The 57,671-nt window shown below is 53.6% G+C and carries 55 protein-coding genes, 1 tRNA gene and 1 riboswitch (1 of these 57 running past the window's edge); of the genes, 36 read left to right on the top strand and 20 right to left on the bottom strand.

Translation table 11 applies throughout. From position 1 onward, the window contains the following. The 13 genes from AUQ42_RS04205 to AUQ42_RS04145 all read left to right on the top strand — a co-directional run. Positions 1-22, top strand: partial view of an EAL domain-containing protein gene (locus AUQ42_RS04205; protein WP_068517828.1) — the 3' portion only. The gene continues 1,664 nt to the left of window position 1, outside the view; 22 of the gene's 1,686 nt are visible here — the last part of the coding sequence; its start codon lies off the left edge, out of view; the stop codon is at positions 20-22. Between the two features lie 293 nt (positions 23-315). Further along, complete coding sequence (locus AUQ42_RS04200) at positions 316-1,182, top strand: flagellin (protein ID WP_068517826.1); 867 nt, start codon at positions 316-318, stop codon at positions 1,180-1,182. 269 nt (positions 1,183-1,451) lie between these two features. Beyond that, positions 1,452-2,270 carry a flagellin gene (locus AUQ42_RS04195; protein ID WP_082817725.1) on the top strand — a complete coding sequence of 273 codons (819 nt, stop codon included), beginning with the start codon at positions 1,452-1,454 and terminating at the stop codon, positions 2,268-2,270. Between the two features lie 78 nt (positions 2,271-2,348). Continuing rightward, positions 2,349-4,037 (top strand): flagellar filament capping protein FliD, encoded by a 1,689-nt coding sequence (gene fliD / locus AUQ42_RS04190; RefSeq protein ID WP_068517822.1) that lies wholly within the window; start codon positions 2,349-2,351, stop codon positions 4,035-4,037. Further along, positions 4,030-4,494 (top strand): flagellar protein FliS, encoded by a 465-nt coding sequence (locus AUQ42_RS04185; RefSeq protein WP_170310198.1) that lies wholly within the window; start codon positions 4,030-4,032, stop codon positions 4,492-4,494. Before fliD ends, AUQ42_RS04185 begins: the two co-directional genes overlap by 8 nt. 7 nt (positions 4,495-4,501) lie before the next feature. Continuing rightward, positions 4,502-5,113, top strand: coding sequence for a sigma-70 family RNA polymerase sigma factor (locus tag AUQ42_RS04180; RefSeq protein WP_156480826.1), 612 nt, complete (start codon positions 4,502-4,504; stop codon positions 5,111-5,113). A gap of 63 nt (positions 5,114-5,176) precedes the next feature. Then, the gene (locus AUQ42_RS04175; RefSeq protein ID WP_068517817.1) at positions 5,177-5,878 is read left to right on the top strand and encodes a hypothetical protein; all 702 of its coding nucleotides are present in this window, start codon (positions 5,177-5,179) and stop codon (positions 5,876-5,878) included. Further along, a complete protein-coding gene (locus AUQ42_RS04170) occupies positions 5,875-6,378 on the top strand; it encodes a hypothetical protein (protein WP_068517815.1) in 504 nt (167 codons plus the stop codon). The genes AUQ42_RS04175 and AUQ42_RS04170 overlap by 4 nt, the downstream gene beginning before the upstream one ends. 137 nt (positions 6,379-6,515) lie before the next feature. Then, complete coding sequence (locus tag AUQ42_RS04165) at positions 6,516-7,211, top strand: flagellar hook assembly protein FlgD (RefSeq protein ID WP_170310200.1); 696 nt, start codon at positions 6,516-6,518, stop codon at positions 7,209-7,211. 17 nt (positions 7,212-7,228) lie between these two features. Further along, on the top strand, positions 7,229-8,524 hold the full coding sequence (gene flgE / locus AUQ42_RS04160) for a flagellar hook protein FlgE (protein WP_068517812.1): 1,296 nt from the start codon (positions 7,229-7,231) through the stop codon (positions 8,522-8,524). A gap of 12 nt (positions 8,525-8,536) precedes the next feature. After that, positions 8,537-8,977, top strand: a complete 441-nt coding sequence (locus AUQ42_RS04155) for a hypothetical protein (protein ID WP_068517811.1) — start codon at positions 8,537-8,539, stop codon at positions 8,975-8,977. Between the two features lie 52 nt (positions 8,978-9,029). Next, entirely contained in the window at positions 9,030-10,751 is a 1,722-nt protein-coding gene (flgK, locus tag AUQ42_RS04150; protein ID WP_068517809.1) for a flagellar hook-associated protein FlgK, read from the top strand. 11 nt (positions 10,752-10,762) lie between these two features. After that, positions 10,763-11,674, top strand: coding sequence for a flagellin (locus tag AUQ42_RS04145; RefSeq protein WP_068517808.1), 912 nt, complete (start codon positions 10,763-10,765; stop codon positions 11,672-11,674). A 47-nt stretch (positions 11,675-11,721) separates the two neighbouring features. Here the strand turns inward: AUQ42_RS04145 and AUQ42_RS04140 are convergent, their stop codons facing one another. From AUQ42_RS04140 to AUQ42_RS04120, 5 genes are all read right to left on the bottom strand, one after another. After that, positions 11,722-12,594, bottom strand: a complete 873-nt coding sequence (locus tag AUQ42_RS04140) for an ABC transporter substrate-binding protein (protein WP_068517806.1) — start codon at positions 12,592-12,594, stop codon at positions 11,722-11,724. A 206-nt stretch (positions 12,595-12,800) separates the two neighbouring features. Continuing rightward, positions 12,801-14,426 carry a phosphoenolpyruvate carboxykinase gene (locus AUQ42_RS04135; RefSeq protein ID WP_068517805.1) on the bottom strand — a complete coding sequence of 542 codons (1,626 nt, stop codon included), beginning with the start codon at positions 14,424-14,426 and terminating at the stop codon, positions 12,801-12,803. Positions 14,427-14,646: 220 nt separating this feature from the next. Then, positions 14,647-15,420 carry a HugZ family protein gene (locus AUQ42_RS04130; RefSeq protein ID WP_068517804.1) on the bottom strand — a complete coding sequence of 258 codons (774 nt, stop codon included), beginning with the start codon at positions 15,418-15,420 and terminating at the stop codon, positions 14,647-14,649. A 122-nt stretch (positions 15,421-15,542) separates the two neighbouring features. Then, entirely contained in the window at positions 15,543-15,902 is a 360-nt protein-coding gene (locus AUQ42_RS15980; RefSeq protein ID WP_231856679.1) for a DUF1289 domain-containing protein, read from the bottom strand. Next, positions 15,856-16,053: a CsbD family protein gene (locus tag AUQ42_RS04120; RefSeq protein WP_068517801.1), complete on the bottom strand. Its 198-nt coding sequence runs from the start codon at positions 16,051-16,053 to the stop codon at positions 15,856-15,858. The genes AUQ42_RS15980 and AUQ42_RS04120 overlap by 47 nt, the downstream gene beginning before the upstream one ends. 259 nt (positions 16,054-16,312) lie before the next feature. Here AUQ42_RS04120 and AUQ42_RS04115 point away from each other — a divergent pair, with 259 nt between their 5' ends. Next, positions 16,313-16,930: an RNA methyltransferase gene (locus AUQ42_RS04115; RefSeq protein ID WP_068517799.1), complete on the top strand. Its 618-nt coding sequence runs from the start codon at positions 16,313-16,315 to the stop codon at positions 16,928-16,930. A gap of 129 nt (positions 16,931-17,059) precedes the next feature. Here the strand turns inward: AUQ42_RS04115 and AUQ42_RS04110 are convergent, their stop codons facing one another. The 3 genes from AUQ42_RS04110 to AUQ42_RS04100 form a co-directional block, all read right to left on the bottom strand. Further along, on the bottom strand, positions 17,060-19,297 hold the full coding sequence (locus tag AUQ42_RS04110) for an anthranilate synthase component I (protein WP_068517798.1): 2,238 nt from the start codon (positions 19,295-19,297) through the stop codon (positions 17,060-17,062). Positions 19,298-19,524: 227 nt separating this feature from the next. Continuing rightward, complete coding sequence (locus AUQ42_RS04105; RefSeq protein WP_068517797.1) at positions 19,525-20,520, bottom strand: ion transporter; 996 nt, start codon at positions 20,518-20,520, stop codon at positions 19,525-19,527. A gap of 117 nt (positions 20,521-20,637) precedes the next feature. Then, on the bottom strand, positions 20,638-21,282 hold the full coding sequence (locus tag AUQ42_RS04100; RefSeq protein WP_068517795.1) for a phosphoribosylanthranilate isomerase: 645 nt from the start codon (positions 21,280-21,282) through the stop codon (positions 20,638-20,640). 155 nt (positions 21,283-21,437) lie between these two features. Between AUQ42_RS04100 and ubiE the strand changes: the two genes are divergently transcribed. From ubiE to AUQ42_RS04085, 3 genes are read left to right on the top strand one after another with little or no spacing between them, the layout of a single operon-like run. Then, positions 21,438-22,211 (top strand): bifunctional demethylmenaquinone methyltransferase/2-methoxy-6-polyprenyl-1,4-benzoquinol methylase UbiE, encoded by a 774-nt coding sequence (gene ubiE, locus AUQ42_RS04095; RefSeq protein WP_068517793.1) that lies wholly within the window; start codon positions 21,438-21,440, stop codon positions 22,209-22,211. A 13-nt stretch (positions 22,212-22,224) separates the two neighbouring features. After that, positions 22,225-23,787: a 2-polyprenylphenol 6-hydroxylase gene (ubiB, locus tag AUQ42_RS04090; protein ID WP_068517852.1), complete on the top strand. Its 1,563-nt coding sequence runs from the start codon at positions 22,225-22,227 to the stop codon at positions 23,785-23,787. Positions 23,788-23,817: 30 nt separating this feature from the next. Next, positions 23,818-24,270, top strand: coding sequence for a GNAT family N-acetyltransferase (locus AUQ42_RS04085; RefSeq protein ID WP_068517791.1), 453 nt, complete (start codon positions 23,818-23,820; stop codon positions 24,268-24,270). Between the two features lie 71 nt (positions 24,271-24,341). Here AUQ42_RS04085 and AUQ42_RS04080 read toward each other — a convergent pair whose 3' ends face one another. Then, positions 24,342-26,000 (bottom strand): methyl-accepting chemotaxis protein, encoded by a 1,659-nt coding sequence (locus tag AUQ42_RS04080; RefSeq protein WP_068517790.1) that lies wholly within the window; start codon positions 25,998-26,000, stop codon positions 24,342-24,344. A 453-nt stretch (positions 26,001-26,453) separates the two neighbouring features. Between AUQ42_RS04080 and AUQ42_RS04075 the strand changes: the two genes are divergently transcribed. The 6 genes from AUQ42_RS04075 (at position 26,454) to AUQ42_RS04050 (ending at position 32,979) form a co-directional block, all read left to right on the top strand. After that, the gene (locus AUQ42_RS04075; RefSeq protein WP_068517789.1) at positions 26,454-28,067 is read left to right on the top strand and encodes a tetratricopeptide repeat protein; all 1,614 of its coding nucleotides are present in this window, start codon (positions 26,454-26,456) and stop codon (positions 28,065-28,067) included. Between the two features lie 181 nt (positions 28,068-28,248). Then, positions 28,249-28,659: a hypothetical protein gene (locus tag AUQ42_RS04070; protein ID WP_068517788.1), complete on the top strand. Its 411-nt coding sequence runs from the start codon at positions 28,249-28,251 to the stop codon at positions 28,657-28,659. Between the two features lie 2 nt (positions 28,660-28,661). Next, positions 28,662-30,131: a M48 family metalloprotease gene (locus AUQ42_RS04065; protein WP_068517787.1), complete on the top strand. Its 1,470-nt coding sequence runs from the start codon at positions 28,662-28,664 to the stop codon at positions 30,129-30,131. Further along, the gene (locus AUQ42_RS04060; protein WP_068517786.1) at positions 30,132-32,027 is read left to right on the top strand and encodes a CHASE2 domain-containing protein; all 1,896 of its coding nucleotides are present in this window, start codon (positions 30,132-30,134) and stop codon (positions 32,025-32,027) included. It abuts the gene before it with no gap. A 183-nt stretch (positions 32,028-32,210) separates the two neighbouring features. After that, positions 32,211-32,690 carry a xanthine phosphoribosyltransferase gene (gene gpt / locus AUQ42_RS04055; RefSeq protein WP_068517785.1) on the top strand — a complete coding sequence of 160 codons (480 nt, stop codon included), beginning with the start codon at positions 32,211-32,213 and terminating at the stop codon, positions 32,688-32,690. 215 nt (positions 32,691-32,905) lie between these two features. After that, positions 32,906-32,979, top strand: a tRNA-Gly gene (locus AUQ42_RS04050). Positions 32,980-33,041: 62 nt separating this feature from the next. Here AUQ42_RS04050 and AUQ42_RS04045 read toward each other — a convergent pair. Further along, complete coding sequence (locus AUQ42_RS04045) at positions 33,042-33,764, bottom strand: thermonuclease family protein (protein WP_068517784.1); 723 nt, start codon at positions 33,762-33,764, stop codon at positions 33,042-33,044. Between the two features lie 217 nt (positions 33,765-33,981). Here AUQ42_RS04045 and AUQ42_RS04040 point away from each other — a divergent pair, with 217 nt between their 5' ends. The 3 genes from AUQ42_RS04040 to AUQ42_RS04030 all read left to right on the top strand — a co-directional run bounded on the left by AUQ42_RS04040 (position 33,982) and on the right by AUQ42_RS04030 (position 37,099). Beyond that, positions 33,982-35,439, top strand: coding sequence for a TrkH family potassium uptake protein (locus tag AUQ42_RS04040; RefSeq protein ID WP_231856678.1), 1,458 nt, complete (start codon positions 33,982-33,984; stop codon positions 35,437-35,439). Positions 35,440-35,577: 138 nt separating this feature from the next. Beyond that, a complete protein-coding gene (locus tag AUQ42_RS15610) occupies positions 35,578-35,766 on the top strand; it encodes a DUF3012 domain-containing protein (RefSeq protein ID WP_197460776.1) in 189 nt (62 codons plus the stop codon). A 325-nt stretch (positions 35,767-36,091) separates the two neighbouring features. Further along, positions 36,092-37,099 carry an aspartate-semialdehyde dehydrogenase gene (locus AUQ42_RS04030; RefSeq protein WP_068517782.1) on the top strand — a complete coding sequence of 336 codons (1,008 nt, stop codon included), beginning with the start codon at positions 36,092-36,094 and terminating at the stop codon, positions 37,097-37,099. A 104-nt stretch (positions 37,100-37,203) separates the two neighbouring features. On the opposite strand, the gene AUQ42_RS04025 is transcribed toward AUQ42_RS04030, so the two are convergent. Both AUQ42_RS04025 and purU read right to left on the bottom strand, forming a co-directional pair. Beyond that, positions 37,204-38,640: a diguanylate cyclase gene (locus AUQ42_RS04025; RefSeq protein WP_068517780.1), complete on the bottom strand. Its 1,437-nt coding sequence runs from the start codon at positions 38,638-38,640 to the stop codon at positions 37,204-37,206. Positions 38,641-38,853: 213 nt separating this feature from the next. Continuing rightward, positions 38,854-39,720: a formyltetrahydrofolate deformylase gene (gene purU / locus AUQ42_RS04020; protein ID WP_068517777.1), complete on the bottom strand. Its 867-nt coding sequence runs from the start codon at positions 39,718-39,720 to the stop codon at positions 38,854-38,856. Between the two features lie 295 nt (positions 39,721-40,015). On the opposite strand from purU, the gene AUQ42_RS04015 reads away from it, so the two are divergent. The 4 genes from AUQ42_RS04015 to AUQ42_RS04000 all read left to right on the top strand — a co-directional run bounded on the left by AUQ42_RS04015 (position 40,016) and on the right by AUQ42_RS04000 (position 43,125). Continuing rightward, positions 40,016-41,482 (top strand): TrkH family potassium uptake protein, encoded by a 1,467-nt coding sequence (locus AUQ42_RS04015; RefSeq protein ID WP_228195114.1) that lies wholly within the window; start codon positions 40,016-40,018, stop codon positions 41,480-41,482. Between the two features lie 146 nt (positions 41,483-41,628). After that, positions 41,629-42,210 carry a TetR/AcrR family transcriptional regulator gene (locus AUQ42_RS04010; RefSeq protein ID WP_068517775.1) on the top strand — a complete coding sequence of 194 codons (582 nt, stop codon included), beginning with the start codon at positions 41,629-41,631 and terminating at the stop codon, positions 42,208-42,210. A gap of 15 nt (positions 42,211-42,225) precedes the next feature. After that, complete coding sequence (locus AUQ42_RS04005) at positions 42,226-42,513, top strand: YciI family protein (protein WP_068517845.1); 288 nt, start codon at positions 42,226-42,228, stop codon at positions 42,511-42,513. Between the two features lie 3 nt (positions 42,514-42,516). After that, positions 42,517-43,125: a DNA-3-methyladenine glycosylase I gene (locus tag AUQ42_RS04000; RefSeq protein ID WP_068517773.1), complete on the top strand. Its 609-nt coding sequence runs from the start codon at positions 42,517-42,519 to the stop codon at positions 43,123-43,125. A 405-nt stretch (positions 43,126-43,530) separates the two neighbouring features. Here the strand turns inward: AUQ42_RS04000 and AUQ42_RS03995 are convergent, their stop codons facing one another. The 3 genes from AUQ42_RS03995 to AUQ42_RS03985 all read right to left on the bottom strand — a co-directional run bounded on the left by AUQ42_RS03995 (position 43,531) and on the right by AUQ42_RS03985 (position 47,275). Continuing rightward, entirely contained in the window at positions 43,531-45,015 is a 1,485-nt protein-coding gene (locus AUQ42_RS03995; protein ID WP_068517768.1) for a HAMP domain-containing sensor histidine kinase, read from the bottom strand. A gap of 75 nt (positions 45,016-45,090) precedes the next feature. After that, positions 45,091-46,518, bottom strand: coding sequence for an NAD(P)/FAD-dependent oxidoreductase (locus AUQ42_RS03990; RefSeq protein WP_068517766.1), 1,428 nt, complete (start codon positions 46,516-46,518; stop codon positions 45,091-45,093). Beyond that, on the bottom strand, positions 46,511-47,275 hold the full coding sequence (locus AUQ42_RS03985; protein ID WP_231856677.1) for a TVP38/TMEM64 family protein: 765 nt from the start codon (positions 47,273-47,275) through the stop codon (positions 46,511-46,513). The genes AUQ42_RS03990 and AUQ42_RS03985 overlap by 8 nt, the downstream gene beginning before the upstream one ends. 258 nt (positions 47,276-47,533) lie before the next feature. Then, positions 47,534-47,608: riboswitch (SAM riboswitch) on the top strand. A gap of 79 nt (positions 47,609-47,687) precedes the next feature. Between AUQ42_RS03985 and metZ the strand changes: the two genes are divergently transcribed. The 3 genes from metZ (at position 47,688) to folE (ending at position 50,165) form a co-directional block, all read left to right on the top strand. Further along, positions 47,688-48,890 carry an O-succinylhomoserine sulfhydrylase gene (gene metZ, locus AUQ42_RS03980; protein ID WP_068517762.1) on the top strand — a complete coding sequence of 401 codons (1,203 nt, stop codon included), beginning with the start codon at positions 47,688-47,690 and terminating at the stop codon, positions 48,888-48,890. Between the two features lie 222 nt (positions 48,891-49,112). Continuing rightward, a complete protein-coding gene (gene apaG, locus AUQ42_RS03975; protein WP_068517760.1) occupies positions 49,113-49,505 on the top strand; it encodes a Co2+/Mg2+ efflux protein ApaG in 393 nt (130 codons plus the stop codon). 69 nt (positions 49,506-49,574) lie between these two features. Next, entirely contained in the window at positions 49,575-50,165 is a 591-nt protein-coding gene (gene folE, locus AUQ42_RS03970) for a GTP cyclohydrolase I FolE (protein ID WP_068517759.1), read from the top strand. A gap of 90 nt (positions 50,166-50,255) precedes the next feature. Here folE and AUQ42_RS03965 read toward each other — a convergent pair whose 3' ends face one another. From AUQ42_RS03965 to AUQ42_RS03955, 3 genes are read right to left on the bottom strand one after another with little or no spacing between them, the layout of a single operon-like run. Beyond that, entirely contained in the window at positions 50,256-50,705 is a 450-nt protein-coding gene (locus tag AUQ42_RS03965; protein ID WP_068517757.1) for a cytochrome c, read from the bottom strand. Positions 50,706-50,755: 50 nt separating this feature from the next. Beyond that, positions 50,756-51,616 (bottom strand): fructosamine kinase family protein, encoded by an 861-nt coding sequence (locus tag AUQ42_RS03960; protein ID WP_068517755.1) that lies wholly within the window; start codon positions 51,614-51,616, stop codon positions 50,756-50,758. A gap of 14 nt (positions 51,617-51,630) precedes the next feature. Then, positions 51,631-52,107 (bottom strand): low molecular weight protein-tyrosine-phosphatase, encoded by a 477-nt coding sequence (locus tag AUQ42_RS03955; protein ID WP_068517754.1) that lies wholly within the window; start codon positions 52,105-52,107, stop codon positions 51,631-51,633. A gap of 247 nt (positions 52,108-52,354) precedes the next feature. On the opposite strand from AUQ42_RS03955, the gene AUQ42_RS03950 reads away from it, so the two are divergent. Together AUQ42_RS03950 and AUQ42_RS03945 are read left to right on the top strand one after the other, a co-directional pair. Then, positions 52,355-53,314 (top strand): AraC family transcriptional regulator, encoded by a 960-nt coding sequence (locus AUQ42_RS03950; RefSeq protein WP_068517844.1) that lies wholly within the window; start codon positions 52,355-52,357, stop codon positions 53,312-53,314. Positions 53,315-53,454: 140 nt separating this feature from the next. Then, positions 53,455-54,720, top strand: coding sequence for a hypothetical protein (locus tag AUQ42_RS03945; RefSeq protein WP_068517753.1), 1,266 nt, complete (start codon positions 53,455-53,457; stop codon positions 54,718-54,720). A 99-nt stretch (positions 54,721-54,819) separates the two neighbouring features. On the opposite strand, the gene AUQ42_RS03940 is transcribed toward AUQ42_RS03945, so the two are convergent. Both AUQ42_RS03940 and AUQ42_RS03935 read right to left on the bottom strand, forming a co-directional pair. Continuing rightward, on the bottom strand, positions 54,820-56,247 hold the full coding sequence (locus AUQ42_RS03940; RefSeq protein WP_068517750.1) for an MATE family efflux transporter: 1,428 nt from the start codon (positions 56,245-56,247) through the stop codon (positions 54,820-54,822). Between the two features lie 108 nt (positions 56,248-56,355). Next, complete coding sequence (locus AUQ42_RS03935; protein WP_068517748.1) at positions 56,356-57,105, bottom strand: glycerophosphodiester phosphodiesterase family protein; 750 nt, start codon at positions 57,103-57,105, stop codon at positions 56,356-56,358. Positions 57,106-57,187: 82 nt separating this feature from the next. Here AUQ42_RS03935 and AUQ42_RS15975 point away from each other — a divergent pair. Beyond that, positions 57,188-57,671, top strand: a 484-nt coding sequence (locus AUQ42_RS15975) for a hypothetical protein (protein ID WP_231856676.1), incomplete at its 3' end; no start/stop codon positions are given.

Here is a 57,671-nt window from a genome sequence, read left to right as displayed (position 1 = left end):
TCGGGCAGAACGGCGTTCGTAATCACCAAAGGCGGTCCGGTCGAGCCACACCAAGACGGGATGCCCAAGGGATCATAAAGTTGATGTTGAACAGGGCTGCTTTCGGGCGGCCCTGCTGCATTTTGGGGTGCTGGTATGCGTGCCCGAACCCGATGCACATCCAGTGATGTGACCGGATCATTTGGCGGCCGTTGGAAAAAAGACCAAAAATCTGCGCCAGTTTTCCATGTGGTGATGCGTGTGCACTTGTATCGGCCCGAATGCGGGCCTTTTGGCAGGTAAGCCAAACGACACATCCATATAGGAGAGTTAGAAATGGCAAGCATCAATACAAACATGTCGGCCACCCTTGCGGTGTCGAACCTCAACAAGACTACTGACGAGATGACATCGGTTCTGACCGCGATGTCGAGCGGCAAGGCGATCAACTCGGCATCCGATGATGCGGCGGGTCTTGCGGTTTACACTGCGATGTCGGTTGACTATGCCGCCTGGGAACAGGCCGGTGACAATGCCGAGGTCGCAACAGCAATTCTTGAAACCGCTGATGGTGGTTTGTCGGAAATTGCCGATATTCTGGAACGGATGTACGAACTTGCATCCCAGGCATCGTCCGGTTCGGTGACCGATACCGAACGTGCCTATCTGGATGACGAATATAGTGAATTGATGGAACAGATTGATTCCATCGTTGAATCAACGACCTATTTCGATACGTCGCTTCTTGACGGCAATTACGATGAAAGCTTCACCGTGTCCGCGGATGCGGGTGCAACACCGATTTCGGTGACGCTTGATACCAACTATGCCACCACCGAAGACGTTGTTTATGTTGTTGGCAGTGGCACGACTGCCACCACTGCGACTGCGGCGTTCAATACGTCTTCTATATCGTCGGCGGCAAACGCAACCACGGCGCTTGCGATGATTGAAGCACAGATCGAAACCGTTTCGGCCGGTCGTGCATCGGTTGGTGCGATGATGTCGCGGTTCGACTATGCCGCAGGCAATATCGAAACCGCCCAGACCAACCTTGAATCCGCAATGAGTGTCTATATGGATGCCGACATTGCGCAACTAAGTGCGGATCAGACCGAACTTGGTGTGAAAATGGACTCAGCCATTCAGGCGCTGTCTGTTTCCAACGAAAACCTTGAAAAGCTTTCCAAGCTTCTGAGCTAAGGCACGGGCCTGTTCCATTTTGATTGGGACGGGTCAGGATTAACAACGCCCCCGACACTCTATGAAGGCAGCTTTTCATGGCTGCCTTTTTCTTTTTTGTGCGCGATTTCCCCAGGGTTCCGGCGGCTTGGCGGGTGTTTGAAAAATAAATCAAAAAAATCGTCATTTGGCGCGCCAGTTTTTTCGCGCCGCTGCGTGGACACCTATATCGGCCCGAAGTGGGTCGCGTTGGCAGGTAGGCCAAAACACATCCAAATAGGAGAAGCGCAATGGCGAGTATTAACACGAACATGTCGGCCACCCTTGCGGTGTCGAACCTGAACAAGACCACCGACGATATGACTTCTGTTCTGACAGCAATGTCGAGCGGCAAGGCAATCAACTCGGCATCTGATGATGCAGCAGGTCTTGCTGTGTATACCGCAATGTCGGTTGACTATGCGGCCTGGGAACAGGCCGGTGACAATGCCGAGGTTGCAACAGCCATTCTTGAAACTGCAGATGGCGGCCTTTCTGAAATCGCCGACATCCTTGAACGTATGTATGAACTGGCATCCCAGGCATCGTCCGGTTCGGTGACCGATACCGAACGTGCATATCTGGATGATGAATTCCAGGAACTGATCAGCCAGGTTGATTCCATTGTTGAATCAACGACCTATTTTGATACCTCGCTGCTTGACGGGACGTATGACGAAAACTTCACGGTTTCCGCAGACGCGTCAGCAACGGCCATTTCGGTCACGATCGGCACCGATTATGACTCAACCGGTCTTGGTATTGCCGCGGCTGACGTCACGACTTCGACCACTGCTGCTGCTGCTTTGACCCTGATCGAGACGGCGATTGAAACCGTTTCGGCAGGCCGTGCATCCGTCGGTGCGATGATGTCGCGTTTCGATTATGCCGCGGGCAACATCGAAACCGCGAAAACCAACCTTGAATCAGCAATGAGCGTCTATATGGACGCCGATATTGCGCAGCTCAGTGCGGATCAGACCGAACTGGGCGTGAAGATGGATTCTGCCATTCAGGCCTTGTCAGTTTCCAATGAGAATCTCGAGAAGCTCTCGCGACTGCTGAGCTAACTCGTGACAGGGCCATCCGGTGTTTGAGAGCCCCCGGATGGCCCTGAATTTTTTAACGGATGAGAAAGGGAGGAGCACATGTCGACCATCAATTCTGCATCGTCGTCGAGTTATGCCTCTTCATCCTATGTTTCAGGCCTGACCGATCTTGATACTGCCGAGCTGGTTCAGGATGCCTATGACGCCAAGATGGAGGTCGCCGACAATGTCGAGGCCGAAATCGATGAAGTCGAACTTGAGATTGCCGCCTTTGAAGATCTTCAGACCTTGCTTGAGGCGCTTGAAGATGCTGCCGAGGATCTGACAGCGGCAACCGAACTTGACAGTTCGCGTGATGATGTCTGGGTCGGAAAGTCGGCCTATCTTTCATCGTCGGATGCCAATACCGATGCATCCGATGTTGTCGGTGTACTGGTTGACGATACGGCTGAAACCGGCACCTACACACTTGAAATCACACAACTTGCCACCGCGCACAAGCTGGGCGGGGATACGACAACCGACAGTACGACGGCGATGTCGCTTACCGGGACAATCAGTCTTGTCGCCGGTGACGATTACGAGGCGGTCGATATCGAAATTACTGCCGATATGTCGCTTGATGACATTGCCGATGCCATCAATGACCAGAAATCGACAACCGGTGTCAGTGCAAGCGTTCTGCAGATTTCCGATGATGAATTCATGCTGGTTCTGTCAGCTGTTGATACCGGGCAGGAAATCACATTTGACAGCGATGGTGCCGATACAACCATGGCGCAGTCGCTTGGACTTTTGGCGGCAGACGGGTCCTATGCCAACGAACTTGTGGAAGCCGATCAGGCGATCTTTTCGATCGATGGCGTTGAAGTCACACGCAGCAGCAACACGGTTGATGATGTGATTGATGGTGTGACGCTTTATCTCTATGCCGAGGAAGAAGGCACGGAAATCACGCTTGAAATCGAAGAAGACGCCAGTTCTGCCTATAGCGCCATCGAGGCCTTTGTCGATGCCTATAACGAGCTGCGCAGCTTTGTCATTACCAACCAGGCCTATGAGGCCGGCGAAGGTGCGGACGAGGATGCGGTTCTGTTTGGTGACAGTCTTCTGAGTTCGGTTTCCTCGACCGTTTATGATGCCCTGTCCTTTACCAGTGACAGCGATACATATGCGTCATTGGCGTCAATCGGCATCACGCTTGATGACAGCAACTATCTGGTCATTGATTCAGAAGTGCTTGAAGAAGCACTGGTGTCGGACTTTGACGCGGTGGCCGATCTGTTTTCCTATTCCGGGTCAACGGATTCTGATGACCTTCTGGTGTCGGAAGCTGACGGATCATACACCGGGACCTTTACGGTCGACATTGTTACCGACGCTGATGGCAATATCACGTCCGCCAGTGTGAATGGTGATGACAGTCTGTTTACCATCAATGGCAACAAACTTGTCGGGGTCGAAGGTGGTGCCTATGAGGGTGTCACGCTGTTCTTTGGCGGGGACAGTTCACAAAGTGTCGAGGTGTCGATCACCAGCGGCCTTGCCTATGACCTGACCAATTCGCTCGACAAATATACCAACAGTTCCGATGGCCTGATTGCCAATCGCCTGGAACGGCTCGAAGAGCAGGTGGATGATCTTGAAGAAGAAGTCGAAGACATCACCGCCGATGCCGAAGAATATGCCGCCAAACTGACCGAACGATATTCCGCAATCGAAGCAGAGCTTTATCAGTTGCAGCTTTTGCGTGAACAACTTGATGCCTTGTGGGGTGATGATGACTAATAACAGTGCAACAGCCGCGCAGCAGGCATATCGTTATGCCGGGGCAAGTGCCCAGTATAACAACGCGTTGCGCACGACGTCACCGGTGGCAATGATGGCGATTGCCATCACGCGGACCCGTCAGCATTTGCGTCTGGCCGCGCAATATCGCAGCGAGAAGAAGTTTGATCTTGAAGGCCGCGAAAAGGCGGTGGTGGTGACCCGGCTCAAGGCGCTTCAGGCGTGTATCGCGCCAAAAAGTGCACCGGAACTGTCACGAGATCTCTTTGCCTTTTACGCAAGAATGATTAAATTGCTCGCACGTAATCGCAGGGACGCTTCCATGGAGGAACGTTACGAGGTCGTTGACCGCAACCTGCAAGAGCTTGCGCGCGAATGGGAAAAATTCTCGAAAGTCGATCCAAGTAGGACTGTTCAGGCCCAATCAGGGCAGACGATGATCGGAACAGTGTTGTGAGGGACATTTGAGTGTAGGTCTTCGCGGAGCAGTGCCGACAAGCTCTGATACGTCAGACATTCCAGCTGTCAGTGAGGTTCTGTCCGAACTTGATGACAACAGTCTTGTTGCCCGTATGGTTCAGGGCGACAAGCGGGCCTATCGCGTGGTGGTCGAACGGTATTACCGCGGGATTGTAGGCATCGCGCGTCGCATGGGCCTGACCGGCGGAGACGCCGAAGATGTGGCACAGGATGTCTTTGTACGTGTCTGGCTGCATCGGGAAAAGTGGCGGGCCGATGGCGGGGCGACTTTCAAGACCTGGCTTTACCGGGTTGCGGTGAACCGGGTTATCGACATCAAACGCAAACCACAGTTTGTCGATGGTGCCGAACTTGACGAGGTGCCCGATGAAGCCATGCCGGCGGTTGACCGGCTTGCCCAGCATCAGGAATTCAAGCGTCTGCGACTTGCAATCAAGAAATTGTCCGACCAACAACAAATTGCCATTAACTTGTTTTACGACCGTGAATTATCCAATCAGGAAGCCGCGTCGATTATGGGGGTCTCGGTCAATGCTATGGAATCTCTGTTGAAACGGGCGCGCAAGCGTTTACGTGAAGAGTTGAAAACGATCTGATATACGATTAGTTTTACGTTCTGTTCGAACAGGTAAGTTCGTCCTATGAAAAAGCGGTGTGCTGTGAAAATCGAGCGTTTCGAAGAATTACTGGATCAGTACGGTTGGGATTTGGCGTCCTGGCCAGACGCGTTGCGTCGTGAAGCAAACGTTCTGATCGCACAGGATGCGCAAGCGGCAGAAATGCTGAAATCGCTGCGCTCTGTCGAAGATTTGCTGTCTGATGATCCGTTGCCGCTGGGCAAACACAAGGCCATTGACGATATTTTTGCCGCCATTGAGGCCCAAGAAGCCAAAAGTGGCGATGCTCGCGACAATTCGGAAACCGATCCCGCCCAATCCTTTGCGACAATTGATGATCGCCCGCGTTCGCGCGCCCATCTGAGTGCAGCAAGTGCCGCGCCCACCGGAGAAAGCCCGGCGCGCAAAACCTATCCCGCCAAGTCCGCAACATCGCCGGTTAATCAGGCGATCACAGGTGACGGTGCGCATTATGGCGGCCGGGCCAAGGGTACGCTTTATCAATTGGGGCGTGGTGTGTTTTCGGGTGTCGGGATGGTTGTCTGTGTGCTGGCCGGATTTGCATTCGGGGTCGCGATGACCGTACAGGAAGGTCAACAGGTCACCGCACAGGCCGACGAGGTCGAGATGATCGATCTTCTGGAAAACCATCTTTATGTGATTGATCAGATGACCAACCCCGATGATCTTCAAAAGCCGGAAATGACAAAATCCGATCAAGCACAAGGAGTGCAGCCGCAATGAGCTTTGCATTCCGCCGCGTGTCATCCATGCGCAAAGTGATGTGGGCGTCACTGGCGATCAATCTGTTTTTGGCTGGTGCGCTTGCCGGAAACCTGGTTAGCGGGTTTTCGATGTTTCATTTCTTTATGCCACCACCGCCCCCGCCGGCCTTTGAAAATGAGCCGCCCGGTGTGCGTATGCTCAAGAATGTGCGCAATCGGCTTAGCCCGGAAGGCAAGGTTATTTTCGATGATGAATTTGATGGTGTGATCAACGACATCAAAGGCCGGTCAAGCCCGTTCCTTTTGACGGTGGAACTGCGCGAGACGCTCGATCGTCCCGATGCCACCGAGGCCGAGATCAGGGAAGCCTATGCCGGGTTGCGCGAGGCGATTGGCGATGATTTGAGCGCGATCCTTGGTCATATGGCCAATGCGGCGATCAAGCTGTCACCCAAAGATCGTCGGCAAATGATTTTGATGGGCCCTGGCGAATTGCCGCCGCCACCAAGACGGCAATAGAATACCGGTGAAAATCAAGGGATGCGATCGCATCCCTTTTTTATTTCGTTAAAACGGAAACTTTCTGCGCCAGTTTTCGCGCCACCCCCCGTGCAATGAACATAGACGCCTTAAACTGTTCTTGCCCGGAGTTGGTGATGAGTTTTCTCAGTGGCCTGACATATGACAGCCTGACTTCCTCGACGTCATCGTCGGGCAGCAGCACGTCCAGCACGACGACGAGCGATGACTCGACGTATGAAACCTATATGACCTTGCTGCTGACGACGTTGCAGAATCAGGATCCTACCGACCCGGAAGACGTGTCGGATATCACAGATCAGCTTGCAACATTCGAACAGCTTGAACTGGCTGAACAGAATAACGCGCTTCTTTCCAATCTTTCTGAATCGCTGACGGCACTTCAGGGGGTTGTCGATGACAGCGCGGCGCAGGCCTATCTCGGAACCGATGTTGTTGCCATTGGCGATACCGCCCCGCTCGAGGATGGCGAAGCCGAATGGTACTACGTCCTTGAAGATGACGCCCAAAGTGTCACGGTCACCGTGACCGACGAAGACGGCAATGTCGTCTATGAAACGACCGAAACCGGATCTGAAGGCAGCAACAACTTCATCTGGGATGGCACCACCGATGATGGCGCAACGCTGACATCGGGGACCTACACCCTGTCGGTCAGTGCCATCGATTCCAATGGCAATTCCGTTGATTCCGAAATCCTTATGACCGGTGTGGTGTCGGCACTCGACCTGACCGGTGACGAAGCCGTTCTGTACGTAAACGGGGTCGATGTTTCGATCTCGGATGTACAGGGCACGCAAACAGTTTCCTGAAACAAAGGATCAAAACCATGAGCCTCAATAGCGCCCTGAATTCCGCCGTTTTAGGTCTGAATGCACAATCGACATCGCTTGGCATCATTTCTGGCAATATCTCAAACAGTGAAACTGTCGGGTACAAAGACAGCAGCGCGTCATTTTCATCGCTGGTGACGACACCAGGATCGACCACCCAGGGGTATTCCAACGGTGTAACGACCACGACCCTGACCAATGTTTCGTCGCAGGGCCTGATTGAATCGGATTCCACTGCAACCAGTCTTGCAATTTCGGGTGACGGCTTCTTTGTCGTGACCGATGGTAACGGGGATACCTATTACACCCGTGCTGGTGATTTTTCCGCGGACTCAAACGGCGATCTTGTGAATAGCTCGGGCTATTACCTGATGGGGTATGCGCTCAATTCTGATGGCGAGCCCGCATCGGGGACGGTGCCGACCAGTACTTCTGCCCTGACCACCATCAATCTTGAAAATCTGACCGGCACCGCAGAGGCCACCACAGAAACATCAATTGTCGCCAACCTGCCTGCGGATGCGGAAGTCGGTGACAGTTTCTCGATCGATGTCGAAGTCTTTGACAGCCTGGGTACCAGCCACACCATTACCTATGAATATACCAAGACTGCCGCGAACGAGTGGGAACTTGATTATTCAGATCCGGTACTGACGTCAGACGGGACCACGGTTACGGGCACCACGTCTGGCGGGCCGCTGACCATTACGTTCAATTCCGATGGTGAACTGGAATCGATCGAAGACGGCGGTGGCAACGATGTGACCGAGAGCGCCACACTGACCGTGACCGGCTGGACGACCGGTGCATCTGACAGCACCATCGTTACCGACATGGGCACAGCCGGTAAAAATGACGGTTTGCAGCAATATGCGTCGGATGATGAAGACGGCGACATGACGCTTTATTCCGTAGATCAGAACGGGTCGAACTATTCCGAGATTTCGGAAATCTCGATCTCTGACGATGGGGTGGTGTCGGTTACCTATGACAATGGTGTCAGCGAACCGGTTTATCAGATTGTGCTGGCCGACTTTGCCAATGCAGACGGTCTGACGGCTTATAGCGACACCGTTTACAAGGAAAGCAATACGTCGGGGACTTATGTTCTCAAGACGCCGGGTGATGGCGGTACCGGAACGATTGCGGACTATTCGCTGGAAAGTTCGACGGTTGATACGACATCCCAGTTTTCCAAGATGATTGTCGCACAGCAGGCCTATTCGGCCGCCGCCCAGGTCATTTCGACCACCAGCGACATGTATGACACCCTGATTTCTTCCGTGAACTAAGGCGAGGCCGAGATGACCGTACTTAACGCAAACCCGGCTGGCGATCTGTCGATGGCAAAGGATGATGACAAGATCACCAGTATTATGACCCGCCTTGGCGATCTTCTGGATGTGGAATGGCGGATCCTTGATCAGGCGCAATATAATCTTTTGCCTGATATCACGGCCGAAAAGACCCTTCTTGAAGAAGAATTGCACAGCGAGCTTGCCAACCAGCGCAACGCCAAGGCAGGCCAGCCGCATGCCGGGGTGATCGTTGATTTTGAAATGGTCAACGCGCTTCGCGAGAAGCTCAATCGCAATAACATCCGCCTTAAGGCAAAGCGCGAAGCGTGTCTGAAACGCATTCGTGCGGGCTGGGCGGCGACGGCCGGGGACGGGGCAACATCCTATGACCAGCAGGGGGACCTGCAGGGCAAGGCAACCCAGAAAATCTTCAGCATGAAAATGTAAGTCACCATTTTCGATCTTTTTATCAACCGATCAGATCCGATAGGTCACAGCCATGTCGATCCGTGCCACACAATCAGCCGCGCTTAGTGCCCTGCAAACCAGTCAGGCCGGGATCAGTGTGTCTTCGGAAAATATCGCCAATGCGTCGGTCGAAGGATACACAGCCAAGTCACTCAGCCTTTCCAGCAGTGTGACGACCGGCGCATCGACGGGTGTCACAGTGACGTCCGTCGGATCGACCGTGGACAGTTACCTTTTGAAGTCGATCAGCGAAGCGGCATCTGAAAGCGGCTATGCATCGGTTTTTTCAGATCCGCTTAATATGGTGGCGAGCCAGTTCGGGGATGTCGGCGATGACGGGTCGATTTCGACCCTGATTGCTGATCTTGAAACCGCAATTGCGGCATTGGCCGTCAGTGCCGACAGCCAGTCCGAGAAATCAACCACGCTCAGCGAAGCCAACGCAATCGCAGACGAACTGAACAACCTTTCACAGTCCGTGCAGGATCAGCGTGCGAGTGCCGACCAGTCGATTGAAGACACTGTCGATCAGATCAATGATCTGTTGAATGAAATTCATGCCTATAACAATCAGCTCAGCGGAACCGACGGCACCACGCTGACCACCAGCGAACTCGAAGATGCTCGCGCGCAGGCCATCAACGAGCTATCGGAACTGGTCGATATCAGCTACTACACCGACTCATCAAACACGACCCAGATCTATATCGGTGGGACGCTCGTGGTTGGCAGTCAGGTTCAAGAGCTGTCCTATAACGCAGTCGGAACCGTGACCTCGGACACGACATTTGCCGACATCACGGTAAATGGCAATTCGATCACCGACAGCATTTCAGGCGGCAGTCTGGGCGGTCTGATCGAGTTGCGTGATGAAACGCTTCCTGACATCCAGGAAGAGCTTGATAATCTTGCGACCACATTGATGGACAGCATCAACGCGGTTACCAATCTTGGCACAGCATATCCCGCGCCAAGCGAACTGGTCGGATCAGAAGAGGTTGATCTGACCGATGTGTTTTCGGGAACCGGTACGGTACGCCTGGCGGCAACCGACGAGGACGGCAATGCTGTTGAAGTCATCGAGATTGATCTGAGCACAATCACAACGGTTCAGGATCTGGTCGATGCGATCAACAGTTCGACCTATCTGGATGCGTCGGTCGGCAGTGACGGGACGCTTGAGATCGCGGCATCGGATAATGACTACGGTGTTTCGATTATCAATATGGATGCCAGTGTCGGTGCCGATGATCAGGGATTTTCGGATTATTTCGGACTGAACGACATGTTCACCGGAACCGATGCAGGCAATATTTCGGTCAACTCGGCCTGGCTTGACGATACCAGCAGGCTGCCGGTGGGGTCGGGATCGGACGATGCGACACTGGCAGTCGGTGACAGTGTCATTTCATCGGGCAGTTCCGATGTTGCCGAAGCACTGGCCGACCTTTTTGACGAGAATATCAGTTTTGACGCCGCAGGTAATCTTGGCTCGACCAAAACAACATTGTCAGATTATGCGGCTGAAATCCTGTCAGATGTTGCCCAACAGGCATCAAGTGCCGAGACCGAGGCCAGTGTTGCGAGCAGTGCCTATGAGGAGCTGGTGGAAAGTTTTTCCAACCAGTACGGCGTCAACACCGATGAAGAGGCACTGACACTTAGCAATCTTCAAAGTGCATATGAGGCCGCTGCGGCGATTTTGGAAATTACCCAGTCGCTTATGGACACATTGCTTGAGGCGGTCAGTTAAGGGATCAGAAAATGCGCGTTTCCACAGCCGCAATGCAACAGAATATGCTAAGCCAGATCCGATCGGTACAGTCGCAACTGGCAGAGGCCACCGAACAATCCAGTTCGGGGGTCAAATCGGATTCCTATGCCGGGGTTGCGGATAATGCCTATGTTATTGCGACCCTGAGTGCGGAAATTTCCGAGGCCGCAGCCTATGCCGACATTGCCGAGGAAATCCAGACACGTGTTGAAGTCTATTATTCGACGTTAAATGACATGGTCGATCTTTTGACTGAAATGACGTCGGATTTGTCGGGTGCATTAAGTACCGGGACAGACAAAGCATACGGCATCAATGAGTCTGCTGGTGCCGCACTTGAGACATTTGCGTCGCTTTTGAACACCCAATATGAAGGTCGTTACATCTATGCCGGGTCGGCATCCGATACGGCGCCAGTTTCGGTTGATACCGCCGATTATGCGGTGATCACCAGCCCGTCGACCACAGATCTGAGCTATTATTCCGGTAACAGTGATATTGCATCGGCCAAGGTCGCGGACGGCACGACAATCGAATACGGGATTACCGCACAGGAAGATGCGTTCGAACAGGCATTGCGGGCCTTGAACCTTGCGGCAAATGCCAGCACCGATCCGGTGGATGAAGCCGCCCTGACCGAGGCGATGGAACTGATTGAATCAGCAGCAGCCGGTTTGTCAGAATTGCAAAATCAGGTGTCCTACACCCAGGATCAGCTTGAAGCGGTGGTCGATATGCATACCGATTTTCAACTGGCGGCCGAGGGAACGGTTTCCAATCTGGCCGATGTTGATCTGGCCGAAGCTGTTGTGACGCTTGAAACGCTTTCGATCCAGCTTGAAGCATCCTATTCGATCACAGCACAGATCACCGACATGTCGTTGTTCGAATATTTGCGTTAATTGAGGGTTTCCGGCTTTTGCGCTGAATTCCGGATCAAATGTCGATTTTACTGCGATGCTTCGGACAATATCCCGTATTTCGCGAGGATTTTGTCATACAGGCCATTTTTGCGAATGGTGGAAAGTCCGACGTTAAGTTGGGCCAACAGCAGGCTGGCATGTTCGGTTGTACGCGAGATGCAGGAATAATACGGATCGTTTGACAGGATTTTGCTTTTGATTTTGTCGATATCCGTCGCACCACTTTTACCGACATTGAGCACATAATCCATTGGGGCCCGAAATGACAGGGCGGCGTCCAGTCGCTTGGACAGCAAAAGATTGACCAGTGTGGTTTCGCTGTTGGCCATGATGATATCAAGGCCGGCCTTGCGTGCCGCCGTTTCCAGGTTATAGCCGTTTACCACCCCGACGGTCATGTCGCGCGCATCGGCAAGGGTTTCAACAGACCCAAGAACCTCGTCACGGGTGGAATAGATGGCAACGCGTACATGGCCAAGGATATCGGAAAACAGAAAGTCCGCTTCGCGTTCCGGCAGGTAGCTGCAGGAACACAGTCCGTCGACCTGCCCCGTTCTGGCAAGGAAATAGGCGCGTTTCCAGGGGTAAAATGGCGTCAGCAACGTGATGTTGCGTGTGGCAAACGCGGCCCGAAGAATTTCAACGTCATAGCCGGGTTCGGTTGCCTTGTCGGCGATTTTGGCCGGGGGAAACGGATTGCAGGCAAGGGTGATGGTTTCGTGGTTGCCTGCCGGGGGGATTAGCGTGTTTTGCGCAGATGCAATGGTGCTGATCGACATCAGGGTCACGGCAAAAAGTGCGATGACCGCATTGATCCAATTTTTAAGCCGGCCCTTGCCGGTGGCACAATCAGTGATCCGGTGACGTAAATTCTTGGGAAAATATGCTGCTATGCGCATGTAGATTCCGGTTTCAAAGATCTGCCATTCTTAAACAAGTTCAAGATGATATCACGCTTTGGGCGCAATGTATTATTTCTCTTGTCGGCAGGAATTGCGTTAGATCAGGCAGGTCAAATCAATCTGGAAATCAACATGGCAGATCGGCACGGAAATGAAAAAGGCCGGTGCAAAGACCGGCCTTTTTGCAATATGTCGACAGCGGATTATTCGGCTGCTTTGACTTCTGCGCTGCTGCGGATTGCGGCTTCGCGGACATCGTCGGTGACATGTTCTTCAAACTTCGCAAAGTTCTTTTCGAACAGACCGGTCAGGTTGGCAGCGGCCTTGTCGTAGGCTGCCTTGTCGCTCCAGCTTTCACGCGGGTTCAGAACTTCTGCCGGGATATCGCCACATGCGGTCGGATATGCCAGACCGAAATACGGATCGGTCGCAAATTCGGCATTTTCCAATTCGCCATTCAGGGCCGCATTCAGAAGGCCACGGGTGTAACCGATCTTCATGCGCGAACCAACGCCATAGCCGCCACCGGACCAGCCGGTATTGACGAGCCAGCAATTGGCTTCGTGTTTTTCCATCAGTTCACCAAGCAGCTTGGCATAAACGGACGGATGACGCGGCATGAACGGTGCGCCAAAGCATGCGGAAAACGCCGCGGTCGGTTCCTTGACACCTTTTTCGGTGCCGGCAACCTTGGCGGTGTAACCTGACAGGAAGTGATACATCGCCTGTGCCGAGGTCAGCTTTGCGATCGGCGGCAGAACGCCAAAGGCATCACAGGTCAGCATGATGATGTTTTTCGGATGACCACCACGACCGGTTTCCGAGGCATTCGGAATGAATTCGATCGGGTAGGAAGAGCGGGTATTTTCGGTGTGACGAGCATCGTCGAGGTCAAGCTCGCGCGATTGCTTGTTCATCACAACGTTTTCAAGAACGGTACCGAAACGCTCGGTGGTGGCAAAGATTTCCGGTTCCGCTTCACGCGAAAGCTTGATCACCTTTGCATAGCAACCGCCTTCGAAGTTGAAAACGCCGTCTTCGCCCCAGCCATGTTCGTCGTCACCGATCAGGGTGCGCGACGCATCCGCCGAAAGCGTGGTTTTGCCGGTGCCCGACAGGCCAAAGAAGATGGCGGTGTCGCCGTCTTTGCCCATGTTGGCCGAGCAATGCATCGGCATGACGCCTTTGGCCGGAAGGATGTGGTTGAGAACTGAGAAGATCGATTTCTTCATTTCGCCGGCATACCAGGTGCCGCCGATGATGACCATTTTGCGTTCGAAGCTGACCATCACGAAAACTTCGGAACGGGTGCCATCGACTTCCGGATCAGCCTGAAGGCCCGGAGCATGAAGGATGGTGAATTCCGGTGCGAAATCGCGAAGTTCTTCTTTCTGCGGCTGGATGAACATGTTGCGCGCAAAAAGGTTGTGCCATGCATTTTCGTTGATCACACGAACCGGAAGACGGAAACGCGGATCAGAACCGGCATAGCAATCCTGGACGAACAGTTCGGTGCCCTGGAAATATGCGCGCACTTTCTGATAGAGGCGCTCAAATACTTCCGGGCTGACCGGGCGGTTTACATCGCCCCAATCGATATCTGCCTTGGTGCTTTCTTCTTCGACAACGAAACGGTCCTGTGGGGAACGGCCGGTATGTTCGCCGGTCAGTGCGACAAATGCACCACCCTTGGCGATCTTGCCTTCATTGCGACGGATCGCATGTTCGTAAAGGCCGGCAGCGTCGAGGTTCCAGTGAACGGCGCCAAGGTTTTTGAGGCCATGAGTTTCAAGGCCTACACGGCTGACAACGGGTCCTGATTGCAGCACGAATCTCTCCTGGTGGGAATTAAAAGAGCTGGGGGTTAATATCCTAATTTACACAACAATTTGTGGGAAATCGTTGTGTTGAGACATATTGTTACAAAGGTGTCTTAAAAGCAACCGGTCCTTTTGCCTAATACCTAGGAAAACGTAGCGACTTTTGCGTTTGCGAAAATTCCATGTTCAGGGTCGAAGCAATAAATTTTCGGAATACAAATGGTCCGACTTATGCGCGCGATTTTTTGCACATTTCGACCAAAATATCGCGCGCTTCGCCCGGTGAATGGATGGTGCGTGCGAAGTCGATTCTGATCGGTGGCTGTTCGGGTTTGTGACAGGCCAGAACCATGCCGTCACAATCAATCGAATGCATTTGCCAGCCGATTGAGGGATCGTGGGACGTGAAGTGGGCAACAATGTCGGCAATGGCATCAAGATGGTCAGCATTCATGTGGCTGACAATGCCGTCATGACCGGTGACGAGCGGGTGACAATCGGGAACGATGAATTGATCGCCTTTGAGGCGGCGCTGTTTGCCAAATCCCCCGACCCAATAAATTGCGTCGACCGCGACCCGGTAAAAGGCGAAATCGGCAAAGTCGGCATACTGCCCGGCATCGGGCTGTTCGCGCAAATAGCGTGCACGGGTATGGGGATCGGGATCAGCAACAGCTTTGCCAAAAAGTGTCAGCCGCGCGCTGTCTGTCTGGATCGCGCCGGTCTGCTGGTGCTGCGATTGCGCAAGTGGGGCGGGCGAAAACAACAGTGAGACCCGGTTATCTGCGCGGATATGACGCGTGTGATCGGCAAGATCGGAAATCAGCAGCAATGGCGTTCCGTCAATATCAATGACCGGGACAACCATCGAGGTCACGGGCCAGCCGTCAGTGACCTGTTTATGATCGTGGGCAATTGTCGCCAATGTCGCCTGATCAGCAATGCGGCAAAGCTGGCGCAATGCACTGGCTGATGGTGGTGGCGGTGGTGTGGTTTGGGACATGGAAATCTACCTTGTCACGGCGCATGAAACGGATGTGAAATTATCGCAGATTTCCGTCTTCGCGTACATGGCAGGGGCGCCCGAACGTCCAAGGACACATTAAAAGCAGGCTGTGGTTTTAATCATGAGCCTGCCTGTTTTTGGCGGATGTTTTGATGTGACTTTTTCCGTGTCTTTGATTTGGCAAGGACACGTTTTTTTTCGCCGTCGCTCAGCCCCATCCATGCGCCGATCTCGTCACCGGTGCGATAGCAACCGGTGCAATAACCAGCCTTGGCATCAAGGACGCAAACACCGATACAGGGGGATTTGACGGGCATGAAATTCCTGGGTGGGATCGTTAATGATTGATCCCATAGAAAACAGTTTCGCCCGCAAGGATCAAGCCTGAAGCGATCCATGCGGGCGAATAAATCTGTGTGGCTTAAGACCGGTTTAAAGGCGCGAGAACCAGTTGCGGATCTGACGATCGGCTTCTTCACGTTCAATGCCATAGGCCTCCTGAATAAGGCCCACCAGTTTTTCACGCTGTCCATCAACGCGGTCGACATCATCTTCGGTCAGGCGGCCCCATTCGCGTTTGACGTGACCGCGTACCTGTTTCCAGCGACCAGCAATTTGTTCCCAATTCATCGGGTTCTCCTGCTTCGGGGTTGCTCGTAATAGTGGCAATTGCCGTATGACTTTAAGAACGAAATTGTGGGCGTGTTGTTCCATAAAACCACAAGACGGATGAAAACAGCGCGGTCGTCTGACGGGTTTATCGGGCGGTTTGCTTGCCTTATCGGGCGCATGGGGGTATAGCCCCGGTGGGGTATGGACCCCTTGTCTTGTCATGGAGTTGATTTCGCACCGGCCCGAATGCGGCGTGACGTGCGGCACGGAGGAAGATATGCGCGGCTATTTCGGGATTGGAATTGAAGGGGCAAGCAAGCCTTTGAATGTGGGCACCCTGTTTCGTTCCGCCCATGCCTTTGGCGCAAGCTTTGCGTTTACGGTTGATGCGGACTTCCGCGAGGAACGTTCAAACATCACCGATACATCAAAGTCGGGCGAACAGATGCCCTATTACCATTTCCCGGATCATGACAACCTGTTCCTGCCGCAAGGGTGCCGGATGGTCGGCATTGAACTGACCCCCGATGCGATCGAGCTGCCAAGCTTCAAGCATCCGTCACAGGCGGCCTATATCCTGGGTCCGGAACGCGGCAACCTGTCCGATGAAATGCAGGAAAAATGCGATTTCATCATCAAGATCCCGATGAGCTTCTGTGTGAATGTCGCGATTGCGGCAAATATCGTGATGTATGACCGCCTGATCAATCTGGGCCGGTTTGCGCCGCGTCCGGTGCGTGCCGGTGCGCCGACCGAACCGAAACCCGAAGCCCATTATGGTGGCTGGATTTCGCGGACCCGTGACAAGCGCAAAGGGGACCCGGAAAAATTCCGTCAGGCACCGCCACCAGATTATTCGGTGATTGACGGCACACTTGATGATGATGACGCCTGATCCAAAGACGGTCAGACATACAGATAAAAAAGCAACGGCCGCGAGGGAGGAGCACGGCCGTTGCGCTTTGTGATCTGCGCGATTGTGTCTTAAGGGGGGATTTGACACAGCGCAGATCGGGTGCAGGTATCAAGCTGCCTTGATATCCGAAGTCATGGTGTCCGACGTTTCTTCTTCGCCGGGGCGGGTGCCATGCGGATTGCGCAACAGGTTGGCAATCATCCGCATTCCTACATCGCCCTGAAGGGTCAGAAGGCTTTCCGGATGGAATTGTACGGCACTGATCGGAAGGCTGCTGTGACGAATGCCCATGATCACGCCATCGTCACTTCGCGCCGTCACCTTCAGGTCCGCAGGTAGTTCAGCCGCCTTGGCAAACAGGGAATGATACCGGCCGACAACAATGTCTTCGGGCAATCCGTCAAACAGCGGATCGGTGGTATCGAGTTTCACCTTTGACGGTTTGCCATGCATCGGTGTGACAAGTTGACCAAGTGACCCGCCGAAAAATTCGACAATCCCCTGCAATCCAAGACATACACCAAAGACTGGCAAGCCGGCAGCAAGGGCGCGTTCGATGCTGTCGCGCAGATGGTAATCATCGGGACGGCCGGGACCCGGTGAAAGGAACACAAGATCGGGTTTGAAATCATCAAATGCCTCGTCCGGGAAGCCGGGACGAAGTGTCAGTGTTTCGGCACCGGTTGCGCGGATATAGCTGGCAAGGTTTTGCACGAAGCTGTCTTCGTGATCGATCAAAAGAACGCGTTTGCCAATGCCCGAGCTAGCCGGGTCGATGGTGACTTCATCCTTGGCATCGCGGGTAACGGCATCAATCATTGCCGATGCCTTAAGGACGGTTTCGGCTTCTTCGGCGTCAGATTCACTATCATAGAGCAAGGTGGCACCGGCGCGGACTTCGGCGACACCCTGTTTCAGGCGTACAGTGCGCAAGGTCAATCCGGTATTGAGATCACCGTTACACAGAACCGCACCAATCGCCCCGCCATACCATGCGCGCGCACTGCGTTCGACGGCCTCGATATGTTGCATGGCCGCACGTTTTGGCGCACCGGTCACGGTAACGGCCCAGCAATGGGTCAGAAAGGCATCAAGCGCATCAAACCCGTCACGCAGGCGGCCTTCGACATGATCGACCGTGTGGATCAGGCGTGAATACATTTCGATCTGGCGACGACCAAGAATGCGGATGCTTCCGGGTTTGCAAACGCGGGCCTTATCATTGCGATCAACATCGGTGCACATCGTCAGTTCCGACTCATCCTTGGTCGAATTAAGCAATGTGCGAATGTTTTCGGCATCCTCGATCGCGTCACGACCGCGCGCAATCGTGCCGGAAATCGGACAAGTTTCAATGCGCTGCCCTTTGACCCGGACATACATTTCGGGCGATGCGCCAATAAGATGTTCCCCGTCACCAAGATTGATCAGGAAGCCATAAGGGGCCGGGTTGCGCCGTTTGAGACGGCGGAAAATTTCCGAAGGTGCGGTGGCACAAGGGGTTCTGAAAACGCGGCTGGGGACAACTTCGAACAGTTCGCCACGGGCAAAGCGGGGCTTGGTTTCATCGACGATGGCGGCATATTCGCCGGTTTTCATGTCATTTTCGACAATGGCATTGTTGCCGCGCGATGGCGGATGGGGCTGGGAATTGCGGGTCAGGCCGGCCGTGCTGTGCCCGTCAGGGGTGATGAATTCGTATTCGATCCGGGTGGCGATTTTCGAGGCATGATCGACGGTGATTAAACGGTCGGGCAGGAACAGGTGGATGTCCTTGTGATCGGACGGGCGGTCCTGTGTCAGGTTGATCTGTTCGAAATGAAGCGCGATGTCATAGCCGAACGCGCCATAAAGCCCCAGCCGTTCATCGCCCTTGTGACCAAACAGATCGCGCAGCGCGCGGACGACCGAAAACAGACTTGGTTGCTGACTGCGTTCTTCCTCGGCAAACCAGGAAGCGGGTTTCTTGACCACGCCATAAAGGCCGTCTTCGCCATCGGTGATGCTGTCGACATGCGGATGGCTTCCCAGAATGTCGGAAATCACATCCAGCAGGACCCGACCGCGGTCATTCAACGCCCGCACCGCGAAGCCGCGTTCCCGCCCGACAATTTCAAGTGGCGGCGCATCAAACCCCATATCCCACCGTGAATAGCGACCCGGGAATTCATAGCTTGAAGACAGAAGCACGCCCTTGGTCTGATCAAGGGCATCAATCAGGCCTTCGGTGGCGTTTTCATAACCAATGGTGGTCATGCGACGAATGACCGAAACACCGCCATCGGTGGTATATCGGTATTCGGCCTGATCGTCGGAAATGCCGGTTTCCTGAATTGGGGGCGTCACGTTCAGATACTCCTTTTGGGGCCTTGTGCCGCAGGAGCCATGTGATGATCAGGAAAAAGGGAAGTCTGAAAACACAAAGCCGCCTGCAAGAATGAGGCGGCCGGTATGTTCAGGGCATGTGTATTGGCCGCCCGCTTAAGCGAGCCACCACCAACGATTGGAAATACGGATCGGGTTCATGCCATGTGTTTTCATGGCTCAAACCATGTGCGCAAAATTTCCCGGCGTCAAGGCTTTTGCGTCGAGCTGTTGCCTTCTGCCTCTTTGAGTTCCATGTGCAGGGGCTGATGGCAATGCGGACAGGTAAGAATCTCGTCACTTTCATTGCGGTGAACGTCGCGGATGTCATCAAGAACAGATTGGGCCTGTTCGTCACTGATCCCGAGTTCTTCCTGATGGGATTTCAGTTTGTGGCGAACCCGTTCGGTCAGACGTTTGCCCATCAGCTGACGGGTGGCCTGATGACGGTATTCATTTTCGCGACGTCGCAATTCCGCATTGAAAGCCGATGCCAGAATACCGGCCGGAACCGCAACAATCCCGATCCCGGTCAGGGAAATGACACTTGCCAGGAATTTGCCAAACGGTGTAATTGGCACAACGTCGCCATAGCCGACCGTGGCAAGGGTAATGACGCTCCAATACAGTGCCTTAAGCAGGTTGCCAAAGGCGTCCGGCTGGGCTTCATGTTCGGCGACATAGATCGCACCGGCACTGAATACCAGCATACAGGCCAGTGCGGCGCTGGCGGCACCAAAAATGCCCAATTGCTGTCGAAACACCAGCAACATCAATTCCAGCCCGGTGGAATAGCGGGTGAATTTCAGCAAACGCAGCAACCGGATGATCCGCACAAATCGCAAATCGATAGATGTAAAGAACCACAGAAGGATCGGCAGGATCGCCAGAAGATCAATCAGCGCCATCGGCGTGAACATATAGCGCAGGCGTGCCCATGGGCGACCGCTGAAACGTTCGTCATCGGGGGCGGACCAGACCCGCAATGCATATTCGACGGTGAAGATCAGGGTGCAAACGATCTCGATGATGGCGAATTGCAGATAGTATCTTTCGGCCAGTTCGTGGACCGAGTCAAAAATCACCGACACGACATTGATGACAATCGCACTGGCCAGAATCAGGTGAACGAACAGGGAAAGGCGCGAATGGCGTTCAACACCATGGAGCAATTTATGTGTCTTTGAACGAAGAGTCGCTGTCATGTCGCGCAAGCCCGATCCGGCAATAGAGTATTGATTGCCAGGTGAGTTTTGCGCCAATCGCTTCAGAAATGGTTAAATTATCAGGGCCTTATTTTCCGGCCCTGATCAATTTGGTGATCAATAGCCTTTTGCCGCGCGAACAAAATCGGCGATTTTCCGGGCGTCTTTTACACCCTTGGATTTTTCGACACCTGATGAGACGTCTACCCATGGCGCACCGGATATCTCGACGGCTTCGGCGACGTTATTGGGATCAAGACCACCGGCAAGCATCCAGTCGCTTTTGAAGTTCTGACCGGTCAGCAACGTCCAGTCAAAAGACACGGCATTGCCACCGGGCAGAACGCTGTCCTTGGGTGGTTTGGCATCAAACAGCAGGAAATCGGCAACGTCGTCATAGTTGGACTTGGCATTTTCGATGTCATCAGCGGTACTTACCGAAATGGCTTTCATCACCTTGAGACCGAAACGTTCCTTGACCGCTGCGACGCGTTCGGGGCTTTCCTTGCCATGGAGCTGAATGACATCAAGGCTTCCGGCCTTGATCGCATTTTCAAGTGCCTCGTCACCGGCTTCGACGAACAGGCCGACCTTCAGGATGCTGTTGGGGACCCGTTCGGTCAGGGTTTTGGCACCCTTGAGCGATATGTGGCGCGGGCTTGGTGGAAAGAACACATAGCCCAATGCATCTGCCCCGGCACTCATGGCCGCGATAAGGGCATCTTCGCTGTTGATTCCACAGATTTTGACCATGCAGCTCATCGGGGTATCCTGTCTTGTCGTCACTCTAATTCGCACGGCAAACAATTGGTGCGTCTGAGTCACTTAGCAGAAACTGCATCATATCGACAGGATATTTGCGATTTCCGATGGCTTTCCACTGGCAGGATAATCATTGCTGCGCTATTTTCCCGATCATGAGCAAGCATACAGACCCTGCCGCGGGCGAAAACGGCGAAAACACAACCCACTTCGGGTTTCGGGATGTTCCTGAAAGCCAGAAGGCATCCATGGTGCGCGAGGTTTTCGACACTGTCGCGTCCAAATATGATTTGATGAACGATCTGATGAGCGGCGGTATCCACCGTCTGTGGAAAGACACGTTCATCAACGAGCTTAAGCCGCGCCCGAACATGAAGCTTCTGGACGTTGCAGGTGGTACGGGTGATATCGCATTCCGCTTTTTGAAAAATGGCGGTGGTTCGGTCACGGTATGCGACATCAACTATGAAATGCTGCATGTCGGACGCGACCGGGCGGCTGACCACGGGATTTTGAAAAACATCAACTGGACCGTTGGCGATGCGCAGAAACTGCCGCTGCCCGATCACTCGGTTGATGCCTATACCATTGCTTTTGGCATCCGCAACGTTACCCGCATCGAAGAAGCCCTTTCCGAGGCGTTCCGTGTTTTGCGGCCCGGCGGAAAGTTCCAGTGCCTTGAATTTTCCAAGGTCGTCGTGCCGGGCTTCGACAAGCTTTACGATACCTATTCGTTCAAGCTTTTGCCGGAAATTGGTCGCTTTATCGCGGGGAACCGCGAAGCGTATCAGTATCTGGCCGAAAGCATTCGCAAATTCCCGGATCAGGAAACCTTTGCGTCGATGATCCGTGCGGCCGGGTTCGAGCGGGTCAAATACCGCAACCTGTCGGGCGGGATTGCCGCCATTCATTCCGGTTGGCGGGTTTGAGGGTGCTTGGCGCATGATCCGGTTTGTCCGAAACAGCTTTCGCCTGCTTGCCATGGCGCGGACCCTGGCACGTCATGATGCCCTGTTTCCGCTGGCCCTTGTGCCGGGTGGAAAAATTCTGGCATTTTTTGCCCGTTTGACAGCCCCGTTTTCCGGGCGGTCCGGGTTGCCGCCGGGGCGGCGTCTGGCGCGCGCACTCGAAGAACTCGGACCGGCATTCATCAAGCTTGGGCAAACACTTGCGACGCGATCCGATCTGATTGGTGATGATGTTGCTGCCGATCTGTCGTCGCTTCAGGACCGCTTGCCGCCCTTTTCGGCCAAAGTTGCAAAACGGATCATTACCGAGCAGCTGGCCGAACCGTTTGATGTTCTGTTTGCCGAGTTCGATGAAACGCCAGTTGCAGCAGCATCAATCGCGCAGGTTCATTTTGCCACCACAACAGATGGCCGCGAAGTCGCGGTCAAGGTGCTGCGACCCGATATCAAGGTACGGTTTGCCCGTGATCTTGATCTGTTTTACTGGGTTGCCGAAATTGTCGAATTGACCCAGCCGCGTTTGCGTCGCCTGAAACCGGTTGAAACCGTCAAGGCGCTTGAAGACAGTGTCCATCTTGAAATGGATTTGCGTTTTGAGGCGGCCGCGGCATCGGAATTCCGCGATAATTTCGAAGATGATCCGACCTATTACATTCCCCAGATTGATTGGGAACGAACGGCCGAACATGTGATGACCATGGAACGGGTCAAAGGCGTGCGTATCGACAATGTCGAGGCCCTTGATCGTATGGGAATTGATCGTTCAGCCCTTTTGGCCAAGGCGGCGGGCGCGTTTTTCCAGCAGGTTTTCCGCGACGGGTTTTTCCATGCCGACATGCATCCGGGCAACCTGTTTGTCGATGAAACCGGTCGGGTCAGCATTGTTGATTTCGGCATCATGGGACGTGTTGATAAGCAGACACGTCTGTATCTGGCGGAAATGCTTCTGGGCTTCCTGACGCGCGATTACCATCGCGTGGCCGAGGTTCATTTCGAAGCGGGCTATGTGCCGCGCAACCAGTCGCTTGAAACGTTCCAGCAGGCATGCCGGTCAATTGGCGAGCCGATCCTGGGCAAGGAACTGGCCGATATTTCGGTCGGGCGCTTGTTGGGCCAGTTGTTCCAGATTACCGAACAGTTCGGGATGGAAACCCAGCCGCAGCTTCTGATGCTTCAGAAAACCATGATCGTTGCCGAGGGACTTTCACGTATCCTCAGCCCGAATGAAAACATGTGGGAACTGTCGCGTCCGCTGATCGAAGACTGGATGCGTGAAAACCTTGGCCCGGAAGCCAAGGTCAAGGAAGCAGCCCTTCAGGCCGGATCAATGTTGCGACGTTTGCCCCGCGTGCTTGAGGCCGCGGAAAAGGCATCCTCGGTTCTGACCGATCAGGGGTTGCGACTGCATCCTGAAACGGTGGCCGCCATGCGCGGAAAATCGGGTAATGGCCAAAACAAGTCGACGGGCATTTCGCGCCAGACACTTGTTCTGTGGGTGGCGATCATTGCGCTGGGTGTTGCGGTCTATCTGAAATAGCCGCACCTGTCATTCCGGGAGCTTGTCCTTATGACCGACGATACTGATCGAGCCGACATCAAAGTCGAAATCAGTACGGATCGCGCGCGCATTGATCTTGCCTATTGTTATGGCTTTATCGCGTCATCCTATTGGTCGGGTGGGCGGACCCGTGGCGAATTTGACCGGTCTGTCGAAATGTCATTTCCGGTCGGGGCCTTTTGCGACGGCCGGCAAGTCGGCTTTGCGCGGGTGGTCAGTGATCAGATTGCCATTGCCTATGTCGCTGACGTGTTTGTTGATCCCGACTTTCGCAGGCGCGGGATTGCTGCCCGGATGCTTGACGCCTTGCACACGCATCCCGATCTTCGCCGGGTGAAAAGATGGGTGCTGGCGACCGATGATATGCAACCGCTTTACCGTCAGCACGGTTACGAGGATCTGGATGATCTGATGATGATGCGCGTTGATGAGAATGCCCAAAAGCGCGATCCGCTGCGCTGAAGAAACCCAGTAAAAGAAAACGCCGCCACGGATTGCCGGGCGGCGTTTTTTTTTGGTCAGTGGCAGATGGCTTAGCTTGCACGGACTTCGTCAAGGAAGTTGCCGACTTCACCGCGCAATGTGCCCGATTGGCTGTTAAGCTTGTCAGATGCACCAAGTACCTGATGGGCGGCCTCGCCGGTCTGACGGGCGGCTTCACGCATTTCATGGATGTGATTGGTCACTTCCTGCGTGCTTTGAACAGCTTGCTGGACCGAGTTGGAAATCTCCGTCGTAGCTTGGCCTTGTTCCTCGACCGCGGCTGCGACCTCGGTGGCGATTTCATTCAGATTGGCGATGATGCTGGTGATGCCTTCGATCGCACCGACAGCTTCCTGGGTTGATCCCTGAATACCGGAAATCTGGGCAGAAATATCTTCGGTCGCACGTGCGGTCTGGTTGGCAAGGTTTTTGACCTCGTTGGCGACCACGGCAAAGCCCTTGCCGGCGTCACCGGCACGGGCGGCCTCGATCGTGGCGTTCAGGGCCAGAAGGTTGGTCTGTTCTGCGATGGCCTGAATGATCTGAACCACTTCGCCGACCTTCTGGGCGGAAACATCAAGCCCTTGGACCATTTCGTTAACGCGAACGGCCTCGGTGCTGGCATTGGCGGTGATATTGGATGTTTCATTGACGCGCGCACTGATGTCGCGGATGGAAACGGCCAGTTCTTCGGCGGCACTGGCGACGGTTTCCACACTGTGATTGGCCTGTTCCACGGCCGCGACCACAGCCTGGGAACCAGCTTCGTTCTGCTGGACTGCGGCAACCATTGTCTGGGCGACCTGTTGCATTTCACCGGATGCACCCGATACGCCATCAACCACGCCCATAACGGTCTGCTCAAAGCGTCCGGCAAGGCCAACCATGGCTTCGCGGCGTTTGGCTTCGGCGCGTTCGCGTTCCTGTTCGCGTTCGCGATCAAGCTGGGCAACGCGTTTGGCATTTTCCTTGAAGATTTCAACAGACGACGCCATTTCGCCGATTTCGTCATTGCGCCCGACGCCCGGAACATCGACATCAAGATCGCCATCAACAAGTGATCGCATCGCACCATTGATCTTGACCATCGGGGTCAGGATTTGGTTGCGCAACACAATCCAGGTCGCGCCCAGAAGAACCACAAGGATCGCAGCAGCAAGGGCAACCTGAATGATGACCGCCTGTTTGACTTCGGCATTTACCCGATCAAGAGACCAGGCTGTCACCAGCATACCGCGATACTGGTCTTCATCGCGGCGTTTGGAATATTTGGTGATGGGGGCTGCGACAATGACCGCGTCTTCGGAAATGAAGCTGACGACTTCCTTGTTTTCGATCTGTTCAAGATAGGGCTCGACCAAGGCAGGAAGATCATGTTGGCGCAGGGTTTCTGACTGATAGGTGCCAATGGCGTCACCACCGGGATTGGCCGCGATCAGGCTGGCAAGCTGTGAACCTTCCTTGTCGGTGATTTTGCGAAATTCTTTTTCGACGGACGCACCATCCATCGCAATGAAACCTGGCTGGACTGCAGTCGACAGCATTTCGGTTTTTTCGACCGATTCATTATACATGATTTCGAGCATGGCTTCGTGCTGCGAAACAGTTTGAATGGTCATCATGGAGCCAAAGCCCACGACCAGAAGTGCGACGATAACGAAGATAACTTTTCGTCCGACAGAAGCACCGGATCTTTTTGGTTCAGCCATTTATGGTCTCCCACTCCTTCAAAGGCTTTAAGTCGCTTCCCTAGATATACTGTCGCGCAGTTCGCCATTGATCTGGTACGAAGCCTGACAGGTTTTGGCAGACTGTTTTCCTGAATCTTAAGGAATCAGGATCATTCTGCGTTTTTATATTTTATCCACTTTACCGTGTGGGGACGTAGAAGTTGAGTAAAACCTTCTCTTCCTGCGATTGAGGCTACCCCATACAGTCACATTCCCGAAACAAGAAACGACGGGTTTGGCGAATATTCGGTTTCTGTGAATTGAAACGACAAATACGGCTATTGGTTAGGTAATTTTTGGTAAAATATACTAATGTGCTTATGTGAAGATATGCCGCCGACTCGATAGGGCGATGGCGTGCAGTCAGATGTCCGTGTCATCGCACACGGGTTTGCCCCGATCAGGAAACGTGCGGGGCACAAGGGGATCAGGATGGCTAAATCTGCGACAACGGCGAAAAAGCGACAGGCCAAAAAAGGCACCAAATCGTCAGCGACCAAAAAGACAGTTAAGGCAGATCCGGCAGATGAGTCTGCTGTTTCCCCGAAAAGTCAGGAAGCCCAAAGCAATACCGACACGCGCGATGCATCACCGAGCGGTGATACCCAATCCAAACCTGCCACCGGGAAAACGGGACCCAATGGTGGGGCTGAAAACGCGGCCGCCATTCAGCGGCGCCGTGTGATCAATGATCTGTTCCAGCGTGGACTGGCGGCTCATCAGGCCGGCCAGATTGACGATGCGATCCGTCTTTACAGCGCCGCCTTGCGGCAAAACCCGCAACAGCCCGACGTGTGGAACAATCTTGGTGTTGCGCTCCGGCGCAGCAAGAAATTCGAAGCGGCCCTTCTGGCGTATCGCCGGGCTGGGGAACTGCGTCCGGACAATGCCGGACTGTGGTCGAACATGGGAAACTGCCTGCGTGAAATGATGCGTTTTGACGAGGCCATTGTCGCGCATGAAAAGGCCATCGAACTTGATGACAGCATCAAGTCGCACACGTTCAATGCCGGTCTTGTCTATCGTGATCTCAACCGGTTTGAGCAGGCGCTGGAATATTTCGACCGCGCGCTTGCGATTGATCCCGATTATGTCGACGCCAACTGGGACAAGGCGTTGGCGCATCTGGCGTTGGGCAATTATGCTGATGGCTGGGCCGGGTATGAAACCCGGCGCAAGTTGGCGGACAATCCGATTCGGCCCCTTGATACTGCACCGGAATGGGATGGCAAATCCGACCTTCGGGGCAAACGGATTTTGCTGCGCGCCGAGCAGGGCTTTGGCGACATGATACAGTTTGCCCGGTTTGTGCCACTGGTCGCCAAAAAGGCGGGGCACGTCATTCTTGAATGTCGCAAGGAACTGATGCCGATCATGCGTACTGTGGCCGGTGTCGGGACGTTGATTGAAAAAGGCCGCCCGTTACCGGAATTCGATGTGCACGTCCCGCTTCTGAGCTTGCCGCATGTGATGGGGATCGGGGCTGCGGAACTGCAAAAGATCTCGGCTGACCCTTATCTTTCGCCGCCGCCTGGCAAACAGGTCCGGCTGGCGCCGACCCCGGGTACGGTTCTCAAGGTCGGATTGATCTGGGCCGGGAAACTCAATCCCCGTGACCGGTCCTGTCCGCTTGATATGCTGCTGCCGATCCTGTCGGCCAAAGGGGCCGCCTTTTACAGTTTCCAGATCGATGATCGTCGCGGCGACATCGAAAAGATCGGTCTTCAGGCCTTTGTGACCGACCTTGGCGACCATATTCATGATTTCGGGGACAGTGCGGCCCTGATGCAGGCAATGGATCTTGTGATCACCATTGACAGTTCACCGGCCCATCTTGCCGGTGCGCTGGGCGTTCCAGTCTGGATGCTGCAACTGTTCACAACCGACTGGCGGTGGATGGTCGATCGCGCCGATAGTCCATGGTATCCGACCATGCGGATTTATCGGCAACAGGACCCGAACGACTGGACGGTACCGGTCAAAAAGCTGACAGGCGACTTTTTGACGCTGCTGCAGGCACGCCAAAGAAACGAAGCTGCAATTTAGAAGTGATAAGTTCGGCAAGGTAAGTTGATGTTTTTCGGGTTTATGTGAAATCCGAAAGACCTCTAACTATCTGATTGGATAGCACAAGTTCCCCTTCGAACAGTTACATCATCTTTTTCGAAGATGCATGATGCTTCACATGTACCGGTTGTGTCCGGGATACATGATTGGGGGACATCGGATGGCAGCTCTAATTCGGTCTGGTTTTGTGGCCGCAGTTGTATGTGTGCTTGGTACTAGCAGTGCTTTTGCACAGAACGAAGAAATTCGAGGGGTCACTGTTACCCATCCCGCGTTCCCCGTTGTCATGTGTGATTCTGGTGGCGAATCCCGAAAATGCGAGCGAATGGTCCTGGGGGAAAATTTTCCCGCTCAGGTCGTTTTCTATTCGCACGACAGCAAGAATTTCGGGGCGTACCAAGTCCGTTTTCTCGATGAACAGAAAATCTACTGGATTCCTGACGACATGATTGTCGTGCAGGGCAAAGAAGTCGCACGTAGCCCGGTTGTCTGCGGAGGAGACATCGGGACACTCGGCGGTAAGGGGACACGGGGCGCGGGTGCTGACTGCGTCTCGGCTAAGGGGAAATAAAAATGAAAAAGCTGGGTTTGATCCTGGTCGTTGGCGCGATGACGCTGACCGGTTGCGTCAAAGATATGCAATTTCTTTCGGATTCAATTCCGGAAAAAGGAAAGTTGATCGATACGGTTTCTATTCCGGAAGCCAAGAAATACACGATTGAGGAAATCCATTCGGCGAAAGCTATGGTCATGGCCCAGTCAATCGGAGAGGCCCCGATCAACGAGCTTCAGGACTATGCCCAAGGGGTACTGGACAAGATAATTGCCGTTGCACCAGTCGGGGCACCGAAAGCCGAGGTCGTTTTGATCGGCAATTCCGGACCGGGCGCACATGCCGCACGTGAAGGTGTAGTGTTTCTTTATCATTCGGCATTCGAATATCTGCGCAGCGAAGACGAACTGGCCTTTTTGATTGGCCATGAATACAGCCACGTCTTGATGCAGCATACCCCGGAAAACCTGTTTTCCATGCTGCGTCCGTATCTTTTGACAGCTGCGGATATTGCGCTTGGGAATGAAAATAACCAAAGCGACCTGCTTCGCAAGGCAGGGCAGATGTATGGAAGTGACCTGATCTTGCGTGATCTTTTGTTGCCCAACTGGGATCGGAGCCAGGAGCGGGTTGCAGATTATCTTGGTCTGGATTTGATGGTGAAAGCCGGCTACCAGCCGAAAGGAGCATCTGGCTATTTTGAAGTGGCCAAAGAAGCAGAAGAAAAGTTCGGTGCAAATTACCAGGTCACCAGAAACCAGCTTGAACTGTTTCTTCAGATGCAATTCCAGCCGAAAGGCGAGGACAATGTTCTGCTGAACCAGTTCCTTTCCGAGCTCGGAAACGCGGTCAGCACAATTCAGCAAACTCTTGCAGCAAAGCATGATGACGCAGCAGAACGTGCCGAGGAAATATTTGCTTATGGTATGCGGGAATACATGCCGGAGCGTGCCAGCAGGATGGTTCACAAAGACGCGTTTGATTCTGTCGTGAAGCGCAACAAACGCACCTTGGAAAATTACCGGGTAGCAGCCGAAATCTTGCAGACCTTGGAAAGTGACGACAGTGAAATTGATCTGAGAGTTCTTGAAGCTGATGCCCGCAAGGCCGTAAGCGGACCGACGGCAAGTCATCCATACACACGCTGGGCCTTCGCCAAAGTTCGCGAACGTCAGGGGAACCTCAAGAAAGCAGCCCAGAATATTGACCTTATCGGCAATGGCGAGATTCTTGCCTTGCCGGTTGAAATGAAGCGGGCCGAGATTCTTAAATCGCTAGGGAATACCGAAACGGCGTTCAACCGGGTTGAAGAGGTTGCGACCTACTATGACTGGCCACTTGAAACTTACCGGTTTTTGTATCCACTTGTAAAAGCAAGCGGCAACAAAGTACGTGAAAACGAACTGCTGATCGGATGTGTTACCCGGTATCCGCAACAGCGTGCCATGTGCGCGGGAAATTCCCCCGCCGGACAAATGGCCGGTATGTAAATGGGGCAAGAAAGTTTTCGTAGCGACGGGCAACAAAAAGAACTCAAAGTTGCCCGTCTCAAGCCAGTGTGGTGGGGGGTAATCAACGTCGCCCTGGCCGCGATTATTTTGCTGATCGAGCCGGATTCCATTGGGGATGCGGTTGATGAATACAGCTATGCTGTCTTCAGCCAGACAGTTGGGGCACCGCTATATCCAGCCAGTCGGGTGGATGATATTGGCGTTATTCTTCTTGATGACGAATCCCTGGCGGGGCTGAAATCAAGCTGGCCCGCGGTATATGGATTGCATGCCAAGGTTTTGCGCAAGTTGCTGACAGCAAAGCCAAAGGCACTGTTCATCGATTTTACCTTCCGCGACCGGCGCGCGGCAGCACCGCAAGGTGTTCTTGCTGACGAATGGATGCCCGAGCTTTATGTCCATGACGACAGCCTGACGATGCTGGTCAGTACGTTGCAGATGTACCAGATGATGGATATTCCGGTATATTTGCAGGCTGGGGCGCTTAACTTTTATCAGCATCACGCTGTTCTGTCAGAGCTAGCACCATACGTAACACTGGTATCGGGCTGGGGTGATTTGCGAGGCCAGGCTGATATCAGGGCACTTTCATATCAATTGGCCCCTGAATTACGCAACGCCGGGCGCGTTGCAAATCTCCAGGATGATGATTTGCCGCTTTGTGATGATGCAGTCATGCGTCGGACGGGGAATGGTAACCTTCTTGGATGCGATGTTTCCGGAATTACCGCAGCAGCAACAACGATCTATCAGCATTTTTGTTCTGGCAAAGAGCGCGCAAAATCCATAAGGCGTGGTTGGAACTGTGACCAGGCATTGATTATGCCGCCCAAAACAGACAAATCGGAATGGCTGGCATGGCGGGACGATTTGTTGGTCCGTCCGATGTGGCTGTCATGGCCGGACCGGCAAGCGGACTATTCGGCCTGGACAAAGGCATATGATCAATCCGGGAATGTCATTCCACCCTATGAATGCGGTCCGCAATATAGCGACCCGAATGTTGCCAAACGAATAACTGGCAATTTGGCGACGCTGTTTGGAATCGGGGCGCGCGCCGACGTCAACTGTGCACCGTTTCACACAATTTCTGCAGAACAGGTTTATCGTGACACCCCTTCTGCCGGACGATGGGTGGAAAATTTTAAAGATCGCATTGTGATGTATGGTCAGAACCTCCAGGGGTTTCAGGATGTGGTTCGACCACCAACGCTTGATACGGATATTCCGGGCGTCTTCCTGCATGCAATGGCGTTGGAAAACCTTCTGAGCAACGGGTCAGCATATCTTTCTGACAAGGCAACATACAGTTTCTGGCTGACAGCGGACCTGATTGAAATCATGACACTGGCGATCATTGTCTTTTTACGTTTTGGACTGGCCGGGCTTGCGCGGCGGTCGTTTCCTGCGTTGCCACACGCCAGCAATGCCCAAGACAGGGAGTGCAATCCTCTTGAATATTTCGGACTGATTTTGGCGAACAAACTTTCAATGTTTTTGTCGATGATGAAGTTTGTCCCAAAGATCCCGAAACTTCTTCGGGGCAGGTCAGGGAATCGCAATGCAGAATACCATTGGACGGAACAACTTGACTTGCGTGACCGCCAGCTCGCGCGCAACTGGTTCATGGTTTTGATTTGTTTGCTCGATTTGGTTTTGAGTGTTGCGATCGTGACGTTCGGCGCAATTGTGCTGGAGCTGTCTGTGCTGTCTATTGCCCCGGTCAATTGGCTGGCGGTAATCGGTTTGGGCATGCTGAGTTACATACCGTTTGTGCGCTCGCTGTTTGCGCAGGACAATGAATTGGCAGAAGGTGCAGAACATGACCGCCAAGAAAATTCAGCCGAAGCTATTGAAAAATCTGCAACTGTTTAATTTTGCGCTATTGTCCGAAGGTGGATTGGTTGCGGCAAATGACGGCTGCCCTTGCCTTTGCTGCAAACAAGGCGTAGTTAAGCGCCTTAAATTTTTATGAGTTGCGGTCCTTGACGGTTTGGTATCGTTCACGATGTGAAGACCACCCGTTTTGGCGAACTGATCTGGCGCAGGAGAATTCTTGTGAGCGAAGCTCCGTATAACAAAGGTTTCCCGGTATCTTGGGAACAGATGCATCGCGACGCACGTGCATTGGCATGGCGTCTTTTGGAAAAAGGCCCGTATAAAGGCATTATCGCGATTACCCGCGGTGGGCTGGTTCCTGCGGCGATCATTGCACGTGAGCTTGATATTCGCCTGATTGATACGGTTTGTGTGCGCAGCTATTCCGACAAAAGCCGTGGCGAACTGGAATGGCTCAAAGGCATCGAAGGTGACGGCACCGATATGCTGATCATTGATGACCTGGTCGATACCGGTAAAACCGCAAAGGCCGTTCGTGAAAAGCTGCCGAATGCGCATTTCGCCACTGTATATGCCAAGCCGCTTGGTCGTGAAATCGTCGACAGTTTTGTCACCGAAGTGTCCCAGGACACCTGGATTTACTTCCCGTGGGATATGGAATTGTCGGTGAATGCGCCGATTTCCGAACGCGCACGCTAAGTGACGATCCCACGCATCTGATTTTTGTCAGAATGACGGAATTATCGCCCGGACTTCCATCAGGGAACTGTTGATGTTTCCAGATGCAACTCCGGGCGATTTTTTTTGTGCGAAGGTGCCCCGGCGTGAAGGGCCGATTTAAGGAAATAAATTGCCAGGCTGTCTTTTGATCTGCTTGCACACTGTGACAAAGCGGGCTATAAAACGCGCGCTTTGCGGGTGTAGTTCAATGGTAGAACGGCAGCTTCCCAAGCTGCATACGAGGGTTCGATTCCCTTCACCCGCTCCAATCTTTCCGACATATCCGACAATTGATCTGGTAGTATGCCAGCGGCAAGCCGTGCCCTTTTTTCAGGGGGCGGGGGCAAGGTAGTCGTAGTCAAGGCTGCGCGCTTCTTCGTCGCTGCAAATTTTTGGGGATTTGACGCCCTCGATTTTACCAAAGCGCGGATCAAGTGTGCCGATATAGTGCTGATCTGCTGTCGCGACGAACAGGCATCGCCCTGTTTCACCTTCGAGGCGTTTTCCGTCCCGCCAGTCGGCCGGGGCAATCATGTCACCGCCATGAATGCCGATTTCGGCGTTGTCGGCTTCTGCGGACAAACGGTCATAGCGATGTGAATAGCCGCTTATCGGAAGTGCTTCGCCATCGCTGATCATTGCAGCGGCAACGTCACGTTCCCCAATTCCGCATTCCACGATGGGGAAATCACCCGGTTTGGACGAGCGTTCCTGATCCCCGGGCCAGCACTGCACCGGGAACGGTGCCATGGCAAAATATTTGCGAAGCTGCATCGCCGAAGACATGCCACAATCCCAGAAACTGCCATTATGAAGGCATTGCTGGCCAAGTTCGGGGGCGTCAATACCCGCGATATCGGCAACAACATTGTCGATGATGATGGTATCGCCATCAATGACGACAACATCGCGTCCTTCGGCTTCCAGCCCGGCGAGCTTGTCTCTGTGCTGGGTTTTGTCTGCTGCATGTACCGGCCCGCCCTGAGCATAGACCGCCAGGACAAACAAAAGGGGAACTGCGAGCAGAATGAGAAGGCGGACAAAACGCTGCAACGGGACCTCGATGGTTGGGCGACGGATCGGTCTTTGACGAATGACACATCGGATAGATCAAAAGAACAAGGAAAAAGAACGGCAAAATGATGACCGGCTTTGATTTTAAGGTCTGAAACAGCATGCGGTGTGGCAGGTGCCATGCGCAATAACAGGATGCATTGATCCGGATTTGGCGCTACAAGCGGGTTTGTCTTTTGCTGACAGGGAAGCTTCTTTGTTTCGTCTGCAACCCATCTTTTTCGTTGTCGGGGTTATGGTCATTATCATCGGGATTTCGATGATGGTGCCGGCTGCCGTGGATCTTTATTACGGTAATCCTGACTGGAAAATCTTTGCCCAGGCATCGATCACGACAATCGGACTTGGCGGCATGGCGTGCCTTGCCTGCCGATCGGATATTGGGCCGCGTGTCACCGCCCGGCAGGGATATGTCCTGACCGTTGTGTCCTGGATTGCTGTCAGTGTAACCGGGGCATTGCCGCTTTGGTATTCGTCGCTGGATATCAGTTTTTGCGATGCCGTGTTCGAAACGGTTTCGGGTCTGACCACAACGGGATCGACCATCCTGTCCGGGCTTGACCAGTTGCCACCGGGGTTGCTGTTGTGGCGGTCCATCATGCAATGGCTGGGCGGGATCGGGATTATCGTCACTGCACTGGCATTGTTGCCGATGATGCGGGTTGGCGGGATGCAGCTTTTCCAGATGGAAAGTTCCGATCGATCAGAAAAGCTCAGCCCGCGCATGCGCGACATGTGTTTGCAGATCGTCCTGATCTATAGCAGCCTGACTTTCGTGTGCCTTGTTTTGTATCGCGTATTTGGCATGAACTGGTTTGATGCCATCAACTATGCAATGACGACATTGTCGACCGGTGGCTATGCCACGTCGGATTTGTCCTTTGCCAAGTTTGACAGCAGCCTGTCGCTGCACTGGATCGCCATTCTGTTCATGTTTGCCGGTGGATTGCCGTTTACCGCCTATGCCGTGGTGCTGCGCAAACGCAATATCCAGGCCGTAATCGGCAATCAGCAGATCAAGCTGTTCTGTCTGATCATCGCGGGCTTTACCGTGTTGCTGACGATCCGTTTGGCCCAGATTTCAGATGATAGTCTTTTCCGGTCTTTGACCATGGCGGCATTTAACCTTGTGTCGGTCATAACGACCACCGGGTTTGCGTCGGGGGACTATCTTTTGTGGGGACCAGCAGCAGTAATGCTGTTTTTCTTTGCGACCTTCATTGGTGGATGTTCCGGATCCACATCGGGCGGTTTCAAGATGTTCCGTCTTTATGTCGTGTTTACCGGGTTGCGTGCCCATTTCATGCGGCTGCGCAGTCCGTCGGCTGTCGTGGTCAGTCGTATTGACCGGCATGAAATCACGTCTGACATCTATAATGCCGTGACGGTTTATGTGTTCCTGCTGACTGTCAGCTATATCGCGGTGACCATCGCGCTTGGCATGACGGGGCTTGATCTGATCACGTCGATGAGTGCCGCGGCAACGTCACTTGCCAATGTGGGGCCGGGTCTTGGTAACATCATCGGACCGGCGGGCAATTTCCAGTCCTTGCCGGATTCTGCGAAATGGATTCTTGATATCGCAATGGTTCTTGGGCGACTTGAATTCGAGACCCTTCTGGTGCTTTTGATGCCGTCATTCTGGCGGGATTAACCCCGTCATCCCTTGTTTCGGGAAATATCGAACGGCTGTGACGGACGCCACAGACGGCGTGACCGGTTTGATACAGGTTTGTGCAATGTTGTGAAGGCAACAAACAAAACAAACGAACAAACAAACCTGGACACGGACATGATGCTGCAGAACAAATTCACGCGCAAAATGGCCACTGTTTTTTCGGTACTGATGATTGCTGGTGTGGTTTCGGCCTGTTCACCGGAAGTCGGCAGCGAGGAATGGTGTGCCGATCTTAAGGAAAAGCCCAAAGGCGACTGGACGGCCAATGAGGCCGCGGATTTCGCAAAACATTGTCTTTTCTGATCGTGTGAATGTCTGACCGGCACGGTCCGTGCTGGTCGATTCTTTGCTGATGTCTGGAAATGCCGTCTTCACGACGGTTAAATCCGCCCTTCGACACCTGCTTGGCGGTGGTACTGTCGAAGGGCGGATTTTTGCGTCTGGCCTATGAAAAACGACATGGAACAAACTGTTGTCAGGGGCGTTAAAGACAGAACATTTCCGCGCATAAGTGCGATGCAGCAAGGTACATTTGCGTTACCTTGATAAATCCCTATAATGCGCGGCCCGCGAATGATCGCGGTAGTCGAATACGACAACAATTTTTATACGAGGTTAGACAAGTATTATGAGTGCCGAAAATCTCCATGTCGGTGTGATCGGCGCAACCGGTGCGGTTGGCGTCGAGCTGATCAACGTTATGTTTGATCGTAACTTCCCTGTGGGTGAACTCACCCTGTTCGCATCCGAGCGTTCAGCAGGCAAGACCGTGGAGACTAAGTTTGGCACTAAGACCGTCGCGCTGTTCTCTGTCGAAGAAGCAAAGCAGTGCGACATTGTCTTCCTTGCTGTTTCGGGTGATTTCGCCAAGGAATATGCGCCGAAGATCGCCGAAGGCGCGCTGGTGATTGATAACTCGTCGGCATTCCGCCTGAATGACGATGTTCCGCTGATCGTGCCGGAAATCAATGGTGACCTTGCCAAGACCGCGAAACTGATCGCGAACCCGAACTGCACCACGGCGATTGCCGCGGTTGCACTTTGGCCGCTGCATCAGGCGTTTGGCCTTAAGAAAGTCATCGTGTCGACCTATCAGGCGGCATCGGGTGCCGGTCAGCCGGGCATGAACGAACTGCGCGAAGGTCTGGCTTCCGGTCTTGAAGGCAAGCCGGTTGCGGCAGAAGTCTTTGCCCATCCGCTGGCATTCAACGTTATCCCGCATATCGACAGCTTCCAGGACAATGGCTACACCCGCGAAGAGATGAAGGTGACCTGGGAAACGCGCAAGATCTTTGGCGCGCCGGATCTGCCGGTATCGTGCACCGCGGTTCGTATCCCGACCGAGCGTACTCATTCCGAAGCGATCGTCGTGGAAACCGAAAAGGCCGTTACCCCGGCGCAGGCCCGCGAAGTTCTGTCCAAGGCCAAGGGTGTGAAACTTGTCGATGATCCGGCAAACAACAAATATCCGATGCCGTTGACCGCGACCAAACAGTATGACGTCGAAGTCGGTCGTATCCGTTCTAACCTGATCTTTGGGGATCACGGTCTGGAACTGTTTGTTGCCGGTGACCAGCTTCTCAAAGGTGCGGCCCTTAACGCGGTCCAGATTGCAGAAGCATCGATCGCCGACTAAACCCGGCTTTGATCCTGATATGAAAATGGCCCCGTCAGATGATCTGGCGGGGCCATTTGTTTTTACAGGGTTCTGTCGAAGCCGTGTCGGGCCGGTCAGGCCATTCACGCCAGTGAAATATGATCGCGTCCGGATGCCTTGGCGGTGTAGAGCGCGTTATCAACGCGCGCCATCAGGGTTTCGAGGTCTTCGCCGTCGCGATACTCGGTCACACCGGCGCTGATCGTAATCAGGATCTGGTCACGGCCAAACCGCACAGGTGCCTCACGGATATTATCCGCGAGTTCGCGGGCCTTGATCATGGCGTCCTGGCGACCGGTTTCTGGGAATATCACCACGAATTCGTCCCCGCCCCAACGGCAAATCAGATCAGATTCACGTACATTGGTGCGGATCGATGTCAGAACTTCGCGCAAAACCGCATCACCACCCGGATGGCCATAGGTGTCATTGATGCTTTTGAACCCGTCGAGATCAAAACACATGACAGACAATGGCGTCTTTTGACGACGGGCGGTTTTGGTTGTCTGGTCAAAGACCATGTCAAAGACCTGACGATTGAGGCTTCCGGTCAGCTTGTCCCGTGATGCCAGTTCTTCGAGCCGGTTCTGGTAATTTCGAACCGTCAGATAGGCAACAAGACCGACTATGACGGTGATCAGAAGCGAAATACCGATATTGGCAAACAGTGTGTTTTGCAGTCGGCCATTTGATGAATAATCGCTTTGTTCAACGATCAGAAGCCATCCGAATTCCGGTACAAGGCGGCTGTTGACGAAATATGTATGGCCATCTTCCTCATACGACATCGAGGCACCCGGCGATGTCAGGATCTGTGTGGCAAGATGGCGCATGCCCTGGCGTTCGTGCAGATTTTGAGCATCGCCAAAGCCGCTGCCGCGCAATGTCACATGACCCTGGGTATCGACAAAATAGATCGTCCGGCCATACCGGTTCTGATAGGTTTCAATCAGGTTGGTGACTGAACTGACTGACAATCCGACGCCTGTTATGCCAATGACATTCCCGTTATAGTCGAGCACCTGATAATTGACGAAGATCGACATGCGGGACCGATCGACCGTGTCATGGTCGATATTGATTTCATAAGGCTTTTTGGCATCGCGCGCCCGGAAGTACCAGGCATCGGCGGGGTCGTCTTCGCTGATCTGTTTGATCACGCCGCTTGGATGATAATAGTTCCGGGTTTTATCCGAGATAAAATAGGACGTGATGGTGTCGTAGCGTGACTGGATTTCGGTCAGATATTTGATGATGCGTTTTTCATCGGTCTCGCCGGACAAGGCCCAGTCGCGCACAAAGGTATCATGGGCCATCAGCGACGAAATGAAGATCGGCTGAAGCAGGTCACGCTGGATTTCGGAATAGATATTGTCGCTGGTTAGCGGAAGTGTCGTTTCGGAAATCTGTTCTTCAAGCGAATCCCGTGCGACATAAAAGCTTACAAAACTTGTGGTCAGAAAACCAACCGCAAGAAGAACGCATAAAACGATAGCGAAATATAACTTCTTCCCGTGCACGGAAAGCTCCCCAAAGATAAAACCTTATATCGCTGGCTGTTTTATGCTCAGCACTTCCAGTTTGGTAATCTACGGGAAAGAACGGATCATTGCACGGGCCAAAATGGCACGGGGTGCCAAATGCAGTCGGCGATTAATTTGGTTTGAATCAAAAGAAACCGCCAATCAGGTGACTGGCGGTTTCGTGAAACTTTTGCGTGTGTATGCCCGGAACTAGCGGCGGAATACGATGGTTTTGTGATCGTTGCGGAACACGCGATGTTCGCAATGCATCTGAATGGCGCGGGAAAATACGACCGATTCAATATCACGACCGATTTCGACCATGTCATCAGCGGTCATGGTATGATCAACGCGTTCGACAGCCTGATGAATGATCGGACCTTCGTCGAGGTCTGCTGTCACGTAATGCGCCGTTGCGCCGATCAGTTTCACGCCGCGCGCATGCGCCTGGTGATAGGGTTTCGCACCCTTGAAGCTTGGCAGGAACGAATGATGGATGTTGATGCAACGCCCTTCAAGTTCCTGACAAAGGTCGGTTGAAAGCACCTGCATATAGCGGGCAAGACCAACCAGATCAGCTTCATATTCCCCGACCAGATCAAGGAGCTTTTGTTCCTGGGTTGCCTTGGTCTCTTTGCTGACCGGCAGGTGATAATAGGGGATGCCGTACCATTCGACGATGCCGCGCATGTCTTCATGGTTTGAGACGATGGCCGGGATTTCGATATGCAGGTTGTTGGATGCAACACGGTGCAGAATATCATTCAGGCAATGGCCGAATTTCGACACCATCAGCAACACTTTGGGTTTGCGATGGAAGTCGTGCAGTTTCCACTGCATCGAGAATTTTTCGGCAACCGGTGCAAATTTTTCTGCAAATTCGGAATCCGTGCGCAAGGCGCGACCAGCTTCAAATTTGACACGCATAAAGAAGCGTTTGCTAATGGGGTCACCAAACTGTTCAAGTTTGGTCACGAACGCGCCTTCGTCGGCAAGGAAGCTTGAAACGCTTGCGACAATCCCGAAGGTATCGGGGCATGTGATGGTCAGAATAAAGGTTTTGGCGAGTTCGGACATTTCCGCGGCTGCTTTCTTTCTTGAATTTGTTTACCCCGCCGATATAGCGGCGATCAAACGTCCTGCCAACCCGGAAATGGCGGATTTCCGCCTATGCCAAACCTGCCAGAACAAAAACGCATAGCCGATAAAGGACTGGACTTTATCAACGCTTGTGCCAAGAATTCCGCTGCTTGTCATGAATGGGGTACATGTTGTCCGCAATTTCGGTTATGCAGTGCCCTTTGGGGCTGCCCCTGAAACCAGAACAGCAAATGCATCATGCCGCAGCATCCGGGGGGAGATGCGGCACTATATGCCAAGAGGCGTTTCATTGATTGATTTCCGTCCTATTCTTTTCATTGTCGGCATTTTGTTGTGCACGCTTTCCATAGGCATGTTCGTGCCGGCACTGGTTGACCTTTATTACGGTCAGTCGGACTGGATCGTGTTTTCCGCGGCATCATTCGTTTCGCTGTTTGTCGGCGGTGCATTGATCATGATGAACCGGATGGACAATCTGAAGATCAATTCGCGTCAGGCTTTCATCCTGACGACCTTGAGCTGGGTGGTTCTGACGGCGGCATCTGCGCTGCCCTTTGCCTTTTCCGATCTTGATATGTCCTATACCGACGCGTTTTTCGAAGCGATGTCGGGAATCTCGACCACCGGGTCGACCGTTATTGTCGGGCTTGATACGGCCCCGCCGGGAATTTTGTTGTGGCGTGCATTGTTGCAGTGGCTCGGCGGGATCGGGATCATTGTGATGGCGATTGCTGTCATGCCGATGCTGCGCGTTGGCGGGATGCAGCTTTTCCGTATGGAAAACTCCGACAAGTCGGACAAGGCATTTCCGCGCGCGACCCAGATCGCCATGGGCATCGCCATGCTGTATCTGAGTTTTACCGCACTTTGGGCGATCCTGTTGTGGTGGGCCGGCATGACGCCGTTTGATGCGATTGCCCATGCCATGACCACGATTGCCACAGGCGGTTTTTCGACCAAGGATGCATCGGTCGGGCATTTCGACAGTGCCGCAATTGACGTCATCATCACGCTTGGCATGGCGACGGGTGCATTGCCATTCATTCTGTATTTGCAGATGTTGCGCGGGCAGGGCAATGCGCTTTTCCGCGACAGTCAGGTCCGTTGGTTTTTGACCATTGCCGTTTCGATCATTGTCGGATTGGCGTTCTGGCATTCGGAAACCAATGGTGTGCCGTTCCTTCATGCCTTGCGATATACGTCATTCAACATTGTGTCGGTGATGACCGGAACGGGTTATGCGACGACCGATTACGGCCTTTGGGGGCCATTCGCGGTTACGGTGTTCTTCTTTGTGATGTTTGTCGGGGGCTGTGCAGGGTCGACGACCTGCGGGGTCAAGATCTTCCGTCTTCAGGTGCTTTATGAGATCGCCAAAATTCAGCTGTCGCACATGTTGCGGCCGCACGGGGTGTTCATTGCCTATTACAACCGCAAACCGCTTTCCGAAGATGTTACCGAATCGGTTTTGAGCTTCTTCTTCCTGTTTGTGTTCTGCTTTGTTGTGCTGGCAGCGGCCCTTGGGGCGATGGGGCTGGACTTCATTACGGCGGTTTCCAGTGCAGGCACGGCCATTGCCAATGTTGGTCCGGGCCTTGGCCCGATTGTCGGGCCATCGGGGAACTTTGCGACCCTCCCGGACGGGGCAAAATGGTTGATGTCGATCGGGATGCTGATCGGGCGCCTGGAAGTCTTTACGGTCTTGGTTCTTTTGTTCCCGGCCTTCTGGCGCGACTGATCGATCGTCCTTTGTTCGATGATTTTAAACACCCGCAGGTATCGCGCCTGCGGGTGTTTTGCGTCGGGCCTGTTGACGAATTAGGACAATTGACCTAATCTTCGAAATAGGACAGATGTCCTAGTCGTTCAAAAGCAGGAAAAGCAATGTCAACGCGCGACCGGATCATCGAGACAGCAGATCGTCTTTTTTATCAGCAAGGGTTCGAAGCAACCTCCTTTGCCGATATCGCAAGTGCGGTTGGTATTTCACGGGGCAATTTTTACCATCATTTTAAAACCAAGGATGACATCCTTGATGCGGTGATCAATCAGCGCCTGGTGAATACCGAACAGATGCTTGACCACTGGGAAGTCACGGGCAACGACCCGGCTGAGCGTATCCGAAGCTTTATCCATATCCTGATCGTCAATGGTGAGAAGATTCGAAAGTTCGGCTGCCCGGTTGGCACCCTGTCATCGGAGCTGGCAAAGCTTAACCATTCGGCGCAAAGCGATGCCGCCGGGTTATTTACCCTGTTTCGGACCTGGTTGGGCCGGCAGTTTTCGGCCCTTGGCTTTGGTGCCAAATCCGATGGATTGGCAATGCATATTCTTGGGCGCAGTCAAGGTGTCGCCACCCTTGCAAACGCCTTTGACGACAATGGGTTTCTTCAAAGTGAAGTGACGCTGATGTGTGACTGGCTTGATAGCCAGATCGCCGATCTCAACAGATCTGCTCAATCGTGAACAGGGAATGCAATGATGTTTGTCGTATTGCTTAAATTTGCGGAAAACCGCAGCCGTGCCGGACAATTTATGGACGGTCATAAATCCTGGATCCAGAAGGGATTGGCGGACGGCGTGTTTCTGGTTGTTGGAAGTTTACAGCCCAATTTGGGTGGCGCGGTTCTTGCCCATGGCGTCACCCGTGAAGATCTCCAGGCCCGGATTGATCAGGATCCGTTTGTGATTGAGGGCATCGTATCGGCAGAAATCATTGAAATTGCGCCCGGGCAGACCGATCCGCGGCTTGAATTTTTAAAGGCGTGAGCAATGGACAGGATTGTGACCGGGCCGGACGGGGAATGCCGGTGTTCATGGTGTGATGCAGCACCGGAATTCAACACATATCATGACACCGAATGGGGATTTCCGGTTACGGATGATCGACGTCTGTTCGAAAAGATCTGTCTGGAGGGGTTCCAGTCGGGGTTGAGTTGGCGCACCATTTTGTCAAAGCGCGCAAATTTCAGAGCCGCCTTTGCGGATTTTGATTTTCATCGTGTTGCGCAATTTGATGAAACGGACATAGCGCGTCTTTTGCAAGATGCAGGGATCATTCGGCATCGCGGCAAGATCGAAGCTACGATCAACAACGCACAGCGTGCCTGTGAGATGGTCGAACGCGAAGGATCGCTTGCCGCCTATTTCTGGCGATTTGAACCTGATCCGACGGAAATCGCGACGCCGCAGACAATGTCGACATCTCCGACATCGGTGGCCTTGTCAAAAGACTTGAAAAAACGGGGTTGGAAATTTGTCGGACCGACAACCGTTTTTGCCTTCATGCAGGCGATGGGGCTGGTCAATGACCATGCAAAGGGCTGCTTTTTGAGGCCGAAAATCGAAGACATCCGCAAGTCATTCGTGCGTCCGCTATAGGATGGAACTCTGATCAGGCAGACCCAGAAATCTGTTCCGATAAAAAGACACCCCTTGCCCGGGGGGAGCAAGGGGTTGAGGGTCAGGGACCGTTTGAATGGTCCCTCGATGATAATCCGGCAAGGATTATTCAGCTGTCTGATCGTTTCTATCAACCGCAAGGCGCGTCTATTTCCAAAATCAACGCTTTTGGGGTCTTCTTGCAGGTGATTGACCGATCAGGGAAATCAATCAGGCGATACCGAGCCTTGGGTCAGGAGCGGATCGGGGATCGGGATTTCGGCCCGGCATCGCCTTGAAGACAAGGTGCCAAAGATCATTCCCAAGATAAAATTGAATATAAAAAATGTTTTGATAGATTTAAACTATCGATATGACGCATTGCGATAGGGCAATGCAGCAAAATCAGGTGATTATCGGCAGTTTTACACCGAAAACAGCGCCGTCCGGGCCTGTTGCAACGAGGCGAAGTTCGCAATTATGCGTGCTTATCAACTCCCGCGCGATGGCAAGCCCCAAGCCGGTGCCGCCTTTGCGACCACTTCCGGCAAAGGGAACGAACAGGTTTTTGATCGCCTTTTCGGGCAATCCGGGGCCATTATCCTTGATCAAAACATCAATGAAACTGCGCGACTGATCCGATTCGTCGCTTGTTTTTCCGGCAATCGGATTTGACCATGTGATAGTGACGATGTCTGCCCCCGCTTCGAGCGGGTTGCGGATCAGGTTGCTGAAGGCGCGAAACAGCATGTCATAATCTGCCTCAAGCATCACATCGTCGGGCAAATCGATGTCGATGCGCGCGGTGCAGGGTTCGGCTTTATCGCCAAGATCACGACCAGCGGCCCCATCCATCAGGTCTTCCGACTTCTGCAACAAGATCTGATCGCGGATCTCCTCGATCAGTTCAATCAGCGTGAATTTCGCCAGATCACGAGGTGCCGGTGTTTCGCGGGCAAAGGACAATGTTTGTTCGCTGATATAAACCGCGCGCTCCATCGAAGACAGCAGTCGGGGCACGACTGCGCGGACTTCGTCGTCCTGACTTTTGGCGAGCTGCTCTGTCATCAGCATCGATGTTGCCAGTGCATTGCGCAAATCATGACTGATTTTGGTGGCCGCCGTTCCCAAAGCAGCCAGACGTCGGCGCTGATTGAGCATCGCCTGGATGTCTTGCTGCATGATGGCCAGTTCCTGACGGGCGACACCGATTTCATCGTCGCGCAGACCCGGTGTGATCAGCGACGATTTGTCCTGGGGGTTTTCGCGAAACCGGATCATGTCATGTGTCAGTGTGCGCATTGGACGCACCAGCAACCGATTGAGCGCAAAATACACCAGACCAGCTGTAAAGAACGAAATCATCAGCGACAGGCCAAACACCCGCCAGCCAAAATTGCGCATTGCCTTGGTCAGTGCTTTTTCATGAACCAGAATTTCAATTTCGAAATCCGGTGCCATTGACGGCATGCCGATGACACGTAGCATGCGGTCTTCGGTTTGTGCCAAGGTTGCCAGGCCTTCCATTACCGCCATCGGGATGGAAAAGTTGGTCAGATTGACGTTCTTGTCGACCTTGGCGGGCATGTCATCGCGTTGCAAAAGAAGCTTGCGGTCTTCGCGGCGCAGAATGACGGCCTCAATCCCGGCATTTGACAGCAGTTCCTTTTCAAGATCATCGGGGATCATCTGATCAGGGGTTGCTTCAAGCGCCAGTGCCGCAAGATAGCCGGAATCAAGATGTGCCTTAAGCCAGTCGACCCTGAACCGCGCAACGGACGGGGCAAAGACAAAGATCTCTGCAAGCATCACAAAACTGACCGTCAGCACCAGCAGGCGTGCGGAAAGCGATTTGGCCCATGGGGGCAATTTAAGATGCGGCCGTTCCATAAGGAGATGTTAGTCAGAGACCGTCAAAAAAGTACAGTGCTACAGAAGCTTGTTTGTCTTGAGGACATCGGGCCCTTAGCCAAGCTTGAGAAGGAAACGAACAATTTTTCGGGTTTTTTCGCTAAACAGGCTGGGAGTGTACCAGGCACCGGCAACCCGTTTGGACAATTCACCAAGGGTCGGGTACGGCGCGATCATGCCGGCAATCGCCCCGATTTTCATTTTCTGTGAAATCGCGAATGACCAGAGCCCGATCAGCTCGCCGGCCTGACGGCCAACGATCCCGGCACCCAGAATGCGGCCTTTTGCGGTTGTGACGACCTTGATGAAACCGGTTGTATCTGCCTCGGCCCGGGCGCGATCATTTTCGGCATAATCCCATCGGACAACCCGGATACTGTCACCATATTTGGCACGCGCCGCGGTTTCGTTCATGCCAGCCTGGGCAAGTTCGGGCTGGGTATAGGTCACCCAGGGAACCGCATTGTAATTGACCTTGGCCGGGAGTTTGAACAAGGCATTTCGAATGACAATTCCGGCGTCATATCCCGCCATATGGGTAAATTGCAGACCACCGGTTACGTCGCCAATCGCAAAAATCTTGCGGTTCGAGCTTCGCAGGCGTTCATCAACGATGATACCGGTTCGTTCATATTCAACACCTGCCTGCTCAAGGCCCAGATTTTCAACATTCGGCTTGCGTCCGGTGGCAAGCAGAAGGTGGCTGCCCTCAAGCGTGATTTCGATGCCGTCATGCTCAATGATGACACGAACATTGTCACCGTTTGACTGGACTTCCTTGGTTTTGCTGCCTTCATAAAGGGTGATGCCGCTGGCTTTGATATTGTCGCGGACCACAGACACCATGTCTGCATCGTCTTTTGGCAGAATGGACATCATTTCAATGACGGTCACCTTGGCGCCAAGTTGCTGATGGGCCTGTGCCATTTCAAGTCCGATCGGACCGCCACCAATGACAATCAGATGTTCCGGGCAAACACGGTTTTCAAAAATGTTCTCGTTGGTGAAATAGGGAACGGCATCAAGACCCGGGATCGGGGGCACTGCTGCGCGCGATCCGGTTGCGATGACAAAACGCTTCGCCTTGATTGTGCTGTCACCGGCAACAAGGGTGTCGGGGGCTGTGAATTTTCCTTCTGCCTGTATGACGTCGCAGCCCAGTTCTTCAAATCGTTCAACCGAATCATGGGGCGCAATGCCCGAAATTACCGAATGAACATGATCGATTGCCTGATCGAAATTAACGCTTACCGAGCCGGTTGAAATGCCAAACCGCGAAGCTTTACGTGCATTTTCGGCAGCATGACCCGCCGCCAGAAGGGCCTTTGAGGGCACGCAACCGGTATTCAGGCAGTCACCGCCCATTTTGCTCTTTTCGACCAGGACAACCTTTGCGCCCATCTGAACGGCCCCTGCCGCAACCGAAAGACCGCCAGACCCGGCACCAATGACGCAGATGTCGGTTTTGATCAATTTACTCATCTGAGCTGGCCTCATTCTTGGATTTGCGAAGTTTCTTATAGGCAACCGGCAGCATCGCCAGAACAGCCAGTCCAATAATCGGGGTCAGAATTCGGGGTTCGAAAATGACGCCAAGATCGGGTGTCTTGCCCTGATCAAACAGGGCACCAAGACCGTCACCGATAGATGCGTAAACAAAGGTGCCCGGAATGATGCCAAGCAAGGTCCCCATGGCAAAGGAGCGCAATTTCACCCCGAGCAATGCCGGCACCAGATTGACCAGCCAGAACGGGAATATCGGGATCAGGCGCAAGACCATCAGATAGCTGAAGGCATTTTCGGAAAAGCCGTTTTCCATTTTCCGAATTGCGCTGCCCGCCTTGTCATGCATGACATCGTAAAACGCGTATCGCGCGGCAAGATAAACGATGACAGCGCCAAGGGTCGCGGCAGTGACGACATATGTGGTCCCGAGTACGGCACCAAACAAAAAGCCCCCGGCAATGGTCAGAACTGATCCAAGCGGCAAGGACAGGGCAACCGCAATCACGTAAATCGCCATAAAGCCCAGAATGCTGAGCACAGGTTTGCTGGCAACGAGGTCCTGCAACTGGTCGCGATTGTCACGTAACGTGTCAAAGGACAGCAAATCCAGAAGGCCGCTGCTCCAGGCGGCAAGCAGGCCGCAAATCAGAACCACAAGTGGCAGCAACCGGCGCCAAAGCGGTTTGCGCGCAGCCTGATTCTGATCTGTATGTTCTGTTTTGTGGTCGGACACTGTTGGCGCCGCTGAACTGGTTTTGGTCATATAATTCACGCTCTTGCATGGATCTGGTGACGGGGTGAAGAGCAAAACCCGATAAACAGGATTGCATTAATTTCGGCAAGATTAGAGCGAATTCTCCAAAGAAGCTTATGAACTGCTTTCACCATTGCGTGAGGAAATCGCGATCACCGACAAAGCATCAATCCAGACAAAGCTGCGCAGAAATCCTGATGGTCTGGTGCTTGACGTCGGGGAAATCTGGACGTATCGTCTGCGCATCGTGGGATTTGTCGACCGGCTTGCGGCCACGTAAAAAATCGCTAAAGAGGGGTAAAACGGCTTCGGCCCTGACCCATTCATGCCGGTCAGGGTTTTTTTGTGCCCGGAACGCACCAATATCTTCGGGCATATTAGGAGCAAGACGATGACGACCGAAAAAAAGGCTTCCGATAACTGGCGTGCCGCGACCCGTTCCGTTCGTGGTGGTACCGCGCGCACCGGTTTCTCCGAGACGTCCGAAGCCATCTTTATGAATTCCGGATATGTGTATGAAACCGCCGCCGAGGCCGAGGCCTCCTTTGATGGCAGTGGTCCGGAACGCTATGTCTATTCACGTTTTGCCAATCCGACCGTGAACATGTTCGAGGAACGCCTTGCGTTGCTCGAAGGCGCGAAATACTGCCGGGCGACCGCATCTGGCATGTCGGCGGTGTGGAATGCGCTTGCGGCCTGTACCAAGGCCGGCGGGCGTGTTGTGGGTTCGCGCGCATTGTTCGGGTCTTGTGAATTCATCCTGACCACGCTTTTGCCGCGCTTTGGTGTTGAAACCGAACTGGTCGATGGTACGGATCACGCCGCATGGGAAGCAGCCCTTTCCAAGCCGGCGGATGCGGTCTTTCTTGAAACGCCGTCCAACCCGACCCTGGAAGTTCTTGATATCGCCTTTATCGCCGATCTGGCGCACAAGGCAGGTGCGAAAGTCGTGGTCGATAACGTTTTCGCGACCCCGATCCTGCAAAAGCCGATGGAACTGGGTGCTGATATTGTTGTCTATTCCGCGACCAAGCATATTGATGGTCAGGGGCGCTGTCTTGGCGGGGCCATCCTGTTTAACGACAAGGAATGGCATGACGAACACCTGACGACATTCCTGCGTCACACCGGGCCGAGCATGAGCCCGTTCAACGCCTGGGTGCTGCTCAAAGGTCTTGAAACACTTAGCCTGCGTGTGGACCAGCATATCCGCAACGCATCGGCATTGGCGGAATTCCTGTCGGAACAGCCGCAAGTGTCACGCGTTATCTATCCGGGACTGAAAAGTCACCCGCAGCATGAACTGGCAATGAAACAGATGTCTGGTCGGGGCGGTGGATTGATCGCGATTGAGCTTGCCGGGGGCAAGAAAGCAGCCTTTTCGTTGCTTGATAACCTCAATCTGATTGATATCTCCAACAATCTCGGCGATGCCAAAAGTCTGGCCACCCATCCCTGGACGACAACGCATCAGCGTGTCCCGGCCGAGGACAAGATCACGATGGGCATTACCGAGGGCATGCTGCGTTTGTCTGTTGGTCTGGAAGACATTGATGATCTGAAAGAAGATCTGCTGGCGGCCCTTTCCGTATAACGGATGGTGATACGGTAATCCTGATATCGGAACGGCCCGTACAATGTGCGGGCCGTTGCTTTTAGAAGGGTGTTCTGGCGGCCTGGCAGTAGCGGCGAAACTGTTTCGCAACTATTGTGACAGGCCACTGGTACTTCTTATGCAGACTGTCTACATATGGCTCATCAATTGTGATCTTGGCTGACAGAAGATGAATGGAACACATTTGGCCTGGAGACGTGCATGTATTCGACCGTAACCCACGACATCAAGGTTTCGGTGCAACCCGTATTCCTTGAGGATGAATCCGATCCTGATACCCATCGCTATGTTTGGGCCTATCGGATCGAGATTGAAAACCTCGGATCCAAAACCGTCCAGTTGCTTAGTCGCTACTGGCGGATTACGGATTCACGCGGGGAAACCCAGGAGGTCAAAGGCCCGGGTGTTGTCGGCGAACAGCCCGTCCTCGCAGGTGGGGAACGTTTCAACTATACCAGTGGCGCGCCATTGGCGACGCCTAGTGGCTTTATGGTTGGGACCTATGAGATGATGGACATGGACGGCAATCATTTTGATATTGCCATTCCTGCCTTTTCTCTGGACAGTCCCCATGGGCAACATACTGTGAACTGATATAAAAGCGGGTCAGGAGCCCCACCAAGCCGGGATTTATCCCGCACGGAAATGACAAAAGGATTTAGTATGTGCAGCGAACATAGCGCCGTGAAACGTCCAACACGCGAAGAAGCAGAAGATGCGGTGCGGACCCTTCTTCGCTGGGCGGGGGACGATCCCGACCGCGAAGGATTGCGTGGGACGCCCGATCGTGTGGTGCGTTCTTATGGCGAATTCTTTGCGGGCTACCAGCAGGACCCGGCCGAGATTCTGCGACGGACTTTTGAAGAAACCGACGGCTATGACGAAATGGTTGTCCTGCGTGACATCCGCGTTGAGTCATATTGCGAACACCACATGGTGCCGATCATCGGTGTCGCACATGTCGCCTATCTGCCGCGTAAGCGCGTTGTTGGCATTTCCAAACTGGCCCGTGTTGTCGAAGTCTATTCCAAACGGTTGCAGATTCAGGAAAAAATGACGGCACAGGTCGCCAACACCATTCAGGAAGAACTCGATCCGCTTGGTGTTGCTGTGGTGATTGATGCCAACCACCAGTGCATGAGCACCCGCGGCGTACACAAAACCGGCGTATCAATGGTCACCAGCCGGATGCTCGGTGCATTCCGCGATGATCCGATTACCCGTCGTGAATTTTTCGCGATGATCGGTCGCTAATCGCGCCGATAGCATATTGAATGACAAAGGCCGCAGCATCTCGGGTGCTGCGGCCTTTTTATTGGCAGTGTCTTGCGACAGGCCCGTTGCCTATTCGCGGAAACTGCTGTGGCAGGATTTGCAGGTCCGCAAGACCGAGCCCAGCGCGCCCTTGAAGGCATCTTCCGAGCCGTTATTGGCTGCAACCGTTTTGAGTTCCGATGCACTGGTTTCAAGCTCGATGGCAAGGTCGTTGAATTTTGACCAGTCCGACCAGATATCGGCATGGGCTTCTGATGGCTTTCCGTCGCTGCCTTCCGGGAACAGGCTGGTGAAGTTTTCACCGGCGTGACGTTCAATGATTTCGGCTGATTGGGCGACCTTGGCCGGATCATAAGGCAATGTGCCTTTCATCATCGGTACCATGATCTTGACCTGCTGGCCGATGGCTTTCATGCCATCCATGCGTTCTTTGACAACGCCGCTCGCACCTTCATGGGCGATGGCGGCAATGCTGACCGTCGTGGAAAGTGCCAGGGCGGCTCCTGCTAGAAATTTCAACTCTCTCGTCCCCTGTATTCGACAATTGTTTTGGATAAAGGCGGTTTCTCTTAAACGCCAAATCGCTCAAGGATGTTTTCAACCGATCTGACATATGGCGCACCAAACAGGCGCACATGCACCAGTAACGGATAAAGATTATACAAATCCCTGCGTTCTTCAAAGAACCCTGGCGCGATTGGCAAAATTTCATGATATTGCCCGAAAAAATCCGGTCCCAGATCGCCAAACAGTGTCCCGAAGGCCAGCTCGATTTCGCGGTCACCATAATAAATTGCCGGATCAATCAGGGCCGCAACCCGCCCATCCTGACACAGGATATTTCCACCCCAAAGGTCCCCATGCAGAAGCGAACCTTGTGGTTTGTCATCAATGAAATGATCTAGCCGCTGGATAAGGTGATCAATCCGCACAGTCAGCGATGCGGGCAATTGCCCCTCGCGATGAGCTGCCTGCGCCATGTGTCGCAGGCGATTCTCCCCGAAAAAGGTTACCCAGCTTTGCTCGAACCTGTTGGGCTGGTGCAATCCCCCGATCAGGGTGTCAAACGCAAGGCCGAATTTCGGAGCAGTGACCTGATGCTGAGCGGCAAGCTGGATGGCCAGATCACGCTGAACGCTTTGTGACATCCGGTTGTCATTTGCGACATAGTTCATCACCAGACAGTCTTGGTCAGCATGAATGACATCAGGACAGGCAATCGGGGAATGTTTCGCGAAATAGCGCAACATTTCTGCCTCTGTCTCAAGATCGCCATTGGCGCTGTTTGCAATCTTTGCGACAACTGATCGGCCATCGCTCAGATCCAGCCGGATGACCTCGGCAAAGGAACCGCCAGACATGTGGGTAATCTGTTTGACCGGGCAGCCGGTCAAACGTTCAATCAGCGATGTTGCGGCATTTCTGTCCATCTTTGGTGGCTGTGTTACAAGCCGTGCTGTTTACGGATATGAGACAACAGATTGTTTGACGTTTCTTCGATCATGTCGAACACGCGGACAAAACCGTTGCTGCCACCATAATACGGATCAGGGACACTTTGCCCGGCCATTTCGGGGTGGTAATCGAGAAACAGTTCGATGCGATGTTGATGTTCCGACGGGGCCTGACGACGCATGTCGCGCAAATGGCCATCATCCATCGCCAGAATGTAGTCGAACTGTATATAGTCGCTTGGCTTGATTTTGCGGGACCGGATATCGTTCAGATCATAACCGCGGCTTTCGGCCATTTCCCGTGATCGGGGATCTGGCAATTCACCAACGTGATAGGCAGACAACCCGCAGCTATCGATGTCGATTTGGTCGGAAAGTCCGGCCTGGTCAACAATTTTACGGAAAACCCCGTCTGCGGTGGGGGACCGACAAATGTTGCCGGTACAGACAAAAAGAACCTTGATCACGCCATATGTCCGTTAAATGTGAATTCGGAATGGCCCAGACTGACATGCACGGGCGGTTCGGGCAATATGTGGCGTTCCGCCATATGCTCATCCTGTATCCGTCATCTGTCCTTTGCTTGTCTGGCTGATTGGAAGTTCTGATGAAGATGCTGTTATGTAACAGCTTCGTGACATTTTGGATCGTGCGCTGACAGTGCAATCAATAGTTTGTATGATCGCGCCAAACTTGGAATTTTGGCGTGTTTCGATGCAGGAATTTGTTTCTTTCGGATTGCATGTTGCCCTGATCCGGCAATTGGCCTGGTTGCCGCGCGGGTATGATCTGGTCCCGGCGGGCACCGTAGTCACATCTGCCAAGCTGCGCAGCATCATGCTCGCGCTCGAAGAATCAAATGGTCCGGCGGTTCTGGTGCGCCTTGGTCGGCATCTCGCTGCCAAGGAACAGGAACCGATCCTGACAATGTTGCGTCATTCGGCGACACCGGCGGTGATTGCCGATCGTTGGCGCCGTCTGGAAGGTTATTCCCACGCCCGTGCACGCAGCGAATTTTCAATTACCGGAAAATCCATGAGCATCCATCGCGGTGTTGTACGCGGACAGCCGCCTGCCCGGGTTGAAAACCTTCTTCTTCAGGGATTTTTAATCGGCCTTCTCGAAGCTGTCGGTGCCGAAAATATCGACAGCACGATTTTGCCAAGCCACGGCCCCGCCATCCGCGTCATGCGCAAGGGGCGGATCAATAACAAGCTCGACTTTACCGGTCGCGGGCTTCGTTTCCGCATCAATTGGAACAGTTTTGAGCCGGTCTCTTCGTCCTATCCTTTCTTGGCCAATATGCCTGGAACCGCGCCGGCAATTGGTGCGCAACGGCCGATTGTCAGGCAGCTTTTTGCAATCCTTGAACAGGATATCGGACGCAGCTGGACAATCGACGAAGTCGCTGCGGCACTTGAAACATCCGGCCGCACGTTGCAGCGACGCCTGCAACAGGCCAGCAGTCGGTTCTCTGATATTTTGCGTTTGGTCCGCGTGCGCGAAGCATGCCGTCTTTTGTGCGGTACGACCCTGTCGGTTGGGGAAATCGGCTTTTGGTGCGGCTTTACAGACAATGCGCATTTTTCCCGGGATTTCAGACGCTTGATGGCAATGCCACCATCTGTTTATCGCGAAGCAAGCATCGGGCATGCCGGGCTCACACGGGCATAGGAACAGCACAAACTTGTCGATTGCAGGGATCTTGTTGTACCGCTGTGGCGCGCGCATCTCATTGACCTGACTGATCGCGTTGGGTATCAGCACCAAACAGACGGCGCGAACCTTATCCCGCTTGTATTTACGAGGCTGCCATGACCGACGCACTGAGTTCTGCCAACCAATATGCCGGCTTTTTGCCGCCGCGTTTTCATGACCGGCCCGATGCCGATGACGTAACGGTCAAGACCTGGGTGGTTGGGGATGCATTGCCCGACCATTTGGTTCCCGACATTCCATCCGCACTTTCCCTTTTCTTTGATCTGGTTGCGCCATCTGGCGAACGTGCCGGGGCATCGGGATTTGCCATGCTTTGGCTTGATCGCCACCCCCATGAACAACCGGGATGGCGGCTTTCGATCGGTCATGTTGGTGATGTGGATGCACTGGAACAGGCGGTGGCAAAACCGTTGGCCCGTCTTGTCGGCATGATGCCGCTTGCCGAATTTGAAACGGAAAACTGGCATTTGACCCGCCCGCTTTGGCGCAAGCGTGCCGAACCGGTCCGACTGGTTTTCTGGGGAAAGTTTGCCAAGCATGCGCGCACGGTTCTTGCTCATGGTGATGGTGCGGCTTTTTATCAGCCGCTCGGTGCCGGGCTTCGTGCCGATCACGTTGCAACAAGTCTGCCGCTGCTCGAAGACATGCTGGGGGATCCGTTGCTTGTCGGGGGCATGGGGTTTGAAGACGCATTGCGTCTGGGTATTTGTCTTGGCCGCGCGCATTTGATCGAAAGCTGGATCGATGCTGGCGGGGCTGAAAAGGAACCTTTCTTTAGGCCAATGCGAATCTGGCATCAGGCATGGCTTGCCAATGCCCTGATTGATCCGGCGGTGGCAAGTCTTGCCATGTCGGGGAAGCCGCCGATGCCGGCGCTTGATTTTGCTGCCGACAGCACACCAGAAAGCCGGCGTACGTCACTTGATGAATTGTCAGGCTGGCTGACGACGGTCTTTTTCACCGACGAATATCCGGCTTTGCGCAATGCTTTTATTGCCGGTGTGCAAAATGCGGTGTGGCTTGACAGTGATCTGCAACAATATCTTCAACCACAACAACGTGCTGAAATCCTTCAGGGATTGATGCCTTATTGTCGCTGGTTCCTGGCCATGGCGCTTTATAACCATCTTGGCAATCTTGCTTCGGGGACGGCCCGGGCCGACCAGATCGAATTTTACACGACTCTTGTTGATGCGCTGCCCGAATTGGCCCCGCTTGGTGAATTGGCGACACAGCGCGATATCGAACAGCACATTATTCGCATCGATGCCGCACGGGCTGCTTCGGCTTTTGATACGCTGGTCCTGCCATTTTGCGATCTGTTGATGCCGCGGCGCAAGTTTGATGCGACGCGCTCCTAAGCATCAAAAACCCAAGTCTGCGCATAAAGAACAAAGGCCCGCCTGAACACACAGGCGGGCCTTTTCATTGCAGGGATTTTCGTTTGAACAGATCGCGGATCAACTGCGCGCCACATAGGCGGGGATTGCGCGGCGCGAAACAATGGCAAACCGTATCGCCAAACCGCAAACCGCCACCAGACTTGCGATCACGATGCCCCAGAACAGGCCACGTACCCCCATATCGCGCTCGAATGTCAGGTAATATCCAGCCGGGATCATCACAAAGATATAAGACACCAGATGCAGGACGGTCGGCGCCCATTTGTCACCTGCACCACGTAATGCACTGATCGCGGCATTTTGCCCGCCATCGGTCGGGAAAATAATCGGCATCAGAACCAGAACCGAAACCGTGGTTGCAATGACATTGATATCTTGTGTGAACAGATGTGAAACCCCGCCCGGGAACAGATAAAGCGGGATGCTTAACCCGAACATGACAATCATTGTGGTCAACAATCCGATCCAGCCAGCCAGTGCCATATCCGGCCGGTCCCGACGGCCATAGGCTATCCCGACCCTGACAGATGTCGCAGACGCCAGTCCAAGTGCCACCATGAACATAAGTGCCAGCATGGTCATCGCGATGCCATAACTTGCGGCGGCGATAACGCCAAGGCGGCCGGCAAAAAGTTGCATCGCGGCAAAGGCACTTGTCTCCATGCCCTGGCTTGCGCCTGCGGCATGGCCAAGATGTCGGGCATCGCGCGATCCTCGCCACCATCCGGCAAATCCGTTTCTGATGCCATACTGATCATGCCCCTTCATCACCAGAACATAACCAAGCAGGATCAGGGCCATGGTCCAGCGAATAACGCTTGATGTCCAGGCAGCACCCTCAGCCCCAAGTTCGGGCAAGCCGAATGCGCCATAGACCAATCCGTAATCAAGAACCAGATTGATAAGATTGGCGATGATCATGACGATCATGCCCGGCAGGGGGCGTTGCAACCCTTCAAGGAAAAAGGCGCAGGTCGTATAGATCAGCGCCGCCGGCATCCCGATTGACAGAATGATCGCAAGATGACCGGCCTCGGTCGCAATATCATCGGGCTGGCCGGTTACCACAAACAGCCACTCGGCCTGCCATGTCAGGAAGGTAAACAAAAGACCGATCAGAATGGTATAGGGCATGGCATAACGCCATACCGATCCGGCTTCCTGCCAGTCTTCCCGCCCCTTGGCATGGGATGTCAGGATCATCACACCGGTCAACAGGCCGATACCGGTTACCATCAATGACGTAAATGGTGCATGTGCAACGTTAAGATAGGCAAGCCCCGCACTGTCATAATTGCCAACCACAATGGTATCGACAACGGACATGATCAGCATGCCCAACCGTGCAATGGTCACAGGAAGGGCAAGCCGGAAAAGCTCACTTAGATGGCGCTTGACCCGGTTGTCGGGATAAAGCGGTGTGGGGGATGCCGCGGGATCCGGCGGCGGTGGTGCCACGGTCCCGTCTTGTGGGGCGATTGTCATATATACGTTTCCTTTTTGCACCCGGTGGCGCAGGCAATGGGGTGGCGCTGCCTGCTGCACGGATCGGGATGCTCTTATTATGGTCCGGTACGGACACTGTTATCTTTATTATCTATGGGCGGCAAAAGGACGCCGCGGGATTGCCAACAGCAACTTGGCCGGGTCGTCGGTAATGACCGATGTGACCCCCCACGAAAACAGCTCCTTCGCCCGGTCGACATCATTGATGGTATAACAAACCAACGGAACACCGGCATCGACAATCTCGGCTGCGCTGACCGGGGTCAGGGCAGCATGGTCGATATGAATGGCCGATGCGCCAAGTCGATCATATTCTGCCTTCCATTCTTTGGGCAGGGTCTCAAGCAGCCAGCCACAGGGAATCTCCGGTGCATGCTTGCGCATTTCGGCAACCGCAACATCGTCAAAGCTCGAAATCAGGATCGGTAATGCCTTTGCGCGCTTCAGTTCGGCGATCACTTCGTGACACAGGCGCACCGGATCACATCCCGACGGCTTGATCTCAAGATTGGCCCCCATATCCATGAAATAAAGGGTCTCAAGCGTATCGGTAAGGGTCGGGATACGCTCTCCCTTATATATGTCCGAAAACCAGCCGCCGGCATCAAGCTCGCGCAGGGCGGCAAGATTGCTGGCATGGATCGGCCCTGTTCCGTTGCTGGTCCGTTCGAGTGTGTCGTCATGAATAAGGACGCATTTGTCATCGGAACTCAGCGTCACATCGCACTCGACCCATTTGGCGCCGCGGGCACCGGCAACCCGGAATGCGGCAATGGTGTTTTCCGGTGCTTCAATTGATGCACCACGGTGGGCGACAATGTGCGGGATATCGATCACGGTTTTTGGCCTTTTAACAGCAAGGGGCGCAATGCAACTTCGTGGGGTACGGGGATGGTCCGGTCATCTCCCTGCATTGCCAATGCGGACTGATGATTCTCTTACGCCAGTTGGTTTCCATGAAAAAGCGAAAATCTTTTTGCGATTTGAACGCCTTCTTTGGGGTTCTAGGGACGAAGTCATTGGACTCCATATTCTAATTGGCGCGTCAGAGTCGAATAAATCGGCAGTTTCTGGTGTTATGCGCGCATGTGGATCAAGCTATGCATATAGATGCGCTCTCAGTGAAAACCCCGAAAGCCAAGGGTTTGCGCGGACCGTTTCGGGGATGGAAAAAACAATCTCTGAAAATCTCGATGAATCTTCAAAAAAGGTATTTACAGGTCAGCGTTGGGGCCCTATAACCCGCCTCCACCGACGGGGTGCGGCGCTAAACGAAACGGCGACGCGGACTGGATGGTTAAGGGCTTCGGTCCTCAAGTTCTTTGACATTGTTGATAAGCAGGAAGGGATGCGCGGGCAGCGTTATGGCGCCAAAGTCTGTGCATCCTGGAGACGACGGATCG

This window comes from Thalassospira sp. MCCC 1A02491, assembly GCF_001613785.1.
GTDB classification, from domain to species: domain Bacteria; phylum Pseudomonadota; class Alphaproteobacteria; order Rhodospirillales; family Thalassospiraceae; genus Thalassospira; species Thalassospira povalilytica.
Note: the sequence above shows the minus strand (reverse complement) of the source record. Positions and strands in the feature narration are given on the sequence as shown.

What these genes read in the sequence shown, in the direction of transcription:
- AUQ42_RS04200 (WP_068517826.1), top strand. Translation starts at nt 316, where the DNA reads ATGGCAAGCATCAATACAAACATGTCGGCCACCCTTGCGGTGTCGAAC.
- AUQ42_RS04195 (WP_082817725.1), top strand. Translation starts at nt 1,452, where the DNA reads ATGGCGAGTATTAACACGAACATGTCGGCCACCCTTGCGGTGTCGAAC.
- fliD (WP_068517822.1), top strand. Translation starts at nt 2,349, where the DNA reads ATGTCGACCATCAATTCTGCATCGTCGTCGAGTTATGCCTCTTCATCC.
- AUQ42_RS04185 (WP_170310198.1), top strand. Translation starts at nt 4,030, where the DNA reads ATGACTAATAACAGTGCAACAGCCGCGCAGCAGGCATATCGTTATGCC.
- AUQ42_RS04170 (WP_068517815.1), top strand. Translation starts at nt 5,875, where the DNA reads ATGAGCTTTGCATTCCGCCGCGTGTCATCCATGCGCAAAGTGATGTGG.
- AUQ42_RS04165 (WP_170310200.1), top strand. Translation starts at nt 6,516, where the DNA reads ATGAGTTTTCTCAGTGGCCTGACATATGACAGCCTGACTTCCTCGACG.
- flgE (WP_068517812.1), top strand. Translation starts at nt 7,229, where the DNA reads ATGAGCCTCAATAGCGCCCTGAATTCCGCCGTTTTAGGTCTGAATGCA.
- AUQ42_RS04155 (WP_068517811.1), top strand. Translation starts at nt 8,537, where the DNA reads ATGACCGTACTTAACGCAAACCCGGCTGGCGATCTGTCGATGGCAAAG.
- flgK (WP_068517809.1), top strand. Translation starts at nt 9,030, where the DNA reads ATGTCGATCCGTGCCACACAATCAGCCGCGCTTAGTGCCCTGCAAACC.
- AUQ42_RS04145 (WP_068517808.1), top strand. Translation starts at nt 10,763, where the DNA reads ATGCGCGTTTCCACAGCCGCAATGCAACAGAATATGCTAAGCCAGATC.
- AUQ42_RS04140 (WP_068517806.1), bottom strand. Translation starts at nt 12,594, where the DNA reads ATGCGCATAGCAGCATATTTTCCCAAGAATTTACGTCACCGGATCACT.
- AUQ42_RS04130 (WP_068517804.1), bottom strand. Translation starts at nt 15,420, where the DNA reads ATGTCCCAAACCACACCACCGCCACCACCATCAGCCAGTGCATTGCGC.
- AUQ42_RS04120 (WP_068517801.1), bottom strand. Translation starts at nt 16,053, where the DNA reads ATGAATTGGGAACAAATTGCTGGTCGCTGGAAACAGGTACGCGGTCAC.
- AUQ42_RS04115 (WP_068517799.1), top strand. Translation starts at nt 16,313, where the DNA reads ATGCGCGGCTATTTCGGGATTGGAATTGAAGGGGCAAGCAAGCCTTTG.
- AUQ42_RS04105 (WP_068517797.1), bottom strand. Translation starts at nt 20,520, where the DNA reads ATGACAGCGACTCTTCGTTCAAAGACACATAAATTGCTCCATGGTGTT.
- AUQ42_RS04100 (WP_068517795.1), bottom strand. Translation starts at nt 21,282, where the DNA reads ATGAGCTGCATGGTCAAAATCTGTGGAATCAACAGCGAAGATGCCCTT.
- ubiE (WP_068517793.1), top strand. Translation starts at nt 21,438, where the DNA reads ATGAGCAAGCATACAGACCCTGCCGCGGGCGAAAACGGCGAAAACACA.
- ubiB (WP_068517852.1), top strand. Translation starts at nt 22,225, where the DNA reads ATGATCCGGTTTGTCCGAAACAGCTTTCGCCTGCTTGCCATGGCGCGG.
- AUQ42_RS04085 (WP_068517791.1), top strand. Translation starts at nt 23,818, where the DNA reads ATGACCGACGATACTGATCGAGCCGACATCAAAGTCGAAATCAGTACG.
- AUQ42_RS04080 (WP_068517790.1), bottom strand. Translation starts at nt 26,000, where the DNA reads ATGGCTGAACCAAAAAGATCCGGTGCTTCTGTCGGACGAAAAGTTATC.
- AUQ42_RS04075 (WP_068517789.1), top strand. Translation starts at nt 26,454, where the DNA reads ATGGCTAAATCTGCGACAACGGCGAAAAAGCGACAGGCCAAAAAAGGC.
- AUQ42_RS04070 (WP_068517788.1), top strand. Translation starts at nt 28,249, where the DNA reads ATGGCAGCTCTAATTCGGTCTGGTTTTGTGGCCGCAGTTGTATGTGTG.
- AUQ42_RS04065 (WP_068517787.1), top strand. Translation starts at nt 28,662, where the DNA reads ATGAAAAAGCTGGGTTTGATCCTGGTCGTTGGCGCGATGACGCTGACC.
- AUQ42_RS04060 (WP_068517786.1), top strand. Translation starts at nt 30,132, where the DNA reads ATGGGGCAAGAAAGTTTTCGTAGCGACGGGCAACAAAAAGAACTCAAA.
- AUQ42_RS15610 (WP_197460776.1), top strand. Translation starts at nt 35,578, where the DNA reads ATGATGCTGCAGAACAAATTCACGCGCAAAATGGCCACTGTTTTTTCG.
- AUQ42_RS04030 (WP_068517782.1), top strand. Translation starts at nt 36,092, where the DNA reads ATGAGTGCCGAAAATCTCCATGTCGGTGTGATCGGCGCAACCGGTGCG.
- purU (WP_068517777.1), bottom strand. Translation starts at nt 39,720, where the DNA reads ATGTCCGAACTCGCCAAAACCTTTATTCTGACCATCACATGCCCCGAT.
- AUQ42_RS04015 (WP_228195114.1), top strand. Translation starts at nt 40,016, where the DNA reads ATGCCAAGAGGCGTTTCATTGATTGATTTCCGTCCTATTCTTTTCATT.
- AUQ42_RS04010 (WP_068517775.1), top strand. Translation starts at nt 41,629, where the DNA reads ATGTCAACGCGCGACCGGATCATCGAGACAGCAGATCGTCTTTTTTAT.
- AUQ42_RS04005 (WP_068517845.1), top strand. Translation starts at nt 42,226, where the DNA reads ATGTTTGTCGTATTGCTTAAATTTGCGGAAAACCGCAGCCGTGCCGGA.
- AUQ42_RS04000 (WP_068517773.1), top strand. Translation starts at nt 42,517, where the DNA reads ATGGACAGGATTGTGACCGGGCCGGACGGGGAATGCCGGTGTTCATGG.
- AUQ42_RS03995 (WP_068517768.1), bottom strand. Translation starts at nt 45,015, where the DNA reads ATGGAACGGCCGCATCTTAAATTGCCCCCATGGGCCAAATCGCTTTCC.
- AUQ42_RS03990 (WP_068517766.1), bottom strand. Translation starts at nt 46,518, where the DNA reads ATGAGTAAATTGATCAAAACCGACATCTGCGTCATTGGTGCCGGGTCT.
- metZ (WP_068517762.1), top strand. Translation starts at nt 47,688, where the DNA reads ATGACGACCGAAAAAAAGGCTTCCGATAACTGGCGTGCCGCGACCCGT.
- apaG (WP_068517760.1), top strand. Translation starts at nt 49,113, where the DNA reads ATGTATTCGACCGTAACCCACGACATCAAGGTTTCGGTGCAACCCGTA.
- folE (WP_068517759.1), top strand. Translation starts at nt 49,575, where the DNA reads ATGTGCAGCGAACATAGCGCCGTGAAACGTCCAACACGCGAAGAAGCA.
- AUQ42_RS03960 (WP_068517755.1), bottom strand. Translation starts at nt 51,616, where the DNA reads ATGGACAGAAATGCCGCAACATCGCTGATTGAACGTTTGACCGGCTGC.
- AUQ42_RS03950 (WP_068517844.1), top strand. Translation starts at nt 52,355, where the DNA reads ATGCAGGAATTTGTTTCTTTCGGATTGCATGTTGCCCTGATCCGGCAA.
- AUQ42_RS03945 (WP_068517753.1), top strand. Translation starts at nt 53,455, where the DNA reads ATGACCGACGCACTGAGTTCTGCCAACCAATATGCCGGCTTTTTGCCG.
- AUQ42_RS03940 (WP_068517750.1), bottom strand. Translation starts at nt 56,247, where the DNA reads ATGACAATCGCCCCACAAGACGGGACCGTGGCACCACCGCCGCCGGAT.